The sequence below is a fragment of the Streptomyces sp. CoH27 genome (assembly GCF_020181035.1).
Lineage (GTDB): Bacteria > Actinomycetota > Actinomycetes > Streptomycetales > Streptomycetaceae > Streptomyces > Streptomyces camelliae.
The window spans coordinates 528519-576565 of the sequence record NZ_JAIQYY010000001.1; the positions used below are offsets into that span (position 1 = coordinate 528519).

47 protein-coding genes and 4 pseudogenes are annotated in these 48047 nt (G+C 72.6%); 27 read left to right on the top strand and 24 right to left on the bottom strand.

All coding sequences use genetic code 11. The features are described 5' to 3' along the window. Window positions 1-121: 121 nt before the first annotated feature. Together LE548_RS46385 and LE548_RS02535 are read right to left on the bottom strand one after the other, a co-directional pair. Entirely contained in the window at window positions 122-280 is a 159-nt protein-coding gene (locus LE548_RS46385) for a hypothetical protein (RefSeq protein WP_374116008.1), read from the bottom strand. Between the two features lie 26 nt (window positions 281-306). Then, window positions 307-2382: a prolyl oligopeptidase family serine peptidase gene (locus LE548_RS02535; RefSeq protein ID WP_225094903.1), complete on the bottom strand. Its 2076-nt coding sequence runs from the start codon at window positions 2380-2382 to the stop codon at window positions 307-309. Between the two features lie 95 nt (window positions 2383-2477). Here LE548_RS02535 and LE548_RS02540 point away from each other — a divergent pair, with 95 nt between their 5' ends. Continuing rightward, window positions 2478-3005 (top strand): AAA family ATPase, encoded by a 528-nt coding sequence (locus LE548_RS02540; RefSeq protein WP_225094904.1) that lies wholly within the window; start codon window positions 2478-2480, stop codon window positions 3003-3005. Between the two features lie 170 nt (window positions 3006-3175). Here the strand turns inward: LE548_RS02540 and LE548_RS02545 are convergent, their stop codons facing one another. Further along, window positions 3176-3319: a hypothetical protein gene (locus LE548_RS02545; protein WP_225094905.1), complete on the bottom strand. Its 144-nt coding sequence runs from the start codon at window positions 3317-3319 to the stop codon at window positions 3176-3178. A gap of 41 nt (window positions 3320-3360) precedes the next feature. Between LE548_RS02545 and LE548_RS02550 the strand changes: the two genes are divergently transcribed. Next, a complete protein-coding gene (locus tag LE548_RS02550) occupies window positions 3361-4101 on the top strand; it encodes an SDR family NAD(P)-dependent oxidoreductase (protein ID WP_225094906.1) in 741 nt (246 codons plus the stop codon). A 114-nt stretch (window positions 4102-4215) separates the two neighbouring features. Here the strand turns inward: LE548_RS02550 and LE548_RS02555 are convergent, their stop codons facing one another. Continuing rightward, entirely contained in the window at window positions 4216-4503 is a 288-nt protein-coding gene (locus tag LE548_RS02555) for a DUF1905 domain-containing protein (RefSeq protein ID WP_225094907.1), read from the bottom strand. Between the two features lie 60 nt (window positions 4504-4563). Continuing rightward, on the bottom strand, window positions 4564-5271 hold the full coding sequence (locus LE548_RS02560; RefSeq protein WP_225094908.1) for an NAD(P)-dependent oxidoreductase: 708 nt from the start codon (window positions 5269-5271) through the stop codon (window positions 4564-4566). A 211-nt stretch (window positions 5272-5482) separates the two neighbouring features. Between LE548_RS02560 and LE548_RS45305 the strand changes: the two are divergent. The 4 genes and pseudogenes from LE548_RS45305 to LE548_RS02575 all read left to right on the top strand — a co-directional run. Beyond that, window positions 5483-5794, top strand: a pseudogene (locus LE548_RS45305) (TetR/AcrR family transcriptional regulator); the annotation flags it as partial. Between the two features lie 128 nt (window positions 5795-5922). Next, complete coding sequence (locus LE548_RS46390) at window positions 5923-6111, top strand: TetR-like C-terminal domain-containing protein (protein ID WP_374116014.1); 189 nt, start codon at window positions 5923-5925, stop codon at window positions 6109-6111. Window positions 6112-6179: 68 nt separating this feature from the next. Then, complete coding sequence (locus tag LE548_RS02570; protein WP_225094909.1) at window positions 6180-7682, top strand: metallophosphoesterase; 1503 nt, start codon at window positions 6180-6182, stop codon at window positions 7680-7682. Between the two features lie 101 nt (window positions 7683-7783). Then, complete coding sequence (locus LE548_RS02575) at window positions 7784-8821, top strand: LLM class flavin-dependent oxidoreductase (RefSeq protein ID WP_225094910.1); 1038 nt, start codon at window positions 7784-7786, stop codon at window positions 8819-8821. 15 nt (window positions 8822-8836) lie between these two features. On the opposite strand, the pseudogene LE548_RS02580 reads toward LE548_RS02575, so the two are convergent. Then, window positions 8837-9810 (bottom strand): annotated as a pseudogene (locus LE548_RS02580) (TauD/TfdA dioxygenase family protein). Between the two features lie 81 nt (window positions 9811-9891). Continuing rightward, window positions 9892-11454, bottom strand: coding sequence for a GH32 C-terminal domain-containing protein (locus LE548_RS02585; protein WP_225094911.1), 1563 nt, complete (start codon window positions 11452-11454; stop codon window positions 9892-9894). A 159-nt stretch (window positions 11455-11613) separates the two neighbouring features. Here LE548_RS02585 and LE548_RS02590 point away from each other — a divergent pair, with 159 nt between their 5' ends. From LE548_RS02590 to LE548_RS02605, 4 genes are read left to right on the top strand one after another with little or no spacing between them, the layout of a single operon-like run. Then, on the top strand, window positions 11614-13023 hold the full coding sequence (locus LE548_RS02590) for an extracellular solute-binding protein (protein ID WP_225094912.1): 1410 nt from the start codon (window positions 11614-11616) through the stop codon (window positions 13021-13023). 23 nt (window positions 13024-13046) lie between these two features. Beyond that, a complete protein-coding gene (locus LE548_RS02595) occupies window positions 13047-14015 on the top strand; it encodes a carbohydrate ABC transporter permease (protein WP_225094972.1) in 969 nt (322 codons plus the stop codon). Between the two features lie 14 nt (window positions 14016-14029). Next, complete coding sequence (locus LE548_RS02600) at window positions 14030-14884, top strand: carbohydrate ABC transporter permease (RefSeq protein ID WP_225094913.1); 855 nt, start codon at window positions 14030-14032, stop codon at window positions 14882-14884. Beyond that, a complete protein-coding gene (locus LE548_RS02605) occupies window positions 14881-16290 on the top strand; it encodes a glycoside hydrolase family 32 protein (protein ID WP_225094914.1) in 1410 nt (469 codons plus the stop codon). The genes LE548_RS02600 and LE548_RS02605 overlap by 4 nt, the downstream gene beginning before the upstream one ends. Here LE548_RS02605 and LE548_RS02610 read toward each other — a convergent pair. Further along, the gene (locus LE548_RS02610; protein ID WP_225094915.1) at window positions 16253-17317 is read right to left on the bottom strand and encodes a LacI family DNA-binding transcriptional regulator; all 1065 of its coding nucleotides are present in this window, start codon (window positions 17315-17317) and stop codon (window positions 16253-16255) included. The genes LE548_RS02605 and LE548_RS02610 overlap by 38 nt on opposite strands. A gap of 169 nt (window positions 17318-17486) precedes the next feature. Continuing rightward, on the bottom strand, window positions 17487-18347 hold the full coding sequence (locus LE548_RS02615; protein WP_225094916.1) for a helix-turn-helix domain-containing protein: 861 nt from the start codon (window positions 18345-18347) through the stop codon (window positions 17487-17489). Window positions 18348-18499: 152 nt separating this feature from the next. On the opposite strand from LE548_RS02615, the gene LE548_RS02620 reads away from it, so the two are divergent. From LE548_RS02620 to LE548_RS02640, 5 genes and pseudogenes are all read left to right on the top strand, one after another. Then, the gene (locus tag LE548_RS02620) at window positions 18500-19363 is read left to right on the top strand and encodes an oxidoreductase (RefSeq protein ID WP_225094917.1); all 864 of its coding nucleotides are present in this window, start codon (window positions 18500-18502) and stop codon (window positions 19361-19363) included. A gap of 132 nt (window positions 19364-19495) precedes the next feature. Further along, window positions 19496-20272 (top strand): annotated as a pseudogene (locus LE548_RS02625) (hydantoinase/carbamoylase family amidase); the annotation flags it as partial. A gap of 18 nt (window positions 20273-20290) precedes the next feature. Then, a complete protein-coding gene (locus LE548_RS02630; RefSeq protein WP_225094918.1) occupies window positions 20291-20530 on the top strand; it encodes a M20/M25/M40 family metallo-hydrolase in 240 nt (79 codons plus the stop codon). Between the two features lie 267 nt (window positions 20531-20797). Then, window positions 20798-21238 (top strand): annotated as a pseudogene (locus LE548_RS02635) (M20/M25/M40 family metallo-hydrolase); the annotation flags it as partial. Window positions 21239-21731: 493 nt separating this feature from the next. Next, the gene (locus LE548_RS02640) at window positions 21732-22166 is read left to right on the top strand and encodes a cupin domain-containing protein (RefSeq protein WP_225094919.1); all 435 of its coding nucleotides are present in this window, start codon (window positions 21732-21734) and stop codon (window positions 22164-22166) included. 27 nt (window positions 22167-22193) lie between these two features. Here the strand turns inward: LE548_RS02640 and LE548_RS02645 are convergent, their stop codons facing one another. From LE548_RS02645 to LE548_RS02655, 3 genes are all read right to left on the bottom strand, one after another. Beyond that, entirely contained in the window at window positions 22194-24533 is a 2340-nt protein-coding gene (locus LE548_RS02645; protein ID WP_225094920.1) for a SpoIIE family protein phosphatase, read from the bottom strand. A 135-nt stretch (window positions 24534-24668) separates the two neighbouring features. Continuing rightward, on the bottom strand, window positions 24669-25136 hold the full coding sequence (locus tag LE548_RS02650; RefSeq protein WP_308029734.1) for a peroxiredoxin: 468 nt from the start codon (window positions 25134-25136) through the stop codon (window positions 24669-24671). A 144-nt stretch (window positions 25137-25280) separates the two neighbouring features. Next, entirely contained in the window at window positions 25281-25811 is a 531-nt protein-coding gene (locus tag LE548_RS02655; protein ID WP_225094921.1) for a MarR family winged helix-turn-helix transcriptional regulator, read from the bottom strand. A 145-nt stretch (window positions 25812-25956) separates the two neighbouring features. Here LE548_RS02655 and LE548_RS02660 point away from each other — a divergent pair, with 145 nt between their 5' ends. The 3 genes from LE548_RS02660 (at window position 25957) to LE548_RS02670 (ending at window position 27914) form a co-directional block, all read left to right on the top strand. Beyond that, window positions 25957-26244: a putative quinol monooxygenase gene (locus LE548_RS02660; protein WP_225094922.1), complete on the top strand. Its 288-nt coding sequence runs from the start codon at window positions 25957-25959 to the stop codon at window positions 26242-26244. A gap of 218 nt (window positions 26245-26462) precedes the next feature. Beyond that, window positions 26463-26894, top strand: coding sequence for an SH3 domain-containing protein (locus LE548_RS02665; RefSeq protein WP_225094923.1), 432 nt, complete (start codon window positions 26463-26465; stop codon window positions 26892-26894). A gap of 180 nt (window positions 26895-27074) precedes the next feature. After that, window positions 27075-27914, top strand: coding sequence for an XRE family transcriptional regulator (locus LE548_RS02670; RefSeq protein ID WP_225094924.1), 840 nt, complete (start codon window positions 27075-27077; stop codon window positions 27912-27914). Window positions 27915-28217: 303 nt separating this feature from the next. Here the strand turns inward: LE548_RS02670 and LE548_RS02680 are convergent, their stop codons facing one another. Then, the gene (locus LE548_RS02680; protein WP_225094925.1) at window positions 28218-29075 is read right to left on the bottom strand and encodes a LysR family transcriptional regulator; all 858 of its coding nucleotides are present in this window, start codon (window positions 29073-29075) and stop codon (window positions 28218-28220) included. 113 nt (window positions 29076-29188) lie between these two features. On the opposite strand from LE548_RS02680, the gene LE548_RS02685 reads away from it, so the two are divergent. Continuing rightward, window positions 29189-30040 (top strand): DMT family transporter, encoded by an 852-nt coding sequence (locus tag LE548_RS02685; protein ID WP_225094975.1) that lies wholly within the window; start codon window positions 29189-29191, stop codon window positions 30038-30040. A 39-nt stretch (window positions 30041-30079) separates the two neighbouring features. Here LE548_RS02685 and LE548_RS02690 read toward each other — a convergent pair whose 3' ends face one another. From LE548_RS02690 to LE548_RS02705, 4 genes are all read right to left on the bottom strand, one after another. Then, window positions 30080-31240: an FAD-dependent oxidoreductase gene (locus LE548_RS02690; RefSeq protein ID WP_225094926.1), complete on the bottom strand. Its 1161-nt coding sequence runs from the start codon at window positions 31238-31240 to the stop codon at window positions 30080-30082. Continuing rightward, window positions 31237-31434, bottom strand: coding sequence for a ferredoxin (locus LE548_RS02695; protein WP_225094927.1), 198 nt, complete (start codon window positions 31432-31434; stop codon window positions 31237-31239). Before LE548_RS02695 ends, LE548_RS02690 begins: the two co-directional genes overlap by 4 nt. Before the next feature lie 32 nt (window positions 31435-31466). After that, window positions 31467-32702 (bottom strand): cytochrome P450, encoded by a 1236-nt coding sequence (locus LE548_RS02700; protein ID WP_225094928.1) that lies wholly within the window; start codon window positions 32700-32702, stop codon window positions 31467-31469. Between the two features lie 157 nt (window positions 32703-32859). After that, complete coding sequence (locus tag LE548_RS02705) at window positions 32860-33627, bottom strand: response regulator transcription factor (RefSeq protein WP_225094929.1); 768 nt, start codon at window positions 33625-33627, stop codon at window positions 32860-32862. A 122-nt stretch (window positions 33628-33749) separates the two neighbouring features. Between LE548_RS02705 and LE548_RS02710 the strand changes: the two genes are divergently transcribed. Next, window positions 33750-34793: a zinc-binding dehydrogenase gene (locus LE548_RS02710; RefSeq protein WP_225094930.1), complete on the top strand. Its 1044-nt coding sequence runs from the start codon at window positions 33750-33752 to the stop codon at window positions 34791-34793. 30 nt (window positions 34794-34823) lie between these two features. Here the strand turns inward: LE548_RS02710 and LE548_RS02715 are convergent, their stop codons facing one another. Further along, on the bottom strand, window positions 34824-35477 hold the full coding sequence (locus LE548_RS02715; protein ID WP_225094931.1) for a TetR/AcrR family transcriptional regulator: 654 nt from the start codon (window positions 35475-35477) through the stop codon (window positions 34824-34826). Window positions 35478-35716: 239 nt separating this feature from the next. On the opposite strand from LE548_RS02715, the gene LE548_RS02720 reads away from it, so the two are divergent. From LE548_RS02720 to hemC, 4 genes are all read left to right on the top strand, one after another. Next, window positions 35717-37189, top strand: coding sequence for an MFS transporter (locus LE548_RS02720; protein ID WP_225094932.1), 1473 nt, complete (start codon window positions 35717-35719; stop codon window positions 37187-37189). Between the two features lie 231 nt (window positions 37190-37420). Further along, window positions 37421-38065 (top strand): response regulator transcription factor, encoded by a 645-nt coding sequence (locus tag LE548_RS02725; protein WP_225094933.1) that lies wholly within the window; start codon window positions 37421-37423, stop codon window positions 38063-38065. Window positions 38066-38121: 56 nt separating this feature from the next. After that, window positions 38122-39132, top strand: coding sequence for an ATP-dependent DNA ligase (locus LE548_RS02730; protein WP_225094934.1), 1011 nt, complete (start codon window positions 38122-38124; stop codon window positions 39130-39132). 18 nt (window positions 39133-39150) lie between these two features. Beyond that, window positions 39151-40092: a hydroxymethylbilane synthase gene (gene hemC, locus LE548_RS02735; RefSeq protein WP_225094935.1), complete on the top strand. Its 942-nt coding sequence runs from the start codon at window positions 39151-39153 to the stop codon at window positions 40090-40092. A 27-nt stretch (window positions 40093-40119) separates the two neighbouring features. On the opposite strand, the gene LE548_RS02740 is transcribed toward hemC, so the two are convergent. The 4 genes from LE548_RS02740 to LE548_RS02755 all read right to left on the bottom strand — a co-directional run bounded on the left by LE548_RS02740 (window position 40120) and on the right by LE548_RS02755 (window position 43042). Beyond that, window positions 40120-40644 (bottom strand): hypothetical protein, encoded by a 525-nt coding sequence (locus tag LE548_RS02740; protein ID WP_225094936.1) that lies wholly within the window; start codon window positions 40642-40644, stop codon window positions 40120-40122. Window positions 40645-40834: 190 nt separating this feature from the next. Continuing rightward, window positions 40835-41680 carry an ABC transporter permease gene (locus LE548_RS02745; protein WP_225094937.1) on the bottom strand — a complete coding sequence of 282 codons (846 nt, stop codon included), beginning with the start codon at window positions 41678-41680 and terminating at the stop codon, window positions 40835-40837. Continuing rightward, the gene (locus LE548_RS02750; protein ID WP_263635564.1) at window positions 41640-42590 is read right to left on the bottom strand and encodes an ATP-binding cassette domain-containing protein; all 951 of its coding nucleotides are present in this window, start codon (window positions 42588-42590) and stop codon (window positions 41640-41642) included. Before LE548_RS02750 ends, LE548_RS02745 begins: the two co-directional genes overlap by 41 nt. Next, window positions 42587-43042: a MarR family winged helix-turn-helix transcriptional regulator gene (locus LE548_RS02755; RefSeq protein WP_225094938.1), complete on the bottom strand. Its 456-nt coding sequence runs from the start codon at window positions 43040-43042 to the stop codon at window positions 42587-42589. The genes LE548_RS02750 and LE548_RS02755 overlap by 4 nt, the downstream gene beginning before the upstream one ends. Before the next feature lie 128 nt (window positions 43043-43170). Between LE548_RS02755 and LE548_RS02760 the strand changes: the two genes are divergently transcribed. Next, the gene (locus tag LE548_RS02760) at window positions 43171-43980 is read left to right on the top strand and encodes a VOC family protein (RefSeq protein ID WP_225094939.1); all 810 of its coding nucleotides are present in this window, start codon (window positions 43171-43173) and stop codon (window positions 43978-43980) included. On the opposite strand, the gene glgX is transcribed toward LE548_RS02760, so the two are convergent. Continuing rightward, window positions 43977-46127, bottom strand: coding sequence for a glycogen debranching protein GlgX (glgX, locus tag LE548_RS02765; protein WP_225094940.1), 2151 nt, complete (start codon window positions 46125-46127; stop codon window positions 43977-43979). The two genes, LE548_RS02760 and glgX, sit on opposite strands and share 4 nt — an antisense overlap. After that, the gene (locus LE548_RS02770; RefSeq protein ID WP_225094941.1) at window positions 46124-46702 is read right to left on the bottom strand and encodes a pep a2; all 579 of its coding nucleotides are present in this window, start codon (window positions 46700-46702) and stop codon (window positions 46124-46126) included. Before LE548_RS02770 ends, glgX begins: the two co-directional genes overlap by 4 nt. Before the next feature lie 302 nt (window positions 46703-47004). On the opposite strand from LE548_RS02770, the gene LE548_RS02775 reads away from it, so the two are divergent. Further along, entirely contained in the window at window positions 47005-47304 is a 300-nt protein-coding gene (locus tag LE548_RS02775; protein WP_225094942.1) for a DUF5133 domain-containing protein, read from the top strand. Window positions 47305-47411: 107 nt separating this feature from the next. Continuing rightward, a partial coding sequence (locus tag LE548_RS02780; RefSeq protein ID WP_225094943.1) for a maltotransferase domain-containing protein occupies window positions 47412-48047 on the top strand: 636 nt, incomplete at its 3' end.

Sequence of the window (48047 nt, forward strand, 5' to 3'; positions counted from 1 at the left end):
GTTGTAGGTCGTGGTCACCGTGCCCTTGGCCAGGGAGGCGGGCGGGGTGTGCACGACGAGGTCACAGCCGAGGACGGGCAGGCCCGCGTAGGCGCGCTCGGTGGGGGTCCCCCCATGCCCCTCAAGGGCTATGGGGGAGGGTGTGCACGGTGCCGTCGTTGTCCTCGACGACGTCCTTGACGACCAGCTTCTCCTGGGCGCCGAGCCCGAGGGTGCGGGCGGCGGCGGTGGCCGTGGCGCGCTTGCGACCTGCGTGAGGAACGGGTCTGTGGGGTCTCACTCGTACGAGGGTTTTCCCTATGCCGGTCACTGACCGGTGCGGACGGAATCCGGGACTCCGGCCGCCAAGTTCCCCCGCAGGAAGCGGAGCTGATGCTGCAGCAGGTTCTCGGTCAGCTCACCGCCCACCGGCTGGTGGCCCGCGCCGGGCAGGAGCAGCACCTCGTGCGGCCGCCCGGCGGTGAGCAGTGCGTCGGACAGCCGGAGGGTGTGGGCGGGCGGGACCTTGGGGTCGGCGAGGCCGTGCATGAGCAGCAGGGGCCGGGTGAGCCGGGGTGCCTCGCGGAGCAGGGAGCAGGCGTCGTACCGCTCGGGGTACTCGTCCGGCCGGCCGAGGACACGCTCGCGCCAATGGGCGTCGTAGAGCCGCTGGTCGGTCACCGGCGCCCCCGCCACGGCGGCGCGGAAGACGTCCGGGCGCCGCAGTACGGCGAGTACGGCGAGGGAACCGCTGAAGGACCAGCCGCGGATGCCGACCCGGTTCAGGTCGAGCACGGGGTGCGTGCGCGCGGCCACCGCGAGCGCGCTCACCTGGTCGTCGAGCACCGGCCCGAACAGGTCGCCGTACACCGCCCGTTCCCACCCGGGCCCGCGCCCCGGAGTGCCCTGGCCGTCGGTCACGAGCACGGCGAAGCCCTGCTCGGCGAACCACTGTGACACCAGGGTCTGCCAGGTGTGCGCGACGGTGACCCGCTGCCGGGCCGCGCCGCCGTAGGGATCGAGCAGCACGGGCAACGGCCCGTGATCCGTCGGGCGATGCCAGGAGGGCAGGTGCAGGGCGGCGCGCAGCTCCCTCGGGCCGAGTCGCAGCATGCTCCGCCGGACCGCCGGCACCGGCCGCTCGGCGTGCGACGGCACGGTGGCGACGGTCCGCCCGCCGCGCAGCACCTCGGCGCGCGGGGCGGCGCCGGTCGTGTCCGCGACGGTCCGGACGAGGACACCGCCCCGCAGCACTCCCCCGAACAGCCCCGGCCCCTCGCCCAGCCGCCGCGGCCGCGTGCCGGGCCGCCATGCCCACAGGCCGGTCTCGGTGGGCTCGTCCGAGGCGGTGAACAGCACCTCGTCGCCGTCGACGCCGAGTACGGCCCGCAGTTGGCGGCCGACGGGCGTGACCGGCTCGCCGTCGGCGGTCAGGTGCCGGGTGCCGTGCGCGTCGGCGTGGGCCAGGAGGACACCGGAGGCGGTACGGGCGGGCAGTCCGGGCACCAGCTCCACCCAGCGGGCGTCCCGTTGCTCGTGCAGGACCGTCGTACGGCCGTCCACCGGATCGATGCCGAGCAGCAGGACGGTGCGCTGGTCACGGGACTGTACGAGGGCGAAGGGCCCGTGCCCGTCCCAGCCGGCGCCGACGACGTACTCGTAGGCGGCGCGGTCCCAACGCACCGGTGTGTGCGGGGCGTTGTCGCGGGCCGGGATCAGCCACAGGGTGACGTCGGGGTTCGGGGTGCCCGCGGGAGCGTGATGACGGATCCGGGGCGGACGGTCCGGGTCGGCGGGATCGGTGCCGTACCAGCGGTGTACCCGCCGGCGATCAGTGCGGGCGCACAGCAGGGCGGTGCCGTCGGGTGCCCACCAGTGGCCGCGCGGCCCGTCGGTGAGCGTGGCGTCGGTGTGCTCGGCGACGCCGAACTCGACGTCGCCGGCGGCCGGTTCGGCGATCGGACGGTCGTCGGTCCCGTCCGCCCGGATGATCCGGAGTGCGCCGCGTCGGACGTACGCGATACGGCGACCGCCGGGATCGGGCCGCGGATCGGACACGGGCCGCGCGGCCGGCAGCCGCCGGGGCTCGCCTCCGTCGGCCCCGGCCGTCCACAGGGCCCCCGCCAGCGTGAAGGCGACGAGCCCGCCCGCCGCATCGGTGGCGTACCCGCCGATCCCCCGCGTCCCGCGCCCGTCATCGAGCAGCCGCACGGGATCGGCCAGGAGCCGCTCCGATCCCGTGCCGAGGTCGAGCGCCCACAGGCAGGGGGCGGGGTCGTCTCCGGTACGGCCGCGCAGATACAGCACGGTCCGGCCGTCCGCCGTCACGGTGAACCGGCCGGGAACGCCACGGGTGAAGCGGGCCGTACGAACGAGCTGGGCGAGGAGGGGATCGGGGGTCACACAGGGCCACTTCCCCCTCCCCTATTTTGGTACACCTGTTCGATAACGGAAGGGCATGCCCGTTTCGCGGCCCACAGGCCCTAGCATCGGGCTCCATGATCGTATGGATCAATGGCACCCACGGCGCAGGCAAGACGACGACCAGTCCACTCGTGCAGCAACTGATCCCGGATTCACGGGTGTTCGACGCCGAGAAGGTCGGCGAGACACTCATGGACATCACGCCGGGGCTGCCCGGGCCCGGGACGGACAACTTCCAGCACTGGCCGCCGTGGCGGCAGCTCGTCGTCGAGACCGCCCGCCGCGTACGCGACTACACCGGCGGCACTCTGGTGATTCCCATGACCGTCCTGGTCGAGCAGTACTGGCGCGAGATCAGCACGGGCCTCGCCCACCATGCCATCCCGGTACGGCACTTCGTCCTTCACGCCGACCAGGACACTTTGCGCGAGCGCATCGAGGGGGACACTGTTCTCGGTCCGTCCTCATTCCGTCTCGCATACCTTGAGCCCTACGCGGAGGCGGCCCGCACATGGCTGCACGGCGAGGCCGAGGTCGTCGACACCACGCACCTCACGCCCGCCCAGGCCGCCCTGCGGATCGCAGAGGCCGTCAAGAGCTGAGGTCGCCGGCGGGCACACCAGGCCGGGGGTTGCCCTTGACATGCGGGTCAAGGTTCAGCGTCTGCGGGCCCGTTGCGCCCTCTGCCCTCAGGAGGCTCACGATGGTGACATCGCCGCCCCGGACCAGCCGCGCAACCGGCAGTTCGTGGTCTTTCCCGGCTTGCGAACCCTCATCGGCGCGTGGGCGCCCGGGTCTTCGGTGCGGAGGGGTCGGTGCCGGGGTCGTTGGTGCGGTGGTCGTAGCGGAGCGCATCGCGGTGCTGGATGCCGAGATCGGGCGGCTCACGCGGCTGCGAGACGCTCTGAAGGCCCACCGGGGGCAGGGCTGCGCCGGTCCGTGACAGGATCCTCGATCATGAGGAGCGAACAGAGCGATCGGCCCGTTGCCCTGGTCACCGGGTCCACGTCGGGGATCGGGGAAGCCGTCGCGCGCCGGCTGGCCGCGGACGGCATGCGGGTCGTCGTGCACTCGCGCGGCAGCACCGAGGCCGGGGAGGCCCTGGCGGCGGAGCTGGACGGTGCGTACGTGCGGGCCGACCTGGAGGCGGAGGAGGAGGCACGCGGGCTGGTCGAGGCGGCGCTCGGCCGGTACGGGCGGCTGGACGCGCTGGTGAACAACGCGGGCATCAGCTGGCCCATCCCGCACGCCGACCTCGCCGCCGCGACACCGGCGGACTGGCGGCGCCTGCTGGAGGTCAACCTGATCGCGCCCTGGGTCCTGTGCACCGCGGCGCTGCCGGCGCTGCGCGACTCCCCGGGAGGCGGCGGAATCGTGAACATCACCAGTCATGCCGGCGTACGCCCCAAGGGCTCGTCGGTGCCGTACGCGGCGAGCAAGGCGGCGCTGAACCACGTGACCCGGCTCCTCGCGGCCGCGCTCGCGCCCGACGTGCGGGTCAATGCGGTGGCGCCGGGGCTGGTGGACACGCCCATGACCCGGGACTGGACGCAGGCGCACGAACTGTGGCGGGACCGCGCCCCCATGCGCCGCCCGGCCCAGCCCGCCGACGTCGCCGGCCTGGTCGCGTCGGTCCTCGCCCACACCTATCTCACCGGCGAGGTCATCCTGCTCGACGGCGGCATGAACCTGACCTGACCACTCGCCCCACGGCATGTCCGCATCCACCGGCCCCCGGTCCCGGGTGGGCTTGCGGTGGGCCGGGCCGTTCGCGTCGCGGTGATCGTGCGGGTCACAGCCGTACAGTCGTCGTCACAGCCGCACGGTCATCGCGACCGCCACCTCGTCCCCCTCCGCGAGCCCCTCCGGCCGGCGCACCGCGGTCTTCAGCGGCAGCAGATAGCCGCCGTCCTTGGGGAAGAGGGACGTGGTGAAGGAGGTGGCGCCGATCCTGGCCTCGACGGGGATCACGCCCCAGCCGTAGCTGGCCATCGCGGCCACGTCGCGGATGTCGGCGCACTCCGCGTCCGGTACGGCGACGAAGTAGTACGGGGCGGGCCCCCGCCACTCCACCACCCGCCCGGCGAAGGCGAGTTCCATGGTCAGCCCCCTCCTGAAGGAAGACCACAGCGTACCGGCGCCCGCCCCGCGCTCCGGCCGTCAGTAGCCGACGGTGAACCGCCGCTGGACGAAGCGGGGCAGTTCGGCCTCGTCGAGCAGGGCGACGGCCGCGTCCTCCGCCGAGATGCGGCTGCGCCCCTCCGCGTCCAGGACCGGCTGGTCGCCGCCGAGCCGGAAGCGGCCCGTGCGCTCGCCGGGAGCGATCTCCTCGGCGGGGCTGAAGTAGGTCCACAGACGGTTCGAGGTGCGCAGGACGTTCAGGGCGTCGCGGTGGCCGCGGACCGCCGCCCCGTAGGCGCGGGGCAGCCCGATCTGGTCGAGCGCGGCGTGCAGCAACTCGTCGGAGTCGGCGCGCACCACCCCCGGTTCGAGCTCCAGGCTGCCCGCGCCGCCGATGACGATGAGGCGGGTGCGGGGGTGGCTCTCCAGCGCCTTGAGCAGCGCCTGGGCCGCGGTGGCGTACACCGTGGGGTCGGCGATCGAGCGCCGCACGGTGTCCTCGATGTCCTGCGCGGCGTTGCCCGGCTGGAACCCGCTGATCAGCACGTCCAGGCCGGGCAGGACACGCGCGATGTCCGCCGCGTCCAGAACGTCGAGGCTCGCCCAGGTGATGCGGTCGCGCCGCTCGGCGCGCCCCGGCCCGGTCGTGTCCCGGCTGAACGCGCTGACCTGGTGGCCGCGGTGCAGGGCCTCCGTGACGACCCGGCTGCCGATGGTCCCGGTGGCTCCGATGACTCCGATGTGCATGGCTCTCCCCTGTGCATGCGGACATGGATGTGCGAACACCACGTGATGGTGGTGACGCTGTACAGAAACTATACGCCGTGAAGTTTTGTGACGCGGCACAGAAATCATCACGCTGTAGAGTGATCGCGTGACAGCGACAGCGGGCAGAGGACGGCGCGAGCGGCTGCGGACCGAGACGACGGCCGAGATCAAGAGCGTGGCCATGGGCCTGATGGCCGCGGGCGGACCCGACGCCATCACACTCCGGGCCATCGCCCGCGAGATGGGCATGACCGCCAACGCCATCTACGGCTACTTCGCCACGCGCGACGACCTGGTGACCACACTCGTCCACGACGTGTACACCGCGCTGGCCGACACGGTGGACGCCGCCTGGGAGGCCACCTCACAGCAGGACGCGGGCTCCCGGATCCAGGCCTGGGCCACCGCCTTCCGCGACTGGGCCCTGGCCAACCCGCAGGGCTTCCGGCTGATCTACGGCGACCCCGTCCCCGGCTACCAGGCCCCCGCCGGCGGTCCCGCACCGGACGCCGCCCGCCGGGTCTGCACCGGACTCACCGCGCTCGCCGCAGCCGCCTGGCCCCAGGCCGGACGCCTGTACGAGGACGGCGACTTCACCTGGTCCGACTCGACGCCGGGCTCCTCGACAAGGTGCGCCCCGCCTTCCCCGAGCTGCCGCCGGCCGCGGTCGCGCTCGCACTGCGCATCTGGGGGCATCTGCACGGACTGGTCTCGTTGGAGATCTACGGCCATCTGCACACCCAGACCAAGCGGCCGGACAAGCTCTTTCAGCAGGAACTCGCCCAGCTGGTGCGGAATCTGGGCGTTCCGCACCGCTGACCCGCCGTGCCGCGTGCGGGCACGGGCCCGCCAACCGCCGCTGACCGGGGCGTTGTTACGGTGCAGGCGTGTCTGACTCCTCACGCGATACCGCACAGGGCGCCGGCTGGGGCTCGGCCGAGCCGGGTGCCTACAAGCAGTTGATGCCGGACCACGTCGAGAAACTGTCGTGGCTCGACCCGCGGACCCTGTGGGCCGCCCGCAACGGCGTGCTGGCGTCCTGGTTCGGCGATCCGACCGGGCGCACGCGCAGCCGCTGGGTGGCACGCCGGGAGGCGGCCGGCGCCCCCGCGGACAAGGTGATCCGGCATGCGGTCCCCGACACGTTCTCCTTCATGGTCATCGGGGACACCGGCGAGGGCGACGACTCCCAGTACGCCGTCGTACCAGGCTTTCTGAAGGAGAGTCAGGACACCGACTTCGCGGTGATCGCGAGCGACGTGATCTACCCGGTCGGCAGCACCGACGACTACCACGACAAGTTCTTCCGGCCGTACCGGGACTATCCGGCGCCGATCTACGCGATACCCGGCAACCACGACTGGTACGAGGATCTCGGCGCGTTCATGCGCGTCTTCTGCGCCGACACCCCGCCGCTCGCCCCCGAGCCCCGGCCCCGCCCGCTCACCCGCGCCTGGTGGCGCGCCCTGCTGTGGCACCGGCCTGCCCCTGCCGACGAGCAACAGCTCGCCACCGCGCGGGAGTTGCGCGCGGCGCCCGGCCAGCAGGCCGAGCAGCCGGGGCCGTACTGGGCGATCGACGCGGGCCCGGTGCGGCTCGTCGGCATCGACACCGGTCTGCTGGGCACGATCGACGCCGAACAGGGCGCCTGGCTGCGCACGGTGTCCCGGGACCCGAAGCCGAAGATCCTCATCACCGGCTCCCCGTTGTACGTCGACGGCGAGCACCACCCGTGCCCCATCGAGGGCGGCGGCACGGTGGACGACATCGTCCGCGACCCCGAGCACCACTATGTGGCCGCGATCGGCGGGGACATCCACAACTACCAGCGCTACCCGGTCGACGTGGACGGCCGCACCGTCCAGTACGTGGTCTCGGGGGGCGGCGGGGCGTTCATGCACGCCACGCACACCATCCCGCGGGTGTCGGTCGGCGGCGTGACCGAGCGGGACTTCCGCTGCTATCCGCTGCGCGGCGACTCGCTGGCCTTCTACAGCCGCCTGTACGGCCGCCGGCTGCGCCTGCCCCGCTTCTTCACCCTCACCGAGTCCGAGGCGACGGCCGTCGTGGCGGAACGGCTCGGCATCGAGCCGGGCCGCGCCCCCGGTCCGGACGCCCGGGTGACCCGGCGCACCCGGCTGGTCGCGAGCCTGCTCGGCACCGGCGGCCGTCCGGACCGTACGTCCCGGTTCCGGCTGCCCGTGCGCAAGATGTACGCCTCGCTGTTCTCGCCGAGCTCGGTCACCTACAGCCCGCCGTTCTTCAAGTGCTTCCTGCGGCTGGACGTCGCCCCGGAGGAGATACGGCTGCGCTGCTTCGCCGCGACCGGCAACCGCGCCCAGGAAGTCGAACCGCCGGTCGAGGACGAGGTCGTCATCCCGCTGAAGTGACCAGGGAAGTGACCTCGGCGGCGATCAGAAGTGATCACACGGTTGTCATATTGGCCTGTCAGAATCGGAACAGAGCCGACGTACGACCGCTGGAGGAGCCCGTGCCGTCCACCCCCCGCCCGCTGCGCAAGCTGGGCTTTCTCACGATCGGCCTGTTCGACGCGGCGGATCCGGCCCGGGGCCACGAGTCCACGCTGCAGATCATCGAGCTGGGCGAGCGGCTGGGCTTCGACAGCGCCTGGGTCCGCCACCGCCATCTGCAGTACGGCATCTCCTCCCCGGTGGCGGTCCTCGCGGCCGCCTCCCAGCGCACCCGGCGTATCGAGCTGGGCACGGCGGTGATCCCGCTGGGCTGGGAGAACCCGCTGCGCCTGGCCGAGGATCTGGCCACGGTCGACCTGCTGTCCGGCGGCCGGTTGAACCCGGGTGTGAGCGTGGGCCCGCCGATGCACTACGACCAGGTCAAGGAGGCCCTGTACCCGGACACCGCCGACGTTGAGGACTTCTCCTACGAGCGGGTTCGGCGGCTGCTGGACCTGGTGCGCGGCAAGCCCGCCACCGACTTCAGCGGGGTCGAGGGCTTCGAGGTGTTCTCGGACGTGGTCCAGCCGCACTCCGCCGGACTCGGGCGTCGCCTGTGGTACGGCGGCGGCAGCCTCGGCTCGGCGCGCTGGGCCGGCGAGCACGGGATGAACTTCCTGACCAGCAGTGTCGTCAAGGCGGAGTACGCCGAAGACGCAGCCGGGCAGCCGGACTTCGCCGCGATCCAGCTGGCCCTGATCAAGGAGTTCCGCGCTCATCACCCCGACGGCGAGGCGGCCCGGGTCTCGCAGGGGCTCGTGGTGATCCCCACCGACTCCGCGAGCCCGGAGCAGCGCGCCAGGTACGAGGCGTACGCGGCCCAGCGGCTGCCCCGCACGGCCGCCCCGCAGGGGCCGGCGCGGCTGCTGTTCGCGCCGGACCTGGTCGGCACCTCGGCCGAGATCGCCGGACGGCTACGTGCGGACGCCGCGTTCCGCGAGGTGGACGAGGTGGCGTTCGCGCTGCCGTTCACCTTCGAGCACGAGGACTACGTCCAGATCCTCACCGACATGGCGACGAAGCTGGGACCGGCGCTCGGCTGGCGCCCCGCGAGCTGACGCTCCCGCCGCCCGTCACCAGCGGCCCGCCTCGGTGCCGGTGACCGGCTCCGACGGCGTGCCGTCCACGCCCACCGGCACATCCCCGGCGAGCATGACCCGGTGCATGATCCGGGGAGAGCCGACGTGGGTGTGGTCGCCGGGGGCGAGGTGGACGGTGGCCCGGTTGTCCCAGAAGGCGACGCTGCCGGGCTCCCAGCGAAAGCGGACCGTGTACTCGGGGCGGACGGCCTGCTCCACCAGCATCTCCAGGATCCCCGTGCTCTCCGGGCGGGAGAGGCCGACGATCTCCTCCACGTAGTAGCCGTTGACGAACAGCACCCGCTCGCCCGTCTCCGGGTGCACCCGCACCAGGGGGTGCACGGAGACGACCTGCTGGTCCAGCAGGCGGTGGGCGTACGCGTCGTCGACGGGCCGGGGCTGGTAGCCGACGCCGAGCCGGTGTTCGGCGCGCAGCCCGTCCACGAAGGCGCGCACCGGCGCCGACAGGCCGGCGTAGGCGGCGGCCAGATTGGCCCAGGTGGTGTCGCCGCCGTAGGGCGGCACCGTCTCGGCGCGCAGGATCGTGGCGGCCGGCGGGTCGACACGGGCGCCGTAGTCGCAGTGCCAGCCGCGCAGCAGGGTGTGCCGGCGCGGTGCAGCCACTCGTCGCGCTCCATGCCGTAGCGTCCGGCCAGTTCCAGCCGGTCCGCGGTCGTCTCGATCTCGGGGAAGCCGGGCGGTGAGTGCGGACCGCGGTGTGGCAGTACGACCGGCTCGCCGAAGCGGCGGGCGACGGCGATGTGGCCGGCGTGGTCCAGCTCCTGTCCGCGGAAGAACACCACCTTCCAGCGCAGCACCGCCTGCCGGATCAGGGCCACCACGCCGTCGTCCAGGGGCTTGGCCAGGTCGACCCCGGTGATCTCGGCTCCGATGTGCCCCGCGACCGGCCTCACCTCCACGCCCTCGACCCGCTCCGTCCGATCCGCGGTGGTCCTGTGCGTCGTCATACGCGCTCCGATGCTCGTCGGTGTCCGTCGTCGGTGTCCGTTCCACGACAGATCGTGGCATCCGAGACGGGCCCGGATCCCTCACACCGTGAACTCCCGTATGACCGTGTCTCGGAACACCGCCGTCCCGCCCGCCGTGAACAGGGCGAGCCGGTTGTCCACGAGGTAGGGGAACACCTCGCTGGTGTGGACGTACCGGCCGTCGTCCACGAACATCTCGACGGAGGTACGGTCCACCAGGATGCGCAGCTTCACCCGGCCGGCGCTCGGATCGAAGGGGCTGTGGCTCTCCTGCCGGACGCCGCTGGTGTCGGGGTTGACGGTGCCACGCCGGTTGAGGAAGGCGTAGTCGTTCCAGATGCCGGCGTCGATGTGCCGTCCGCCGTCCGGTGAGCGGCGCAACTGGACGCCCGCGCCGGTGAGTTGTGACCAGGTGATCTCGGTCGTCAGCTCGTAGGAGACACCGGTGTAGTCGAGCGGGCGGGTGCCGTCGACGGTGAGGTCGCCGAGGTTCACCGTGCGGGAGACATACGTGTCGAGTGCGGCGACCGGCTGGGAGGCGAGGTAATAGCCCCCGGAGTTCGACTTCTTGAGCGTGATCTCGCGGACCACGGAGTCCGTGCCGTTGAAGCCGTCCGCGTCAATGGTGGGTGTGGTGTGCGCGTACGCCCAGTCGTTGAGCCAGCCGAGCGCGTACCGCGCGGCCGGATCGACCGAGCCGTCCACCCGACGCTTGTCGAAGGTGACCGCCGCGTACCAGTCCCAGCCGTGGTCGAGCCACTGCGGGTCGGCCGAGTCGGGGGTGAAGGAGCCGCCGTCGAAGGAACCGGTCCAGTACGCGTAGGTGTTGGGCTGTCCGGACCCGGTGCCGTCGGCGCTCGCGCCCAGCACCCACGTCGCCGTGCCGTCGTCGGCGGTGATCCGGAACAGGTCGGGGCACTCCAGCACCCCGATGCCGTCCTTGACGAAACCGCCGTCGCGCGTCCAGGACGTGAGGTCCGGCGAGTGGTAGAAACCGATGGTGTTGCGCTCGGCCAGGGCCATCGTCCAGCGGTTCCGGTCCGCGTCCCAACTGACCTTCGGGTCACGGAAGTCGGCTCCCGTACCCGGGCTGGGCAGTACGGGATCGGTGCCGTGGTTCGTGAACGTGAGGCCGCCGTCGGTGGAGTAGTACAGGAACTGCTCCTGGTGGTCGGTACCGCCGCCGGGTGACATCGTGACGACGACCACCACCGCGCCCGCCCCGAAGCCGGCCGTGTTGCCCGTGTCGACCACCGCCGAGCCCGACCAGACGTCGCCGTTGACCGTGGTGTCCTTGGGCACCGCGATCCCCCGGTCGGTGAAGCGGACCAGGTCGGCACTGGTGGCCAGGCGCCAGGCGGTGCCCACCTCGCCGCCGGCGAGATAGTCGGCGTTGTAGAGGTAGTAGTAGTGGTACTCGCCGTCGATCCAGACCGGGCGCTGGGGGTCGTTCTTCCACTGGTCGGGGACCGTGAAGTGGTATCCGGCCCGGTAACTCAGGCAGTCCCGCACCGCCTTGGGGCGCGGACGGGCCTCGGCGGGTGCCGCGGGCAGCAGTGCCGTGCCGGCTCCCGCGGCGGTCGTGGTGAACAGGGCTCTTCTCGTCAGGCCAGGGCCACGCATCACACATCGGTCCTCTCGCGACGGTTCTTGACGATCCATGGGACCAGGACTGTGGGACCTAACTCGTTAAAGGTCAAGCGTTCCCGCACCTTGACAGGGCCGTAACACGCTTCACATCATCTGGACATCACACCTTGGCTAACACGAGTTAGGCACCTGATGACCGACTCGCTTCTCTCCCGCCGCGCCCTGCTGCGGTACGGCGCCTACGGCGCGGGGGCCGCGGCGCTCGCCGGTACCGCCGCGAGCTGGGACCGCCTCACCGGCAACGACATCCCGGGCCGTGACGACGGCTCGCTGGTCGTCGCGACCCTGGGCTCGGCGTTCTCGCCGGACGGGATCCGCACGCTGCTCGCGGGATTTCGCAGGCTGCACCCCGACATCAAGGTCCGGATCAACGCGGTGCAGGCCGTGGACTGGCCGGACTTCTTCGCCAAGATCCTCACGCAGATCGCGGCGGGCACCGCGCCGGATCTGGTCTATGTGGCCACGGAGGGCGTGCAGCTGTTCGCCCGGCACCTGGGCGTGCCGCTGGACCGCTGGGTGAAGCGGGACGCGGCGGAGCTGACGGAGTACTTCGCCGACGTCCATCCCTCGCTGGTGGAGTCGATGATGTACGAGGGCAGCCTGTATCAGCTGCCGATCGAGTTCAACGCGGCCGACATGTACCTCAACACCCGAGTGCTGGAGCGCGCGGGCGCGCAGCTCCCGGCGGACGACTGGACCCGGGACGACTTCACCGCGCTGCTGCGGCAGCTGAAGAAGGCCAACGACTCCCATTTCACACCGTACTTCTGGACGAACCGGCTGTGGGGCGGGGTGGTGCCCTGGCTGTTCGCGAACGGCACCGATCTGCTGGCCGAGTCCAAGGCACCCGGCGGCTCCTGGCTGTGGGACGCCTTCTATCCGGCGGACCGGCGGCAGGGGCGCGGGGGCGGCTTCCGCTGGACGACCCCGCGGGCGACGAGCGGCCGGGTCGAGGAGGCGTACGACTATCTCGCCGAGCTGATCCAGGAGGGGCTGTGCACCCGGCCCGAGGGCGGCAACGGCCAGAATCTGATCGGGGTGTTCTCCACCGGCCGGGTCGGGGTGACGCCGGCCGGCGGTTTCTGGGCGGGCGGCCTGCATCTGGCCGGCATGCGCGCCGACGCCTTCGACGTGCAGTACTTTCCGCGCTGGCGCACCCAGCGGCACCAGTTCGGCGCGGCGGGCTATGCGCTGCTGCGCACCTCGAAGAAGCAGGACGCGGCCTGGGAGTTCATCAAGTACTCGGCCCGGCTGGACACCCTGGCCGCGCTGTTCTCGACCAACCAGACGACACCGGCCCGCCGTTCGATGCTGACGGCGGCCCGCTACCGGGAGTCCGGACCGGCCCACTGGCGGGTCTTCTACGACACCCTCGACAAGTTCCCCGACACCGGGCCCATCCCGGCCCCGCCGCAGGTCGCCGAGGTGACCCAGGTGCTGCTCAAGCACACCGGGACGGCACTGGCGAGCCCGCACTCGGTACGGCCGGCGCTGCGGCGGATGCAGGGCGATCTGGAGCAGGCCATGGAGCGTGACGTATGACCGACACCACGGACACCACGGGCATGACAGGCACGACGGGCGCGACGGACACCCGGGCTGCCGTCCTGCGGCCCCGCGCCGCGACCCCGCGTGCGGCGGCCGTGCGGCCCTCGGCCCGTGAGCGGGGCACACGGCTGCTGGCCGCGCTGTTCCTCGCTCCGACGGTGGTCGGGATCGTGATCTTCACGGTCGTACCGATCGTCGGTTCGGTCGTGCTGAGCCTCTTCCACTGGAACGTGATCGATCCGCCTCATTGGGCGGGTGCGGCCAACTATCGCTCGGTGTTCACCGATTCGACCGTCCTGGTCTCCTTCCGCAACACGCTCGTCTTCATGGTGTTCGCGGTCGCCGCGCAGCTGCTGATCGCGCTGTCGCTCGCGCTGACGTTGAACGGGCGGATGCCGGGCTGGCTGCGGTCGCTTTTCCGCTCGGCGTTCTTCTTCCCGCTCGTGCTGTCGGCCGCGTCCATCTCGGTCGTGATGAAGTATCTGTTCAACCAGGACTTCGGAGTGATCAACTGGCTGATCGGGTTGTTCGGGATCGCTCCCGTGCCCTGGCTGACGTCCGAGCACGGCGCGATGGCCACGGTGATCATCGTGTACGTGTGGCAGCAGTTCGGCTTCTCGTTCCTGCTGTTCGTGGGCGGGCTGAACAACATTCCGAAGGAGATCCACGAGGCCGCCGCGCTCGACGGCGCGACCGGGCTGCGCAAGCACCTCGCCATCACCCTGCCGCTGCTCTCCCCCACTCTGCTGGTGGCCTCGGTGGTCGGCATCATCAACGCGCTCCAGGTCTTCGAGCAGCCGTACGTGCTCACCGACGGCGGGCCCGGCGACTCGACCCGCACGGTGGTGATGGTGATCTACGAGAAGGCCTTCGAGCAGCTGCGGTTCGGGGAGGCGTCCGCGGTGGGCGTGCTGCTGTTCGTGCTGATCATGGCGGTGACCGCCGTCCAGTTCCGGCTCAGCCGGCGTTTCGTCCACTACCAGTGAGCCGGGTGAGTCTCATGAGCCAAGCAACCCTGAACATCGGCCGCGCCCGGTACGCGCTCGGGCCGTGGGCGCGGATCGCCGGGCTGACCGTGTGCGCGCTGCTCACCCTCGGCCCGGTCGTGTGGACGGTCTCCACCTCGCTGCGCACCCCGGCGGACTCGTTCAATCTGCCGCCGCAGATCATTCCCACTCATCCGAGCACGGCCGCCTATCGCGGGGTCTTCGACCAGATCGACGTGTGGCTGCTGGCGCTCAACTCGACCCTGGTGACCGCTTTGATCGCGGTCGGCCAGATGATCACCGCGGGGCTCGCCGGTTACGCGTTCGCGCGGCTCGACTTCCGTTTCAAGAAACCGCTGTTCGGGCTGGTCCTGGCGACCATGATGGTCCCCTTGCAGGTCACGATCGTTCCGGTGTTCCTGGTGCTCAAGTCGATGGGTCTGACCGACACCCTGCTCGGTCTGATCATTCCGGCGTTCCCCACCGCGTTCGGCACCTTCCTGATGCGCCAGTACTTCCTCGGCATGCCGAAGGACCTCGGAGAGGCGGCGATGCTGGACGGCGCCGGGCCCTGGCGGATCTTCCGGTCCGTATACGCCCCACTGGCCCGGCCCGGACTGGCGATCGTCGGTGTCCTCGCCTTCAACTACCACTGGAACGAGTTCTTCCGCCCGCTGATCCTGGAGACCTCCGGCCAGAACTACACGCTCCCCCTGGGGCTGGTCTCCCTTCAGGGCAACCTCGGCACCGGTTCCATCTCCGTCGTGCTCGCCGGTGTCGTGCTGTCGATGCTCCCCGCCGTCGCCGTGTTCGCCGTCGGCCAGCGCCCTCTCCGCGAGGGCATCACCTCCGCAGGAGTCAACCGTTGAGCCTCGCCGCTCCCGCCCCGGACCCGGCCGCCCCGCGCTTCCGGGTCCGCCCGCCCGCCCACTGGATCAACGACCCCAACGGCCCGTTCCGCTGGCGCGGCCGCCACCACCTCTTCTACCAGCACAACCCGGCCGCGCCGGTGCACGCGAACGTCCACTGGGGCCATGCCTCCAGCCCCGACCTGGTCCACTGGGAGCACCACCCGATCGCCCTCACCCCGACCCCGGGCGGCCCCGACGAGGCCGGCTGCTGGTCGGGCTGCGTGGTGGACGACTCCGGCGTCCCCACAGCCGTGTACACCGGGGTCGACCACACCCACACCGGTGTCGGCACCATCTGCCTGGCCCGCGCGGCCGACCCCGGCGACGACCGCCTCCTCGACTGGCGTCCGCTGCCCGACCCTGCGGTCGCGGCGCCCCCAGCCGGACTGGACGTGGTGATGTTCCGCGACCCGTTCGTCTTCCACCACGGCGGCCGGCGCTGGGCACTGGTCGGTGCGGGCCACGCCGACGGCACCCCGTCGGTGCTGCTGTACGACTGCCAGGAGCTGACCGACTGGCGGTTCACCGGTGTCCTGCTGGACGGCACCGACCCGGTCGCGGCCGGCGCCTTCGGTGACAAGGCCGTCGGCTGGGAGTGCCCGCAGCTGTACGAGGGGAGTGGCGGGGAACACGTCCTCGTGGTGTCGCTGTGGGACGGCGAGCCCTGCTCCACCGGCTATCTGACGGGACGTCTGGAAGCCGACGGCAGGGGTGGGTTGGTGCTCACGACGCGTGCCGGCGGCCGGCTCGACCACGGCCGGGACTTCTACGCGCCCGCCGTCCGCCAGGATCCCGGCCGGGCCCTGCTGTGGGGCTGGTCGTGGGAGGCCCGGGACAACTCGGCGGTCCTGGCTGCCGGTTGGGCGGGGACACTGACCTCGCCACGCGTGGTCGACGTCCATCCGGACGGCTCGCTCCGGGTGTTCCCGGCGCCGGAGCTGGAACTCCTGCGCGCCCCCGTGCCGTTCGTGACCGCGCCGGGCCGGGCGCCGCTCCCGCCGTCGTACGACCTGACCGTGACCGCGCGCGGTGCCACCACGGTCACCCTGCTGCGAGCGGCGGACCGGGAGCTCACCGTCCGGCTGGACCCGGCGGCGGGCACCGTCGTGCTGGACCGGAGCGGCTGGCCGCGCACGGGCACCATGGCGGCCGAGGGGTCGGCTCCGATCACGGTGGGCGTGCCGCCCGGCCCGGCGCTCACCGTCCGGGTCCTCGTGGACGGCTCGCTCCTCGAACTCTTCGCCGGGGAGCGGGCGATGGTGACCGAGCGGGTCTATCGCCGCCCGGACGACGTGGCCGAGCTGGTGGTCGCCGGGGACGCCGAGGTCAGCGCGTGGGAGCAGGTCCCACCGAGGCGCGGCTGACCACCGGGCAGGCGAGCCGCCGTACCGTGGCGGGCGGGGTGCGGCCGGTGTCGATCGCGTCGAGCAGCAGCCGGGCCGCCGCCTCGCCCATCGCCCGGTGCGGCAGCGCGACGGTGGTCAGGGCCGGGGTGAGAAAGGCGGCCATGTGTTCCTGGTCGTCGTAGCCGACCACCGACAGCGCGCCGGGTACAGGGATCCCGAGCCGGGCCGCGGCATGCAGCACGCCTGCCGCGACCCGGTCGTTGTAGCAGAAGATCCCGGTGGGCCGATGGTGCGGATCGGCGCCGTCGAGCAGCCGCATCGCACCCTCGTGGCCGCCGCTGATCTCGCCGCCGGTGCGTACGACCCACTCCTTCGGCACGGTGACGCCCTCGGCGCGCAGCGCGTCCCGGAAGCCGCGCAGCCGTTCCACCGAGGCGATGTCGTCCTGTCCGCCGACGAGGGCCACCTTGTGGTGCCCGGCCTCCAGCAGCAGCCGTGCGGCCGTACGCCCGCCGGCCCGCTCGGCCGGGATGACGGCGGGCAGCGAGTCGTCGTCGGGCACGCAGTTGGCGAGCACGGAATGGGTGCGGTGCAGGCCCTCGGGGACCCGGACCCGGCGCAGGGACATGGCCGCGTAGATGATGCCGTCGACCCGCCGGTCGAGGAGTTCGGCCACGGCCGCGTCCTCCTTGGCCGGATCGCCGCCGGAGTCCACGGTGAGCACGAGGTGCTCGCTCGCCCACGCGGTCTCCATGGCGCCGCGCAGCAGCCGGCCGGCGAACGGCGAGGAGGCGATCTCGTCGGTGACCAGTCCGATCACGGCCGTACGGCGGCGGCGCAGGCCGCGGGCGACCGGGTCGGGGCGGTAGCCGAGCTGGGCGGCGGCCTGCCGGATGCGTTCCTGGGTGGCGGGCGAGAGGTTGCCCTCGGCGCGGCCGTTGAAGACGAAGGAGACGGCGGTGTGCGAGACCCCGGCGAGCCGGGCGACGTCCCGTGAGGTGGGCCGTCCGCCACCCGCGCCGCTGCGCTCCGCGCCTGCGCCCATACCGTCCGCTGCCCTCTCCCCACCCGTGTGTTGATCACCACTCACCCTATCCGTGCGGCGGCGGCGACGGCACCGGTGGCGGCCGGGCCGGGGCCGGCGCGGGTTCGTCCGGGACGCCGGGCGACCACACGCTTCGCCCCTGCCATACCCCGGTCTGCCCCTCGGTGCGCTACTGGTCCTCGACGCGCTCCGGGGCGGCGTCGCGCGCGGGCGCGTTGAGGCTGCCGAGGATGTCCAGGAGTTCGGCGCTGCGGCTGCCGGGTTCGGCGTGGAAGACGACGAGGGTGAGTCCGTCGGTGCCGTCCACGGAGAGCTTGGTGGAGTGCAGGTCGAGGTCGCCGACCTGTGGGTGGGTGAGATGGCTCGTGCGGCCGCGGCGGGGCCGTACCTCGTGCCGGGCCCACAGGCTGCGGAAGCGCTCGCTGCGCACGGACAGCTCCCCGACCAGGTCACGCAGCCGCGGGTCGTCCGCGGCCACGCCGGCCTCGGACCTGAGCGCCCCCACCCCCTCCTCGGTGAGGTCCTCCCAGTCCCGGCGCAGCTCGCGCTCGGCGGGGTCGAGAAGGACAGCCCGCAGCAGATTGACGCCGGGACGGTAGTTCGGGGTGAGCGCGGTGGCGAGGGCGTTGGCGGCCAGACAGTCGGCGTAGCGGTTCCGCACATAGGCGGGGTTGCGCGGCCAGCCGTCGATGAGTTGCAGCAGGCTCGGCGGGACCTGCCGGGACCGCCGTCCGGGCCGTGCCCCGGGGGCGGGCCGGGCCTGGGCGAGGGTGACGAGGTGGGCGGTGGCGTCGGCGTCCAGCCGGAGCACGCCGGCGATGGCTTCGAGGACCTGCACGGACGGATTGCGGTCCCGGCCCTGCTCCAGCCGCAGGTAGTAGTCGGAGCTGATGCCGGCCAGCATCGCGACCTCCTCCCGGCGCAGCCCCGGCACCCGGCGCAGTCCGCCGCCGGGCAGCCCGACGTCCTCGGGCCGCACCAGCGCACGGCGGGCGCGCAGGAACTCACCGAGCGCGTTGGATCCGTCCATGACACCCACCGTACGGCCGGGCGGCCCGCGGTGACTGTCCCTGTCACTCCCAGGATCGCGGGGGTACTGCCACAGCGGGCGGCACGGGCGCAGGGTGGAGTGCGAGGCCGCCGGAGCGTGCGGTGGCCCGGACATCGTGAGAGGCAAACGACATGACTGCACAGCTCGGCGGCACCGTCACCCCCGCCGACGGCCTGACCCTGACCCGTGTCGGTTACGGCGCCATGCAGCTGGCCGGGCCGCATGTCTTCGGTCCGCCGAGGGACCGGGACCGGGCCGTGACGGTGCTCCGCGCGGTGGTGGAGGCGGGCATCACGCACATCGACACGGCCGACTTCTACGGGCCTGTCGTCGTCAACGAGATCATCCGTGAGGCCCTGCATCCCTACCCCGAGAGCCTGCACCTCGTCACCAAGGTCGGCGCCCGCCGGGGAGCCGACGGCAGCTGGATGATGTCGCGGCACCCCGAGGACCTGAAGGCGCAGGTCTACGACAATCTGCGAAACCTCGGTGTGGAGGCCCTGGACGTGGTCAATCTGCGGTTGGGCGACATGGACACCCCGAACGAGGACTCCGTCGCCGAGCAGTTCGGTGCCCTGGCCGAGCTGCGGGAGCGGGGGCTGATCCGGCATCTGGGGCTGAGTGCCGCGTCCGCCGCGCAGCTGGACGAGGCCCGCGCGATCGCGCCGGTGGTGACCGTGCAGAACCTGTACAACCTGGCCGACCGGCAGGACGACGCGCTGCTGGAGCGCACGGCGGCGGAGAACATCGCCTTCGTGCCGTACTTCCCACTCGGCGGTTTCACTCCGCTGCAGTCCGAGACGCTGGCGAAGGTCGCCGCGCGGCTGGAGGCCTCGCCGCAGCAGGTGGCGCTGGCCTGGCTGCTGCGGCGCTCCCCGAACATCGCGCTGATCCCGGGCACGTCCTCCCCGGAGCATCTGCGGGAGAACATCGCCGCCGCGTCGCTGGAGCTGCCGGAGGACGCGGTGGCCGAGCTGGACGGCATCGCGGGCTGAACCGTCCCTGCCGGTGTGCCGGGCGCGTGCGGCGGACACTCGGAAGCGGCCCCGCACGGGAGGAGGCGCCCATGACACCGGAGGACCGGCTGCGGACGTACCGCGGCACGCGCGACGTCGAACCGCGAGGGCACCGACCCGGAGGCGGCCCCGGTCCTGACCGGCTCGCACATCGACAGCGTCGCCACCGCCGGCGCCTTCGACGGCTGCCTCGGCGTCCTGGGCGGCATCGAGGTCGTCCGGACGCTCGACGAACACGGCATCGCCACCCGCCGTCCGATCGAGGTCGGCGTCTTCACCGAGGAGGAAGGCGTCCGCTTCGGCACGGACATGCTGGGCAGCGCCGTCGCCGCCGGCCGGCTCACCCTGGAGTACGCCCACGCGCTGACCGACCGCGACGGCCGCACCCTCGGCGGCGAACTCGCCCGCACCGGCTTCACCGGCCCCGCCGACGCGACGCTCGCCCCGCCGTACACCTACGTCGAGTGCCACATCGAACAGGGGCCCGTCCTCGCCGAGCAGGGTGTCGAGATCGGTGTCGTCACCGGTGTGCAGGGCATCTCCTGGCAGGAGATCACCGTCCACGGCCGCGGCGCGCACGCCGGCACCACGCCCACCCGGCTGCGCGCGGACGCCGGCCTCGCCGCGGCGCAGATCGTCGTCCGGCTGCGGGCCATGGTCGACTCCGGTGCGTACGGCGAACTGCGCGCGACCGTCGGGCATCTGACGGTCCACCCGGACCTGACGAACATCGTCCCGGCCCGCGCCGAGCTGACCGTGGACCTGCGCAACCCGGACGACGCTCAGATGGCCCGCGCGGAGCAGGACCTCGCCGCGTTCCTGCGCGACCTGGAGGGCAGTCAGCCCGGCCTGTCGCTGACCACGCGCCGTATGGCCCGGACGGCGTAAGTCCCCTTCGACGAGGGCGTGCGGAAGGTCATCGCCCAGGCCGCCGACGACCACGGTCTGGAGCACATCTCCCTGCTCTCCGGCGCCGGTCACGACGCCCAGGAGATCGCCGCCCTCTGCCCGACAGCCATGATCTTCGTACTCGGCGAGTACGACGGGATCAGCCACAACCCCCGTGAGTACTCCACCCCGCAGGCGTGCGCCCACGGCGTCGACGTCCTGGCGACGACGTTGCTGCGCCTGGCCGGCCAGGCCTGACCGGCCCCCCTCTTCTCACATCCCGTACTTCGAAAGGGAGTCATGCCGTCCGAGCCCGCCGGCCGAGCTGATCTCCATCGACTCCGTCAATCCCGATCTCGTACCCGGCGGGGCGGGTGAGTCCGTCATCGCCGGTTTCTGCGGCGCCTGGCCGGCCGACCGCGGCTTCGAGGTGCACCGCCTGGAGAAACGCCCCGGGCGGCCCTCGCTCGTGGCGATCGCGCGCGGCACCGGGACGGCAGGATGTACGGCCGCGGCGCCTTCGACATGAAGGGCGGCATCGCGGCCATGATGGTCGCCGCCGCCCGCGCCACCGCCCACGGGCCCCTGCGCGGCGATGTCGTCCTGGCCTGTGTGGCGGACGAGAAGCACGGCAGTTCGGGCACCGAGGAGGTGCTGGAGTCCTTCACGGCCGACGCGGCGATCGTCACCGAGCCGAGCCACCTCCAAGTGACGCTCGCGCACAAGGGGTTCGCCTGGTTCGAGGTGGAGATCGAGGGGCGGGCGGCCCATGGCTCGCGCCCCGAGCCGGGCGTCGACGCCATCGTCAAGGCCGGGCACTTCCTGGTCGCCCTGGAGGACCTGGGCCGGCACCTCGCCCGAGGACCGGCACACCCGCTCCTGGGCACCGGGACCGTGCACGCCTCCCTCATCCGGGGCGGCGAGGAGCCGTCGACCTACCCGGCGCGCTGCCGTGTCACCCTGGAGCGCCGCACCGTTCCCGGCGAGAGCGCCGGCCGCGTCGAGCGCGAGCCGACCGGCCTGCTGGACCGACTCGCCGCCGCCGTCCCCGACTTCCGGTACCGGCTGACGCGCGGTCTGCACAGCGAACCGTTCCAGGCCGGCCCCGAGGCCCGTATCGTACGCACCCTCACCCCCATGCCGCCCAGGTCCTCGGGCATCCGCCCGTCGTACGCGCCGAGCCGTTCTGGACCGACTGCGCTCTCCTGGACCGGGCCGGCATCCCCTGTCTGCTCTTCGGCGTCGACGGCGCGGGCGCGCACGCGGCCGACGAGTACGCCGGCCTCGCCTCCCTGGACGGGATCACGGACGTCCTCACCGGCACCATCGCCGACTTCTGCGCCTGAACCGGGGGCGGATCGCCGGGTTCCGGCCCCAACGGGCGCCCGCTGGCCTAATCTTCACGGCGAGACCCGCCATGTTCACGGCGACACCCGCTCGCCTCCGGGGAGGCTCCCGCATGCGCATCGCACTCCGCACCGCCGTCACCGGCGCGCTGACCGCCGCCGCCGTTCTGCTGTGCGGTACCGCCCAGGCGACTCCGCCCGGACCCGGGGTGACGGCCCGGATCATCAGTCAGACCACCGTCGACGGCACCGACTACACCCTGCGGGAGATCACGATCCCGCCCGGCCAGAGCACCGGCTGGCACTACCACGACGGTCCGCTGTACGGCGTGGTGAAGCAGGGCACGCTCAGCCACTTCGACTCGTCCTGCGCCTCGGACGGGGTGTACCGAAGGGGGGCGACGATCCAGGAACCGGCCGGTCCCGGCCACGTCCACATCGGACGGAACCTGGGCGACACACCGCTCGTGCTCGATGTGCTGTACGTGCTGCCGCACGGGGCGCCGTTCTCGGAGGACGCGCCGAACCCGGGCTGCCCGTTCCAGTGACCCGGTCATCGGGCGGTGGCCCGGTGATCAGGTTTCGGGCAGCGTCTGTTCGGCCCAGATGGTCTTTCCCCGGCCGGTCTGGCGGCTGCCCCAGCGCTGGGTGAGCTGGGCGATCAGGAGCAGTCCGCGGCCGCCCTCGTCGTTGGCGTTGGCCCGGCGCAGATGCGGTGAGGTGGAACTGGCGTCGGAGACCTCGCAGATGAGGGCGCGGTCGCGGATCAGCCGTAGTTTGATGGGCGGTTCGCCGTAGCGGATGGCGTTGGTGACGAGTTCGCTGACGACGAGTTCGGTGACGAAGGCGGCCTCCTCCAGCCCCCAGGCGGTCAGTTGCTCCCCGGCCGCCTGCCGGAAGACGGCGACCTCGGCGGGGTCGGGCGGGACGTCCCAGGTGGCGACCCGGTCGGCGCCGAGGGCGCGGGTGCGCACCAGCAGCAGGGCGATGTCGTCGCCGGGCTGGTCGGGCATGACGTCCTTCAGGACGCTGTCGCACAGCGCGTCGAGGGAGCCGGCGGGCGTGGTCAGGGCCTGGCACAGGGCGTCGGTGGCGCCGTCGAGGTCCCGGTCGCGGTCCTCCAGCAGGCCGTCGGTGTAGAGCGCGACGACGGAGCCCTCGGGCAGGTCCAGTTCCATCGCCTCGAACGGCAGCCCGCCCACGCCGAGCGGCGGCCCGGCGGTCATCGGGACGATCTCGGCGGTGCCGCCGGGCAGGACGACGGCCGGGGCCGGGTGGCCGGCGGCGGCCAGGGCGAGCCGGCGGGAGACGGGGTCGTACACCGCGTACAGGCAGGTCGCGCCGAGCTCGGCGACCTCCTCGCGGCTGTCCTCGGCGGCCAGGTGGACCACCAGGTCGTCGAGGTGGGTGAGGAGTTCGTCCGGCGGCAGGTCGACGTCGGCGAGGGTGCGTACGGCCGTGCGCAGCCGGCCCATGGTCGCCGAGGACTGGATGCCGTGGCCCACCACGTCGCCCACGACCAGGGCGACCCGGCCGCCGGAGAGCGGGATGACGTCGAACCAGTCGCCGCCGATGCCGGCCAGGGAGCCGCACGGCAGATACCGGTGGGCCACGTCGAGCGCGGCCTGCCCGGGCAGGCCCCGCGGCAGCAGGCTGTGCTGGAGGGCGAGGGCGGTGCTGCGCTCGCGCTCGAAGCGGCGGGCGTTGTCGATGCAGACGGGGGCGCGGCTGCCGAGTTCCTCGGCGAAGACGGCGTCGTCGGGGCCGTAGCCGTCGGGGTGGGCCATGCGGACGCAGATCGCGACGCCGAGCGTGGTGCCGCGGGCCCGCAGCGGCACCGCGATCAGGGAGTGGGCGCCCAGCCGGAACGGGCGGCCCCGCGGGGAGCGCGCGTTGCGCTCGGCGAGCCACTCGGCGAACTCCGGTTCGCCGGCCTGGCCGAGTACGGCGTGGCTCTCGCTCAGGGCGCGGGAGGACGGCGAGTCGGGCGGATAGACCTCGGTCTCGCCGAGGTGGACGGCCGCACCGGGGTCGCCCTCGCGGGTGGAGCCGTGGGCGACGCGGCGCATGACGAGGTCCCCGGCGGGGATCATCGGCGGTTCGTCCGCGCCGAGCACCCAGTCGAGCAGGTCGACAGCGGCGAAGTCGGCGTAGCGCGGTACGAGCAGTTCGATCAGTTCCTCGGCGGTGCGGACCACGTCGAGGGTGGTGCCGATGGCGGCGGCGGCCTCGTTGAGCAGGGCGAGGCGCTGCCGGGCCCAGTACTGGTCGCTGCTGTCGAAGGAGGCGAGCGCGACGGCGGTCTGCGTGCCGGAGGGGTCGCGCAGCGGCCACATCTCGGTGGTCCAGGCGTGCTCCCGGTTGAGGGCGGGGGCGCCGGTGAAGCTCTCGTAGCGCAGGGACTGCCCGGTCTCGGCGACCTGGCGCAGATGGGCGAGAAAGCCCCGGCTGTGCGGGGCGTCCTCGACGGTCTCCAGGAAGTGCCGGCCGAGCAGCACCTCCTCGGGTACGCCCATCACATGGCAGGCGGCGGCGTTGACCCGCAGATAGCGCTGCTGGAGATCGAAGACCGACATGGACATGGACGCCTGCTGGAAGGCCTGGGCGGCCAGGGCGGTCGCGGCGCTGCCGGGCGGGCCGGCGGTGACGACGAATCCCATGGCCTCGCCGTCCGGGCCGAGCACCGGGGACGCGGTCAGAGCCAGCTCCACGCGCTGGCCGTCGCGGTGCCGCAGGGCCACGGTGCCGGCCCGTGCGGCAAGAAGCTCGCCAGGGACGTTCCCGGCGAGCAGGTCGGTCGCGGGCCGGCCCACGACGTCCCCGGCCGAATGGCCCGTGAGCAGCCGCGCACCCTCACTCCAGCCGGTCACGGTGCCCAGGACATCGATGACCGCCACGGCGGCGCCATGCTTCATATGCCCCAGGATGATCTGATTGCTCCGGGTCATCAAGCGCGGGGCGGAGGCCTGTCCGACGCGGCGGGTCGACGGATGCCGGTCCGGCTCAGGGGGTATGCGTGACGGCCGGCGCCCGATGGGAACAGGCGGGTCTCAGCCCTGGTGGGTGCGCAGGGCGGCGAGGGCGCGGTCGGCGTGGGTGTTCATGCGCAGCTCGCTGCGGACGATCTCCAGCACCGTGCGGTCCTGGGCGATGACGTAGGTGACGCGCTTGGTGGGCGCGAGGGAGAAGCCGCGCTTGACGCCGAACCGCTCCCGCACCGTGCCGTCGGTGTCGGAGAGCAGCGGCATGCCGAGGCCGTGCGCGCCGACGAACTCCTGCTGCTTGTCGACGGTGTCGCCGCTGATGCCGACGGGCCGGGCGCCGACGGCCGCGAACTCGGCGGCGAGGTCCCGGAAGTGGCAGGCCTCGGCCGTGCAGCCGGGGGTCATGGCGGCGGGGTAGAAGAAGAGGACCACCGGGCCGTCGGCCAGCAGTTCCGTGAGCCGGCGGGTGGCGCCGGTCTCGTCGGGCAAGGCGAAGTCCGCCACCTTGCTGCCGACCTCGATACGTTCCGTCACGACCGTCTCTCCTCGTTCCGGGCGACTCTCCGCGCCCACCGTGCCGGCGGCACCGTCTTCGCCTCCGATGGCCTGCCGCCGGATATTACTGGACGGTAGAAGCCATGTGGGGCCCTCTCGTCCTTCCTTCGCCGGCAGCGGACGTCAGCCCGTCGTCAGCGGGGCCGCGTCCGCCTCCCGCCCGGAGTCCTCCTCGATGGTGTACGCGAGGAAGTCGTCGACCATGCGATGGAAGAGGGTGGCCATCTGCCGCAGCTCCTCGGGCCGCCACCCCGCGAGGGCGAGCTGCATGCCCCGGGCCCCGGCGTCCCGGATCCGGCCCACGGCCTCCCGGCCGGCATCGGTGAGCTGGATCCGCTGGGCGCGCCGGTCGGCAGGGTCGGGGACGCGGCTGACGTAACCGGCCTTCTGCAGCTGCTGCACGGTCCGCGTCACATGGGAGGCCTCCACGCCCAGCCGCTGCGCCAGCTCCCCCGGCCGCAGCGGCTCGGAGTCGGCGATCTGCCGCAGCAACGCCACCGCGGCCCGGTCCAGCGGCACGCCCGCCAGCGCGATCAGCCGCTCGTGCTGCCGGGACCGGGTGCTGAGGTAGGTGACACGCGTCAGAGCGCGCTCGATGTCGACGACCTCCGGGGAGGCGTCGGGCAGGTCGGACAGCGATTGCGTGCTGGGCATACCCGGCAGTTTACCAGCTCGTTGCGTAAGTCAAGTAACTTCCGCGCGCTCCCGGACATCGGGACGCGTGTCGTACGGGCCGTCCGTGGGCGGCGGCGTGCTGCAATCGGCAGACCACGATTCTCGTCGAACAACGGAGGGACCCATGGCCTTCGCCGTCGTCGCCCAGTACCAGTGCGCACCCGCCGACGCGGACACCGTGCGCGACGCGCTCCGCGCGATGCGCGAGCTGGTCCCGTCCGAGCCCGCGAACCTCGCCTACGAGGCGCACGAGGTGGTGGACCAGCCCGGGGCGTTCGTCCTGTACGAGCGGTACACCGACCGCGCCGGCTTCGAGGCGCACAAGGAGACGGCCCACTTCGCGGAACTGATCCGGGGCACGGTCTTCCCGCTGCTGAAGGAGCGGACGATCACCTTCGCCGAGACGGTCTGACCACTCCCCTCGGGACACCTCACCCGTACGGGTACAGGCACGGGCGGGACGACGGCGCACCTCCCCCTGCCGCCCCGGCCACGACGCCGGATCCCGCCCCGAGGAACGTCCCGGAGCGTCCCGGGGGACACCGGAACGGCATTCCGACGGCCCGCCACGGAAACGCTGGCTGTCGTGATCACTGCTCGTGGTCACGAGAACGACAGCCGGAGGTTGCCATGATCCGACGGACTCTCAAGAGCGGTCTGCTGGCCACGGTCGCGGTGCTCGCCTTCCTGCCCACGACGGCCGGGGCGGCCACCGCGAGCGCCGCGGGCTCCTACCCCGTGCCGGGTGCCGTCACCCAGCACCATGCCCGTCACATCGATCTCTTTCAGCGCCGCGCCCACCGCCGACACGTCACGCATCGTGTCGCCGTCCGCGCCACCGGCCGTGTCACCACCCGGCATGCCCGGCTCAACGTCCGCTCCGGGCCGGGCACCGGCTACCGGGTGATCGGCCACCGGCACACGGGCCGGTATCTGCACCTGACCTGCAAGACGCGCGGCTCGTGGGTCGCCGGGAACCGCGTCTGGTACCGGCTCGCCCACCATCGGGGCTACGTCTCGGCCCGCTACGTCCGCATCGACCGTGCTCTGCCCTGGTGCTGACGGCACCTCACCGCCGTACCCCCAGCCGCCGAAGGCCCGTTCGACGCCCCGGACGGGCCTTCGGTCTGCCCATGCCTCACCTTCCTCCTCCCTCACGTGTGTGTTCGCCGCGCCGCAGGGAAGCCATTCCGGCAACAGGGGCGAAATCGCCCATAGCGGAACGGGAGTCGAGGACGCACGATGCGGCACCCCCAAGCATCGACAGCAGCGGTCACGCCGGACGACGAGCCACGGGTGGCGGCGCTGCGCGACCTGAAGGACCGTACGGGGCTGAGCCTCGCGGCGCTGGCCGCACGCACCCCGTACAGCAAGTCCGCGTGGCACCGCTATCTGTCCGGCGGCACACCGCCGCCCCGGCCCGCCGTGGAGGCGCTCTGCCGGCTCGCCGGCGCCGACCCCGAGGCCGTACTGGCCGAGTGGGACGCGGCCAGTACGCCCCCGCCGGACTCGGAAGCCGCGGCCGCCGAGACCGGCGGGGAGCGGAAGCCGGGCCGGCTCCGGCCGCGGCTCCCCTCCCGGCTCCCCTCCTGGCTCACGCCCCGCCCGCCGTCCCGGCTTGCGCTGTCCGCGCTGGCCGTGTTCGGCGCCGCCACCGCGGTGGCCGCCGTCGTCACCCTGGCCGCGCGCCCGGCCGGCGCGCCCGCCGCGCAGACGCTGCCGACGGTGCCGCGCTGTCACGGCCGGTCGTGCCAGGGCGAGTTGCCCGACGCGTCGGCGTGCGCCCGGGACGCGCGGACCGCGAGCACCGTCACCGACCCCGCCTACACGGTGCGGCTGCGCTGGTCGGCGGCCTGCGGCACCGCCTGGTCCCAGGTGCGGCTGCGCTCGGCGCGGGCCCGCGAGGTGTCGGTGCGGCAGGGTCAGAACGTGCTTTCGGCCGGCTATCCCGCGGACGACTCCGGCGGCGACAGCAGTCCGATGCTGTCGGTCTCCTCACCCCGGGGAGTGGAGGCGTGCGCCGAGGTGGGCGGCGAGCTGGCGTGCACGGGCCGGGACGTGGAACCGGACGAGGCGGGGTGAACCGCGACGTACACATACGGTGCCGCTCCTCCGGGTTCACGCGTACGGTGCCGTCCCCCGGGTCCGGGGTGCGGCCCCCCGGCGCGGGGAAGGTGGCGATCGCCGTCTCCCCCGTGTCGAGCATGCGGATGCGTACGGAGGTCTCGGAGCCGGCGGGAACCACGAGCCCCCGCTCGACGGTGAACGGGCCGACGCCGCGCGAGGAGGCTGCCGCAGTTCTGACGGTCACTCATCACTGGCTTTTCGACGGCGACTCGGAGGAACAGATGGGCGACGTCGGCGTCGGATGCACCCAGGCCCGGCTCAGGCCGTGCGGTACAGCTCGGTGAGGAGTTCCACGACCGCCTGGCGGGCCGGGTGGGGGTCGTCGCGCCACCAGGCGAGCCGTACGGCGACGGGTTCGGCGTCGCGCACCGGCCGGTAGACGACACCGGGCCGCGGGTACTGGTGCGCGGTGGACTCCGCGGTGACGCCGATGCCGCGCCCGGCGGCGATCTCGGTGAGCCAGTCGTCGACGTCGGCCGTCTCCTCGACGTCCGGACGGGCGCCCGCCGGCCACAGCTCGGGAGTGGCCGTGCCCGTGCGGCGGTCCACGAGCAGGGTGCGGTCGGCCAGTTCGGCGAGCCGCACCGAACGGCGCCGGGCGAGCCGGTCGTCGGCGGCGAGCGCGCACAGCCGGCGCTCCAGGCCGACGATCGCGGTGTCGAACCGCCGGTCCGCCGGCGGCCTACGGACCACAGCGAGATCACAGACGCCCTCGGCGAGCCCGGCGGAGGGCGAATTGACGCGCACGAGGTGCAGGTCGATGCCCCCCTGCTCCGCGCTCCAGCGCCGCTGGAAGGCGACCGTGTGCCGGCCCACCGCCGACCAGGCGTAGCCGACGCGCAGCCGGGTGTGGCCCGAGGTCGCCTCCCGGACCAGGCCGGAGACGTCCGCGAGCACCCGGCGGGCCCGCTCCACCACGCGCAGTCCGGTCGCGGTCGGGGTCACGTCACGGGAGGTGCGGCGCAGCAGCCGTACGCCCAGGGCGCGTTCCAGGGAGGCGAGGGTGCGGGAGACAGCGGCCTGGGAGACGCCGAGGGCGATGGCCGCATCCGTGAAGGTGCCCTCGTCCACGATCGCCACTAGACAGCGCAGCTGGCGCAGATCGATGTCGTGCATACGCTCAGCGTATAGATCGGTCAGCGCATGCATTTTGCGTAAGGATCCGGGCGGCGCACGATCCCGGTATGCGACGTGCTCTTCACCGCCCGGCCGTGGCCGCGCCCACGGTCATGTCCCCGACGCCGGCGACGTCCCGGCGGCTGACCGGCGTGGCCGCCATGGTGGGCAGCGGGCTGTCCAACCAGACCGGCGCCGCCGTCGGGGCCCTGGCCTTCCCCGTCCTCGGTCCGCTCGGGGTGGTCGCGGTCCGCCAGTACGTCGCCGCGCTCGTCCTGCTCGCCGTCGGCCGGCCCCGGCTGCGCGGCTTCACCTGGCGGCAGTGGTGGCCGGTGCTGCTGCTGGCCGGGGTCTTCGGCACGATGAACTTCACTCTGTACACCGCCGTGGACCGCATCGGCCTCGGCCTCGCCGTGACCCTGGAGTTCCTCGGGCCGCTCACCGTCGCGCTGGCCGCCACGCGGCGCCGGCTGGACGCCGGGTGCGCGGTGCTGGCCGCGGCCGGGGTGGTCGTCCTGATGCGCCCGCGCCCCTCCGCCGACTACGCCGGGATGGCCCTCGGCCTGGTCGCCGCGTGCTGCTGGGCGTCGTACATCCTGCTCAACCGGGTCGTCGGCCGGCGCATACCCGGCGCGCAGGGCGCCGCGGCGGCCGCCACGGTGTCCGCGCTGGCCTTCCTGCCCGCCGGCGTCGTCGTCGCGCTGCGCCATCCGCCGACGGCCGGTGCGGTGCTGTGCGCGGTGACGGCCGGGGTGCTGTCCTCCGCCGTGCCGTACCTGACCGACCTGCTGACCCTGCGCCATGTCCCCGCGCAGACCTTCGGCCTGTTCATGAGCGTCAACCCGGTCCTGGCGGCCCTGGTCGGCTGGGTCGTCCTCGGCCAGGGTCTGGGCGCGGCGGAGTGGGCGGGGATGGGGGCGGTGGTGGTGGCCAATGCGGTGAGCCTCGCAACAGCGGGGGGCTGAACACGCGAGACCCGCATCTCTACGGCGACCGGTGCGACGTCAGCCGACGACCTGCCGCCAGGCCGCCCCCGCCGCAACAGCATGCCGCCACGCCCGGATGGCCTTGGGTGGCATCCCGACCGCGAGGACACCGGTCACCCGGTCGCCCTCACGATAGGCGACCACCAGCCTGCCTTCCGCCCCACTGCCCTCCACCACCACAGCCTCGTCATGCCCGCGCAGCACCCCGTACGCCTGGATCTTCAGCTCGTACTGGTCGGACCACAAGTACGGCACCGGTGCGAACGGCTTGCGGGCCTCGGAGTTGAGCAGGTTGCGGGCCGCGGCCATGCCCTGCTCGGCTGCGTGGGTGCGGTGCTCGATCCGGATGCGGGTGCCGAACAGCGGATGCTGCCAGCGGGCCACGTCGCCGGCGCCGTAGATCCCGGGTGCGGCTTCGCAGTACGTGTCGCACACCAGCCCGTCGGCGACGGTGAGCCCGCTGCCGGCCAGCCACTCGGTGTTCGGCAGCGAGCCGACGGCGACCAGGACCGCGTCGGCCTCGATCCCGGTGCCGTCCGCGAGCCGCACGCCGTCCTCGGCCGCCTCCGTCACGGTGATCCCGGTCCGCAGGTCTACGCCCCGCTCCCGGTCCACGCGGGCCAGCAGGTGCCCCACCTGAGCGCCGACGGCGTGGGCGAGCGGCACCGGGGCCGGCTCCAGCAGGGTCACCCGGGTGCCGAGGCCGCGAGCGACGGCGGCGGCCTCCGCGCCCAGGAACCCGGCGCCGACCACGACCAGATGCCGGCCGGGTCCGAGCCGGTCGCGCAGGGCCAGGGCGTCGTCCAGGGTGCGCAGCACGTGCGCGCCCGTGCCCGGCAGCCGGCGGGGCCGCACGCCGGTGGCCACGATCAGCCCGTCGTACGGCAGTGCCGAGCCGTCGGCCAGCCGCACCGTGCGGCCGGTCGTGTCCAACTCCAGTGCGGCGACGCCGAGTCGGAGGTCCAGGCGGAGGGCGTCGAGATCGGCGGGCGGGCGCAGCCGTATCCGTTCCGGCGGCCACTCGGCGGCCAGCACCTGTTTGGACAGCGGCGGACGGTCGTACGGCGGGCGGGGTTCGTCGCCGACGAGGGTGAGCGTGCCGTCGTACCCCTCGCGGCGGAGTGTCTCGGCCGCGGCGAGTCCCGCGGCCGAGGCGCCCACGACGACGATCCGGTTCACCGCTCCACCAGACGGATCGCGGCGGCCGGGCAGACGGCGACGGCCTCGCGGACGCCGTCCAGCGCGTCCGCGCCGGGTGTCTCGTCGAGCAGGAAGGCGATGCCGTCCTCGTCGCGCTGGTCGAACACCTCGGGGGCGGCCATGACGCACTGTCCCGAGGCGACGCACCTGGGCTCGTCCAGTTCCACACGCATGGTCTTCTCCTCGCTGCTTCGGGAGTGAACGGTCACCAGGTGACCGGGAGTTCGTGGACGCCGTAGATGAACGCGTCGTGTTTGAAGGGGACGTCCCGAAGGGCACCGGCGAGCCGCAGGGTGGGGATGCGGCGGTAGAGGGTGCCGTAGACGACCTGGAGTTCCATGCGGGCCAGGGGCTGGCCGAGGCACTGGTGGACGCCGAAGCCGAAGGCGACATGGCGGCGGGCGTCCCGGGTGAGGTCGAGGCGGTCGGGGTCGGGGAAGGCCTCGGGGTCCCGGTTGCCGATCTCGTTGACCATGATCAGACCCTCGCCGGCCTTGATCACCTGGCCCGCGATCTCGATGTCCTCGGTCACCGCCCGGCGCCGGCCGAGGTGGGTGATGTGCAGATAGCGCAGCAGCTCTTCGGCGGCTCCGGCGACGAACGCCGGATCGTCGCTCTGCTCGCGCAACAGGGCCAGCTGGTCGGGGTGCTGGAGGAGGGCGAGGGTGCCGAGGGCGATCATGTTGGCGGTGGTCTCGTGGCCCGCGATGAGCAGCAGGAGCGCCATCTCGGTCGCCTGCCGGCGGGTCAGCTCGCCGGCGGTGACGCGCCCGGCGAGGGCCGAGAGCAGGTCGTCCGCGGGCTGGTCGAGGCGGGCACCGATCAGCCCGGCGAGGTAGCCGGCGACCTCGCGGCTCGCCTCGCCGCGCTGTTCGGGCGTGGCCTCGCGATGGACCATGGTCCTGGTGCGGTCCTGGAAGAAGGCGTGGTCGTCGTAGGGCACGCCGAGCAGGGCGCAGATGACCAGGGAGGGGATGGGCAGCGCGAAGGACTCCACGAGGTCGGCCGGTCCGGATCCGGCCAGCAGGTCGTCGATCAGACCGTCGACGATGCGCTGGACCGTGGGCCGCAGTGCCTCGACCCGTTTGACGGCGAACGGGGCCGTCACCATCCGGCGCAGCCGGGCGTGTTCGGGGTCGTCCATCATGATGAAGCTGAGCTTGCCCTCGCCCGCGGCCGGGCGCGCCTTCGTCGGGTAGCCGGGCCGGTCGGGGTCGGCGCTGACCCGAGGGTCGCCGAGCAGGGCGCGTTGTTCCGCGTAGCGGGTGACGAGCCAGGACTCGCTGCCGTCCCACTGGCGCACCTTGGCCAGCGGGCCCTGCCGCTGCAGTTCGGCGAGGGCGGGCGGCGGGTCGAACGGGCAGCGGGCCGCCCTCGGCATCGGGAACTCGGGAACCGGGCCGGCCGCGTGCGGGGCGGCTCCGGCGAGGCTGTCGGTCATGACGCTCCTCGGTGGTGGGGGCTCCGGGATGAGCACATGCAAACAGAGCAGCCTGACCGCCACCGGTCCGTCCCCTGACAGCAACCTGACGTAACACAGGTCACATGCCAGAAGGGGGTGCACATCAACTCATCCGCAATCAAGGACACTTGAGGTGTTACGACGTCCCGCCGAGCCAGTAGCCGAAGCCCCGGCGTGTGTGGATCAGCGCCGGCCCCTCCCGGTCCACTTTGCGCCGCAGCCGCGAGACGAGTTGCTCGATGGCGTTGTCACCGCGGAACTCGCCCCACACATGCCGACTGATCCGCTCCTTGGAGAGCACGGTGCGGGCGTTGACGAGGAGGTGACGCAGCAGCCGGTACTCGGCCGGGGTCAGATCGAGCACCCGGCCACCCCGGCGCGCCCGGCAGGTCACGTCCTCCAGGACCAGGTCGGCGTAGTGCAGGGCAGCCGCCCGGGGCCGGGTGTCCTCGGGCACCCCGGTGCCGCGCAGCAGCACCTGGATCCGGGCGAGCACCTCGGCGATCCGGACAGGCTTGGTGACGCAGTCCCGCTCGACCGCGCCGAGCCGGGGCACGAGTCCGGGCAGCTCGTCACAGTCGGCGAGCAGCAGCACCGCAGGACGGTAGGCGACGGCACCCGCGCCCTCCAGCTCCGCCAGGCCGGGCAGGTCCATGTCGGCGACGACCAGTCGGTACGGCCGCTCGGTGAGCCGTCGGGCGACACCGGCGCCGGTGTCGGCGGCTGCGACCCGGTAGCCGGCCAACTCCAGGGTGACGGTGAGCAGTTCGGCGGCCGCCTGGTCCGCGACGGCGACCAGGAGGTGCTCCCCGCCGCCACGGGCGAGCCGCCGCCGTTCTCCCCCGTCGAGCACCCGGGGGTCCGGCGGGACGGTACGCGGTGATTCCAACCTCGGTGCGGACATGACACTCACCCTGCCTCTCGCGCTCGCCTCGGCTTCGAGGATCCACAATCACTTGCTTGACTCAAGTAAGTCATATGTGCTTGCCTAACTCAAGTAAGCGAACCCCGAAAGCGAGATACCCCATGGCCACCATGAAGTCGGTACAGACCGGCGCCCCCGGACAGATCGAGCTGGTGGAGGTCGAGCGTCCACACCCGGGGCCGAAGGACGTCCTGGTACGGGTCCGCGCCTGCGGCATCTGCGGCACCGACGTCACCTTCCTGCACATGGGCGGCATGCCGGCCCGGGCCCACCTGGGCGGCGAGCTGGTGCCGGTGGCCCTCGGCCATGAGCCGGCCGGGGAGATCGTCGAGGTCGGCGCGGAGGTCACGGACCTGAAGGCCGGTGACCGGGTGGTCGTCAATCCGCAGGACGCGCCCACCGGGATCATCGGCTGCGGCGGCCGGTACGGAGGGATGAGCGAGTACCTGCTGATCGAGAACGCCGTGGCCGGCAAGAGCGTGGCGGCGTTCCCGGACACCGTGCCCTTCGACGTGGCCTCGCTCAACGAGCCGATGGCGGTCGCGCTGCACTGCGTCAACCGGTCAGGGGCGCAGCCGTCGGAGCAGGTGGTGATCTTCGGCGCGGGACCCATCGGGCTCGGCGCCGCGATCTGGCTGAAGCTGCGGGGCGTGGCCCACGTCGTCGTGGTCGACGTACTGCCGGACCGGCTTCGGACCGCCCTCGCCGTCGGCGCGGACGCGGTGATCAACTCGGCCGAGGAGGACGTGGCCGCGCGGCTGACCGAGCTGCACGGGCAGAGCGCCAACGCACTCGGCCAGCCCCGGCCGGGCACCGACGTCTACATCGACGCCGCCGGAGCCCCCGCCGTCTTCCATACGGTCGTCGGTGCCGCCAGGTGGGGTGCCCGGCTGGTCATGGTCGCCGTGCAGAAGAAGGGCGCCGAGATCGATCTCGGCGGCATGCTGCGCAGCGAGCTGACCCTCATCGCCTCCCAGGGCTACCCGACCGAGATCTTCGAGGTCACACCCCAGCTGATCGAACACCATGAGCGCTTCGCCCGGCTGATCAGCCACCGTGTTCCCTTTTCCGAGGCCGGCCGCGCCTTCGGGCTGGCGCTCACGCCGGGGGCCGCGGAGAAGGTCGTGGTGACCTTCGATGCGTGAGCCGATGCGTGCACGCCGGACGCGTGGACGTCAGCGGGCGCCGTGGCCCACCGGGGCCAGCCACAGCCCCACGATCGCGTCGGCGAGTCCGCCGGCCGCGTCCGCCCAGGTGGCACGCGGGGTCGGGGTGCCCTCGGCCAGGGCCCGCTCCCGCTCGGCGCAGGTGTGCAGGATCAGCAGCCGGACCATCTGGCCGCGCTCGGCGCGGACCTCGGGCGGCAGCTCGGGCAGGACGCGGTTCAGCGCCTCGATCGCCCGGCGCAGCGCCGGCGAGGCCATGGACTCCTCGACCATGATCTCGTGCAGCGCCGGGTCGGTCATCACCTGGGCGCAGAACCGGGCGTACCAGGTGGGGCTGCCCAGCCCGGCCAGATGCTCGGTGACCGGGCGGACCAGGCAGCCGACCCAGTCGCGTACGTCCGTGGAGTCGCCGGCCGCCTCCAGCGCCCGCTCGCGGAGCGTCTCGATCGCCTCGGCGTGCCGCCGGGCCACCGCGCGGACCAGGTCGGCCTTGGTGCCGAAGTGGTAGCCGACCGCGGCGTTGTTGCCCTGGCCGGCGGCCTCGCTGACCTGACGGTTGGAGACGGCGTACACGCCGTGTTCGGCGAACAGCCGCTCCGCCGCGGCCAGGATCGCCTCTCGCGTCGCGCTCACCTGCTCGGCCCGCGCCGTCCTGCGCGCCATGCTCACCACCGCTCCGGGACTGCGCACCGCCCCGGGGCGGCCCGTCCCGCACACCGCCCCAGGTCCTCGACCGGGGCGGCGAGGTCCAGCCGGACCACCCTACGGTGCGTGCCCGCCCCACCCGGGGCAGGGCCCGCGTGCGGTGCCTTTTCGGCTCGCTAAAGTAAGTCAAGCACTTGACTTAAAAGATCGCCGTTCTCCCTCCCTCTCCTGTTCTCTCTTCGGAAGGTGCACGTCTCATGTCCGACGCCCCCACCCGGCCCGCCGAGGCCGGCAGATCCGCTCCGGTGCGCCCGGGTGCCGTGGTCGCGGTGCTCGCCCTGGCCGGTATCACCGTCTCGCTGATGCAGACCCTGGTGATCCCGATCGTCCCGGAGCTGCCGAAGTACCTGAACGCCTCCCCGTCGAACGCGGCCTGGGCGGTGACGGCGACCCTGCTGGCCGCCGCCGTGGCCACCCCGGTGGCCGGCCGTATCGGTGACATGTTCGGCAAGCGGCTGATGCTGCTGATCAGCCTGGTGATGCTGGTGGCCGGTTCGGTGGTCTGCGCGCTCAGCGATGCGCTGGTCCCGATGATCGTCGGTCGTACGCTCCAGGGACTGGCCTCCGCCGTGGTCCCGCTGGGCATCAGCATCATGCGCGACGAGCTGCCGCCGGAGAAGCTGGCGGGCTCGACGGCGCTGATGAGTGCCTCGCTGGGCGTCGGCGGCGCGCTCGGACTGCCGGCCGCGGCCTTCCTCGCGGACCACTTCGACTGGCATGTGCTGTTCTGGACCTCTGCCGCCCTCGGTGCCGTCGCCTTCGCACTGGTCATGCTCCTGGTGCCGGAGTCCGAGGTGCGCTCGGGCGGCCGCTTCGACGCGGTCGGCTCCGCCGGTCTCGCGGTGGGCCTGGTCTCGCTGCTGCTCGCCGTCTCCAAGGGCGCCGACTGGGGCTGGGCGAGCGGCACCACGCTCGGTCTGCTCGCGCTCGCCGTCGTCGTGCTCGGCGCCTGGGGCTTCTTCGAGCTGCGGACCTCCCAGCCGCTGGTCGACCTGCGCACCACGGCCCGCCGCCAGGTGCTGTTCACCAACCTCGCCTCGATCGCGTTCGGCTTCTCGATGTTCGCGATGTCCCTGGTGCTGCCGCAGCTGCTGCAGCTGCCGACGCAGACGGGCTACGGCCTGGGCAGGTCGATGCTGACCGTCGGCCTGGTGATGGCTCCGCAGGGCCTCGTCATGATGGGCTTCGCGCCGGTCTCCGCCGCCATCACCAAGGCTCGGGGCCCGAAGGTCACGCTCATGATCGGCGCGGTGATCGTCGCCGCGGGCTACGGCCTCAACATCGTGCTGATGTCCCAGGTCTGGCATCTGGTCCTGGTGTCCTGCGTCATCGGCGCGGGCGTCGGCTTCGCCTACGGAGCCATGCCGGCCCTCATCATGGGCGCGGTCCCGCCGTCGGAGACGGCCGCCGCGAACAGCCTCAACACGCTGATGCGGTCCATCGGCACCTCGGTGGCCAGCGCGGTCGCCGGCGTGATCCTGGCGCAGATGACGATCAGCCTCGGCGGACACGCACTGCCGTCCGAGAACGGGTTCAAGGTCGTCATGGCGCTCGGCGCGGGCGCGGCCGTCCTCGCCTTCGTCCTCGCCTCCTTCCTCCCCCGCCACCGCCCGACCGCCCCGGCTCCGGAGCCGACGCCCGCCGAGGCCTCGGCGGAGGCGGTGGCCTGAGGCGGGCAGCGCGGGGGTACAGCCAGGACAGCGGGCCCGGCCCGGGGGCAAGGCCCACCGGGCCGGGCCGGGCGAAGGCCCTCCTCGCCCCCTCCCCTCGCCCTCCCCCGGGCAACACCGCCTCCCCCGTGCCAGACTCTGCCCCACCACCCCCGGAGCGGGCCGGTCCCGTCGGCTTCGTTCCGCTGATCGGCCCCGTCGGCGCCCAGCCGGAGTGGAGAAGGAACCGCCGTGCGTGTCGTGATCGCCGAGGACAACGCCCTGCTCCGGGAGGGGCTGGTGCTGTTGCTGACGTCGGCCGGGCACGAGGTGGCCGGCGTCGTGGGCAGCGGCCCGGAGATTCTTCCGGCGTTGCTGGGCCGGCGGCCGGACATCGCCGTCCTGGACGTCCGGATGCCGCCGAGCTTCCGTGACGAGGGCCTGCGGGCGGCGCTGGAGGCGCGTGAGCGGCTGCCCGGACTGCCGGTGCTGGTGCTCTCGCAGTACGTCGAGGAGTCGTACGCGGCCGAGCTGCTCAGCGGCGGCGCGCGCGGGGTCGGCTATCTGCTGAAGGACCGGGTGGGCTGTGTGGACGAGTTCCTCGACGCGCTGGAACGGGTCGCGCGCGGTGGTACGGCCCTCGACCCCGAGGTGGTGACGGAACTGATGACCGGCCGCGCGGGCTCTCCCCTGGACTCGCTCACCCCGCGCGAGCGGGAGGTGCTGCGGCTGATGGCCGAGGGGCACGACAACACGACGATCGCCCGGACGCTCGTCGTCACCGAACGCTCCGTCAGCAAGCACATCGGCAACGTCTTCCTCAAGCTGGGTCTGCCGCCGAGCGACAGCGGACACCGCCGGGTACTGGCCGTGCTCGCCTATCTGCGGCACGCCTGAGCGCGCTGCGGGCCCGTTCAGGGGAACCAGCGGTCCAGGGCGCGTGCGGCCGGCGTATGCGGTCGAGACCTTCAGCCGTGACCGCCGTATCCCTGCCGCTCATCGCGCCGATGCTCGCCACGCCCGGCCGGCTGCCGCCCGCCGCCCAGGACGCGCGGTGGGCGTACGAGACCAAGCAGGACGGGCAGCGGGCCATGGTGTATCTGCCCGGCGACGGCAGCGTGCGGCTGCGTGCCCGTTCGGGCGAGGACATCACCGGCGCCTATCCCGAACTCCGGCCGCTCGGTGCCGCCCTGGGCGCCACGCCCGCCGTGCTGGACGGCGAGGTTCTGGCGCTGGACGAGCGGGGCCGGGCCGACTTCCAGCTGCTGCAGAGCCGGATGGGCCTCGCGCACGCCCCCGCGCGGGCCGCGCGCCGGGCCGTCGAGGTGCCGGTGCACCTGGTCCTGTTCGACGTGCCCTACCTGGGGGAATCCCTGGTACGACAGCCGTACGTCAAGCGGCGGGCGCGGCTGGAGGAGCTGGAGCTGGCCGGGCCGTACTGGTCGGTGCCCGGTGCCGTCACCGGGCACGGCGCCGAGGCGCTCGCGGCGACCAGGGAGCACGGCCTGGAGGGCGTGGTGTGCAAGCGGCTGGACTCGGTGTACGAGCCCGGGGTGCGCTCCCGCGCCTGGATCAAGATCCGGAACATGCGGGCCGAGGACGTGATCGTCGGCGGCTGGCTGCCCGGCAAGGGGCGGCTGACCGGGCTGCCCGGGGCGCTGCTGGTCGGCCAGCGTGCCGCGGGCGGCCGGCTGCGGTACGTCGGCGGGGTGGGCACCGGCTGGAGCGAGGCGGAACGCACCGCGCTGGCCCGGCTGCTGGCGGCCGCCGCGAGCAGCCGGTGCCCCTTCGACCCGGTGCCGCGGATCGCCGGGGCCCGCTGGGTGCTGCCCCGGCTGGTGGGCGAGGTCAGCTACAGCACGCGGACCCGGGGCGGGCTGCTGCGGCAGCCGTCGTGGCTGCGGCTGCGCCCGGACCTCACCCCGGAGGAGTCGGCGGCGGACCTGCCCGAGACCCCGGCTTGAGCGGCGAAGGTCTATCGTGTGGCCATGCCGGTTCCCGAAGTGATCCGTATCGTCTCCCGCGATTCGCCCATGGCCCTGGCCCAAGTCGAGCGGGTCCGCGCCGAGTTGGCCGTGCTGCACCCGGCGGTGCGCACCGAGGTCGTCCCGGTGAAGACCACCGGCGACAAGTGGCTCGGCGATCTGTCCCAGGTCGAGGGCAAGGGCGCGTTCACCAAGGAGGTCGACGCGGCCCTGCTGGCCGGGAAGGCCGATCTCGCGGTGCACTGCGTCAAGGACGTGCCCGCCGACCGGCCACTGCCCGCCGGGACGGTGTTCGCCGCGTTCCTGAAGCGGGACGACATCCGGGACGCACTGGTCCACCCGGGCGGGCTCACCCTGGACGAGCTGCCGGCCGGCACCCGGATCGGCACCTCCTCGGTGCGCCGGATCGCCCAACTGGCCGCCACTCACCCGCAGCTGGAGTGCGTGCCGTTCCGCGGCAACGACAACAGCCGGCTGGCGAAACTCGCCGCCGGCGAGGCGGACGCGCTGCTGCTGGCGGTGGCGGGGCTGGAGCGGATCGGGCGGACCGATGTGATCAGCGAGGTGCTGTCGCCGGAGACGATGATGCCGCCGATCGGCGCGGGCATCCTCGCCCTGCAGTGCCGGGAGGACGACACCGACGTCATCGACGCGGTCAGCGGGCTCGGCGACCCGGACACGCACCGGGAGGCAACGGCCGAACGGATGTTCCTGCATGTGCTGCAGGGCCACTGCAACAGCCCCATCGCCGGGTACGCGCGCGTGGACCGCAGCGGCGAACTCTCCCTGCGGGCCTGTGTCTTCACACCCGACGGCAAGACCCGGCTGAACGCCCACGAGTGGGCCGGCCGGCTCGATCCCGCCACCCTCGGCACCTCGGTCGCGGTGGCCCTGCTCCGGCAGGGCGCCCGGGAGATCATCGACGGCATCCCGCACTGACGTCGTACGACGCCCGGGGCGGCGCGGTCAGGCGGTGCCGGGCTCCGTCTGGTCTCGCAGGAAGGCGCTGACCTGGTGGGCCAGGCCGCACCGGTCGGTGCCGGCGGAGGCGGCCGTGGCGGGCGCCTCCTGGACGCCGATGCCGCCGGCCCACAGCCGGCGGTCGGTCCACTCGTCCTCCACCCGCAGCTGCACCTGCACATCGACGTGGGTGAGGGCGGCCTCGGGGGCCGCTGCGTAGAGCACGGCGGTGGCCCGGCGCAGCGGATAGACGTCGAAGCCCTCGATGAACTGGGAGTTGCGCCAGTCCATGAACGCGGCCTCGCCGTCCGGCCCCACGCGGACGTCGAGCTGGCCGTCCTCCAGGTGGATGCAGTACTGCCGCGCACCGCGGTTCTCGACGGTCACCCGGACACTGAAGTACGTCAGTCCCACGGCGGCGTCGTCGCGTCCGCGCGGCGGCTCGCCCGCCTCCAGGCGGTGGACGCGGATCCGCAGACCGGCATGCTCGTCGTACTCGTGCCAGTCCCCGACCACGTTCGGCTCGTACACAGTGCCCCTCTCGACCTTCGAGAGCTGCTGTCTATCTGTGCGCCGATCGCACTGTCAAATGAGCGGAATGCGCTGTGGCCAGCGGATTCGCCCGCTTTGATCGCTGATCAAGCGCTGCCCAGGAAGAATCCGTTCACGGCCCCTTTTCGCGGGGTACGCGCGCGTGTGGCACATCACGTTCCCGGCAAGATCAGCGGGCCAGCCGGCCGAGCAACGAGGAGGCGGCCGCGACACCGAGCGCGGCGGCCACCGCCAGCACCGCGAAGTCGGACCCGAGATGCGCCGGCGTACCGAGCAGCAGCCCGCGCAGGGCGTCGACTTGATAGCTCAGCGGGTTGACCTTGCTGACGGCCTGGAGCCAGCCCGGCATCACCGAAACGGGGTAGAGGGCGTTGGAGCCGAAGAACAGCGGCATGGTGATCGCCTGCCCGAAGCCCATCAGCCGGTCCCGGCTGAGGACGATGCCCGCGATGGTCATCGACAGACAGGAGAAGAACACCGCGGCGAGGACCACGGCGGCGGCGACGCCGAGCAGCTTCAGCGGGTTCCAGGTGAGGGCGACACCGAGCAGGGCCGCGATCGCGATCACGACGACCGCCTGGATCAGCGACTTCACCCCGGCCGCGAACGCCTTGCCGGTGATCAGCGCCGAGCGCGGGGTCGGGGTGACGAGGAGCTTGTTGAGGATGCCCGCGTCCCGTTCCCAGATGATCTGGATGCCGTAGAAGATCGCGATGAACATCGCGGACTGGGCGATGATGCCGGGCGCCAGATAGTCGACGTACGGCACACCGCCGGTGGGGATCGCCCGGATCCGGGTGAAGGTCTGGCCGAAGATCAGCAGCCACAGGGCGGGCTGGACGGCGCGCGTGTACAGCTCGGTGCGGTCGTGGCGCAGCTTCTGCAGCTCGACCGCGCACAGGGCGGCGACCCGGGCGGGCAGCAGCCGCCAGCCCGCCCGCGGCACGGGCGGGGTGAGCAGCAGATCCGTGCGGTCAGCCGACGCGGTACGCGGCGCGGCGGGTGCTGCGGACATCGCGGAAACCTCCTGCTGACGTGTCGTCGAGACCGCTGCCGGCGACGTCGCGGAAGACGTCCTCCAGCGTGGGCAGGGTGTCGGTGCCCCGGCGTTCGGCGAGGCCCTGGCGCAGCTCGGCCGGGGTGCCCAGGGCGCGGATCCGGCCGCGGTGCATCAGGCCGACCCGGTCGCAGTACCGGTCGGCCTCGTCCATGGAGTGGGTGGTGACCAGGACGGTCATGCCGGTGGCCGCGCGGACGGCGTTGATGTGCTCCCAGACGCCGGTGCGGGCGATCGGGTCCAGGCCGATGGTGGGCTCGTCGAGGATCAGCAGCCGGGGCGCGCTGACCAGGGCCTGGGCGAGTTCGAGCCGGCGGACCATACCGCCGGAGTAGGTGCCGGCGAGCCGGCCGGCGGCGTCGGTGAGGCCGACGGCGGCGAGGGCCTGGGCGACGCGTTCGGCGCGCTCGCGCCGGGGCACGTCGAAGACGCGGGCGAACAGGGTGACGTTCTCCCGGCCGGTGAGCCCGCTGTCGGCGGACAGCTGCTGCGGAACGTAGCCGAGCAGGCGGCGCACCGCCATCCGCTCCCTGGCGGCGTCGTGGCCGAAGACCCGGACCGTGCCGGCGGGGACGGGCAGCAGGGTGGTGATGCAGCGGATGGCGGTGGTCTTGCCTGCGCCGTTCGGGCCGAGCAGTCCGAACACCTCGCCCTCGCGGACCGCCAGGTCGAGCCCGTCGACGGCCTTGGTGTCGCCGAACGCGTAGCCGAGAGCGGTGCAGGTGACGGCCTCGGTCACCGTTTCGGCGGACGCGGCGGGCAGGTTTTCGGCGGACACGCCGGACTGGTCCTCCGCGGTCGCACCCGGCGGGCCCTCGGCGGACACACCGGACAGGCCGGCCGGGTCGCTGTCCCTGTCGCTCGTCATGGCTCCTCGGCCTCCTCGTGCAGGGTGACGGCCAGCTTGCGCAGTGCCGGAAGGGCAGCGCGGAGGGCTTCCCGGTCGGCCGCGTCGAGCCGGGAGACATGCCGCGCGACCAGCTCGGCCCGGCGCCGCCGCCAGTCGGCGAGCCGCTGTCCGGCGGCCTCGGTGAGCAGCAGGCGCGCGGCGCGGCGGTCGGCCGGGTCGGTCTCCCGGAGCAGCTGTCCGCCCTTGACCAGCTGGTTGACCAGGGTGGAGACGGAGTTGCCCGCCAGGTGCAGTGCCCTGGCCGCGTCCGAGATGCCGATGCCGGGCCGCGCCTCGACCAGCCGCAACAGCTCCACTTCGGCACCGCGCAGGCGGGGCACGCTCAGCCCGCCGCGCAGGCGCCGCCGGACCAGCCGCTGAATGCGCACCAGCGTGTCCGCGAGTTCCTCCGGGAAGGTCTCGTCCTCCACTCCTCGAAGATTACCTCTGTTACAGAGCTTTTTCCTCACGAGGAGGCCAAAAGAGGTCAAGGAGCGCGAAACGGCTCGCGCAGTGGACACTGGTGCCAGACCGTCCCCTACCGCAGGACGCGAGCGCCATGAACCAGAACCCCCCTGCCGACGGTGGACCGCGCCGACGGGACATCATCTCCACGCACTCCGTCTTCGGCGCCCCGTGCTGGGTGAGCCTGACCAGCCGGGACCTGAAGGCCACCCAGGACTTCTACACGGCTGTCCTGGGCTGGCGCTGGCGCGGCGCCAAACTCGGTGAGCACTTCCGGATCGCGCTGGCCGACGGGGTGCCGGTGGCGGGGATCGCCGCCGTCGCCGCGATGTGGCAGATGGCCGTGGCCTGGACGCCGTACTTCGCCGTGCCGGACGCCGACGTGGCCGTGGCCCGGGCCCGCGAGCGCGGCGGTACGGCGGCCGTCGGGCCGCTGTCCTTCGCGCCGGGCCGGGCCGCGCTGCTCGCCGACCGGGACGGGGCGACCTTCGGGATCTGGCAGGGGGAACTGGTCGGCAACTGGGAGGCCTGGCGGCGGGCGTCACCGACGTTCATACGGCTGCACACCCGCGACGCCTTCGACGCCGCGATGTTCTACGGCGAGATCCTCGACTGGGCGTCCGGGCTGCCGGGCTGCTGCGAGGTGGAGTACGAGGGCGGCGAGGTGGTGCTGCGCAGCGAGGGCGACATCGTGGCGCGGATCGACTCCGGCGCGCTGGAGTCGGCACCGGATCCCTCCGTGCGGCCGCACTGGCAGATCCACTTCGCCGTCGCGGACGTCCTGGGCTGTGCCCGTACGGCCGAGAAGCACGGGGGCAGTGTGCTGAGCGAGGAGGAGGACGAGGCGATCCTGCGGGATGCGGACGGGGCGCAGTTCACCGTGACGGCACGCCGGCAGCGTTAGCCGGCGCCTCGCGACGGCCTGGACAGCACGACCAGACTCCGCGCCTCCACCCGGACCCTCGTCCCCGCCTTGTGTTCGCGCTCGTCCGGGATGCCGTCCGGGTCGGCCGTGTCGATCAGGGTCGCCCAGCGCTCGGCGAACATCGTCCCCGGCAGGCGGAAGTCGACCGGTTCCCAGTAGCCGTTGACGAGGAGCAGGAAGGAGTCGTCGGTCATCCGGCGCCCGTAGGAGTCGCGTTCGGCGATGGCGTCGCCGTTGAGGAACGCCGCGACCGAGTGCGCGTCCCCCCGCTGCCAGTCCCGGCCGGTCATCTCGCGGGCGTCGGGCCTGAGCCACATCAGGTCGGGCAGCGGCTGGTCGGCGTTGGTCGCGGTCTCGCCGCGGAAGAAGCGGCGCCGGCGCAGCACCGGATGGGCGGCGCGCAGGGCGATGAGGTACCGGGTGAACTCCGTCAACGACCGCTGTTCGCCGGTGAGTTCCCAGTCGACCCAGGAGATGGGGTTGTCCTGGCAGTAGGCGTTGTTGTTGCCGCGCTGGGTGCGCCCGAGCTCGTCGCCGTGGCAGAGCATCGGGATGCCCTGGGAGAGCAGGAGGGTCGCGAGCAGGTTGCGCTGCTGGCGGGCGCGCAGTTCGAGGACGGCCGGGTCCTCCGTGTCGCCCTCCGCCCCGCAGTTCCAGGACCGGTTGTGGCTCTCGCCGTCCCGGTTGTCCTCGCCGTTGGCCTCGTTGTGCTTGTCGTTGTACGACACGAGGTCGCGCAGGGTGAAACCGTCGTGCGCGGTGACGAAGTTGACGCTCGCGCGCGGCCGGCGCCGGCTGTGCTGGTACAGGTCGGAGGAGCCGGTCAGCCGGGAGGCGAACTCGCCGAGCGAGCCGCGCTCGGCCCGCCAGAAGTCCCGTACGGCGTCCCGGTACTTGCCGTTCCACTCCGACCACAGCGGCGGGAAGTTGCCCACCTGGTAGCCGCCCTCGCCCACGTCCCAGGGTTCGGCGATCAGCTTGACGCGGCTGATCACCGGGTCCTGCTGGATGAGGTCGAAGAACGCCGACAGCCGGTCCACCTCGTGGAACTGCCGGGCCAGCGTGGCCGCGAGGTCGAAGCGGAAGCCGTCGACGTGCATCTCGGTCACCCAGTACCGCAGCGAGTCCATGATGAGCTGCAGGACGAACGGGTGGCGCATCAGCAGGCTGTTGCCGGTGCCGGTGGTGTCGTAGTAGTGCGCCCAGTCGCCGTCGACCAGGCGGTAGTAGGAGGCGTTGTCGATGCCCCGGAAGGACAGGGTCGGGCCCATCTCGCTGCCCTCGGCGGTGTGGTTGTAGACCACGTCGAGGATCACTTCGAGGCCGGCCGCGTGCAGCGCCTTCACCATGGCCTTGAACTCGTTGACCTGCTGGCCCCGGGTGCCGAAGGCGGTGTAGGCGTTGTGCGGGGCGAAGAAGCCGATGGTGTTGTAGCCCCAGTAGTTGGCCAGCCCCCGGTCCTGGAGCACGCCGTCCTGCACGAACTGGTGGACCGGCATCAGCTCCACCGCGGTCACCCCGAGCCCGGTCAGGTGCTCGGTGACCGCGGGGTGCGCGAGGCCGGCGTAGGTGCCGCGCAGCCGCTCGGGGACGTCCGGGTGGCTGCGGGTCAGGCCGCGTACGTGGGCCTCGTAGATGACCGAGTCCGCGTACGGTGTGCGGGGCGGGCGGTCGTCGCCCCAGTCGAAGTACGGGTCCGCGACCACGCCCAGCATGGAGTGCCCGGCGCTGTCGGCGGGCGCCGGGCCGTCGGGGGCGCGCTCGTACAGCGAGGCGTGGTTGTCGATCTGGCCGTCCACGGCCATGGCGTACGGGTCGAGCAGCAGCTTCGCCGGGTTGCAGCGGTGGCCGAGGGAGGGCTGCCAGGGGCCGTGCACCCGGTAGCCGTAGCGCTGGCCGGGGGTGATGCCGGGCAGATAGGCGTGCCAGACGAAGCCGTCGACCTCGTGCAGCCGGACGTGAGTCTCGGTGCCCGCGTCGTCCAGCAGGATCAGGTCGACGCGCTCGGCGACCTCGCTGAACAGCGCGAAGTTGGTGCCCTGCCCGTCGAACGAGGCGCCCAACGGGTAGGGCTGCCCGCTCCACACGGGCAGCCCTGCTCGGGACCGGGAGGTGCGGGACGTCACCGGCTGCCCTCCAGGGTGTCGCCCAGAACGGCGGCCGGTGCGGCAAGCCCGTCGTCCGCGGCGGCCGCCGTGGCGGCCAGAGTGTCGTCCGGGGCACCGGCCGGGGCGGCCAGCACGGTGACCGGCAGCTCGCGCGGCACCTCCAGGCCCTGCCGCAGGGTGGGCGCGGGCGCGAGGGGCACCAGCGGGACGCGCTCGCCGGCGCGGGCGCGCTGCGAGAACCAGATGATCTTGCTGCCGCTGTCGGAGGCGCAACAGCCCCAGCCGTCGCTCATGGCGGCGATGTCCGCGAGGCAGGACCGCAGGTCCTGGTCGGGGCGCAGATCGGGGTCGTCGTCGCCGAAGGCGGTGATCAGGTGCTGTCCGTTCCACCACATCTCGATCGACGTGTGCTTGTCGGAGGCGTGCTGGTGGATCGCCCGCAGCAGCAGCTCGGTGCCGCGGCAGACGGGGTCCGTGAGATTCTCCAGGTCCCAGTAACGCAGGTGGGCGGCCAGGATGCGGCTGACCTGTCCCACCCGTTCCGGGCTCACTTCCACGTCGAGGTGGTAGTAGCAGGGCACTGCGGTCGTCATCGTCGCTTGCTCCTCACCGGCGAAGCTCTGGCTCCCCGCGCCTGTCCGAGAGGGATCCCGGACACACAGCGTGAGGGCAGATCGCTTCTGAGTCACCTCCACGGTGCGGTCACTACGCCATTCGTGCAACACGAGCACCCGACACCATCCATGGTTGAAGCTCCAACAAGACGCTGCGTCGTCGTGCGTGCACCATAAGTGAAAGCCTCGATCGCCGTAACGGTGCCGTGCCCTTCCGTGCGCGGACACCACCCGACCGTCGGGAACGCGCCCAGTCGAGAGCGTGAAAGGTGAAGACGGCGATGCTGCTACCCGCCAAGGCCGAAGTGGCCCGGCAGTTGCGGCGTTACCGGGCGTGGGAGCGCGTGATGCTCGCCTCGCCCCACGACCGCACGGTCCGGGCCACCTTCGAGGACTCGGGTTACACGCTGTGCGTACTGATGGGCAAACGCTGCGCCCGCGAGGCGGCGGACGCGGCCGAACGCTATCTGCGCACCAGCCTGGTCACCTACCTGCGCGAGCAGAACGGGCGGCCGAAACGTCGCCGGAAGGCGAGAAGACCGCCGCCACCGGAGCGGCGTTCCACGGCGTCAAGCCCCTGAGCTGGCACCGTACAAGGCGTTCCCCCCGGGACCGACGTGAGTCGGCCCGTCCTGGATCGCGAAGCCGGGCCCGGTGCCCGGCTTCGCGCACGGCGGAGGTGAGATACATGCGCAGGACCCCGGCCATCGGCCGTGTACCGGTACGTGACGTCCGGCCGGCCGTGGAGTGCGGCAGGCGCCCGGCGAAGGCGGTGGCCGGGGAGACCTTCCAGGTCACGGCGACCGTGTTCCGCGAAGGGCACGACGCCGTGGGTGCCAACGTGGTCCTGCGCGATCCGAAGGGCCGCCGTGGCCCGTGGACACCGATGCGGGAGCTGTCTCCCGGCAGCGACCTGTGGGGTGCGGAGGTCACGCCGGACGCGACGGGCCGCTGGACCTTCCGCGTCGAGGCCTGGTCCGACCCGGTGGCGACCTGGCGGCACACCGCCTCGGTCAAGATCCCGGCGGGCGTCGACATCGGGCTGGTCCTGGAGGAGGGTGCCGAGCTGTACGACCGGGCGGCCGCCGGAGTGCCGAAGGGCCCGGAACGCGACCTCGTCCTGGCCGCCGCGCACGCCCTCGGCGACGACTCCCGGTCGGTGCACGAGCGCCTGAAGCCGGCTCTGTCCCCGGAGGTGGACGCGCTCCTGGCCCGGTATCCGCTGCGGGAGTTGGTCACCGCCTCCGATCCGATGCCGTTGCTGGTGGAGCGGGAGCGGGCCCTGTACGGCTCCTGGTACGAGTTCTTCCCGCGCTCCGAGGGC

Bases quoted from the DNA above. Each gene is read 5' to 3' on its own strand.
- LE548_RS02645 (WP_225094920.1), bottom strand. From the start codon at position 24,533: ATGAAGCATGGCGCCGCCGTGGCGGTCATCGATGTCCTGGGCACCGTG.
- LE548_RS02760 (WP_225094939.1), top strand. From the start codon at position 43,171: ATGAACCAGAACCCCCCTGCCGACGGTGGACCGCGCCGACGGGACATC.
- LE548_RS02640 (WP_225094919.1), top strand. From the start codon at position 21,732: ATGCGCATCGCACTCCGCACCGCCGTCACCGGCGCGCTGACCGCCGCC.
- LE548_RS02730 (WP_225094934.1), top strand. From the start codon at position 38,122: ATGCGGTCGAGACCTTCAGCCGTGACCGCCGTATCCCTGCCGCTCATC.
- LE548_RS02595 (WP_225094972.1), top strand. From the start codon at position 13,047: ATGACAGGCACGACGGGCGCGACGGACACCCGGGCTGCCGTCCTGCGG.
- LE548_RS02610 (WP_225094915.1), bottom strand. From the start codon at position 17,317: ATGGGCGCAGGCGCGGAGCGCAGCGGCGCGGGTGGCGGACGGCCCACC.
- LE548_RS02705 (WP_225094929.1), bottom strand. From the start codon at position 33,627: ATGTCCGCACCGAGGTTGGAATCACCGCGTACCGTCCCGCCGGACCCC.
- LE548_RS02585 (WP_225094911.1), bottom strand. From the start codon at position 11,454: ATGCGTGGCCCTGGCCTGACGAGAAGAGCCCTGTTCACCACGACCGCC.
- LE548_RS02770 (WP_225094941.1), bottom strand. From the start codon at position 46,702: ATGACGACCGCAGTGCCCTGCTACTACCACCTCGACGTGGAAGTGAGC.
- LE548_RS02775 (WP_225094942.1), top strand. From the start codon at position 47,005: ATGCTGCTACCCGCCAAGGCCGAAGTGGCCCGGCAGTTGCGGCGTTAC.
- LE548_RS02660 (WP_225094922.1), top strand. From the start codon at position 25,957: ATGGCCTTCGCCGTCGTCGCCCAGTACCAGTGCGCACCCGCCGACGCG.
- LE548_RS02655 (WP_225094921.1), bottom strand. From the start codon at position 25,811: ATGCCCAGCACGCAATCGCTGTCCGACCTGCCCGACGCCTCCCCGGAG.
- LE548_RS02540 (WP_225094904.1), top strand. From the start codon at position 2,478: ATGATCGTATGGATCAATGGCACCCACGGCGCAGGCAAGACGACGACC.
- LE548_RS02615 (WP_225094916.1), bottom strand. From the start codon at position 18,347: ATGGACGGATCCAACGCGCTCGGTGAGTTCCTGCGCGCCCGCCGTGCG.
- LE548_RS02665 (WP_225094923.1), top strand. From the start codon at position 26,463: ATGATCCGACGGACTCTCAAGAGCGGTCTGCTGGCCACGGTCGCGGTG.
- LE548_RS02695 (WP_225094927.1), bottom strand. From the start codon at position 31,434: ATGCGTGTGGAACTGGACGAGCCCAGGTGCGTCGCCTCGGGACAGTGC.
- LE548_RS02720 (WP_225094932.1), top strand. From the start codon at position 35,717: ATGTCCGACGCCCCCACCCGGCCCGCCGAGGCCGGCAGATCCGCTCCG.
- LE548_RS02715 (WP_225094931.1), bottom strand. From the start codon at position 35,477: ATGGCGCGCAGGACGGCGCGGGCCGAGCAGGTGAGCGCGACGCGAGAG.
- LE548_RS02710 (WP_225094930.1), top strand. From the start codon at position 33,750: ATGGCCACCATGAAGTCGGTACAGACCGGCGCCCCCGGACAGATCGAG.
- LE548_RS02590 (WP_225094912.1), top strand. From the start codon at position 11,614: ATGACCGACTCGCTTCTCTCCCGCCGCGCCCTGCTGCGGTACGGCGCC.
- LE548_RS02620 (WP_225094917.1), top strand. From the start codon at position 18,500: ATGACTGCACAGCTCGGCGGCACCGTCACCCCCGCCGACGGCCTGACC.
- LE548_RS02680 (WP_225094925.1), bottom strand. From the start codon at position 29,075: ATGCACGACATCGATCTGCGCCAGCTGCGCTGTCTAGTGGCGATCGTG.
- LE548_RS02550 (WP_225094906.1), top strand. From the start codon at position 3,361: ATGAGGAGCGAACAGAGCGATCGGCCCGTTGCCCTGGTCACCGGGTCC.
- LE548_RS02685 (WP_225094975.1), top strand. From the start codon at position 29,189: ATGTCCCCGACGCCGGCGACGTCCCGGCGGCTGACCGGCGTGGCCGCC.
- LE548_RS02600 (WP_225094913.1), top strand. From the start codon at position 14,030: ATGAGCCAAGCAACCCTGAACATCGGCCGCGCCCGGTACGCGCTCGGG.
- LE548_RS02670 (WP_225094924.1), top strand. From the start codon at position 27,075: ATGCGGCACCCCCAAGCATCGACAGCAGCGGTCACGCCGGACGACGAG.
- LE548_RS02555 (WP_225094907.1), bottom strand. From the start codon at position 4,503: ATGGAACTCGCCTTCGCCGGGCGGGTGGTGGAGTGGCGGGGGCCCGCC.
- LE548_RS02560 (WP_225094908.1), bottom strand. From the start codon at position 5,271: ATGCACATCGGAGTCATCGGAGCCACCGGGACCATCGGCAGCCGGGTC.
- LE548_RS02745 (WP_225094937.1), bottom strand. From the start codon at position 41,680: ATGTCCGCAGCACCCGCCGCGCCGCGTACCGCGTCGGCTGACCGCACG.
- LE548_RS02750 (WP_263635564.1), bottom strand. From the start codon at position 42,590: ATGACGAGCGACAGGGACAGCGACCCGGCCGGCCTGTCCGGTGTGTCC.
- LE548_RS02700 (WP_225094928.1), bottom strand. From the start codon at position 32,702: ATGACCGACAGCCTCGCCGGAGCCGCCCCGCACGCGGCCGGCCCGGTT.